44 protein-coding genes and 1 pseudogene are annotated in these 44,215 nt (G+C 68.4%); 23 read left to right on the forward strand and 22 right to left on the reverse strand.

Translation table 11 applies throughout. The annotated features are described in order from the left end of the window. The 6 genes and pseudogenes from rpsL to PO605_RS22005 all read right to left on the reverse strand — a co-directional run. Positions 1 to 135 (reverse strand): annotated as a pseudogene (gene rpsL, locus PO605_RS21980) (30S ribosomal protein S12); the annotation flags it as partial. Positions 136 to 292: 157 nt separating this feature from the next. Then, entirely contained in the window at positions 293 to 1,462 is a 1,170-nt protein-coding gene (locus PO605_RS21985; RefSeq protein WP_016453570.1) for a D-alanyl-D-alanine carboxypeptidase family protein, read from the reverse strand. Between the two features lie 91 nt (positions 1,463 to 1,553). After that, the gene (locus PO605_RS21990; RefSeq protein ID WP_017405508.1) at positions 1,554 to 2,189 is read right to left on the reverse strand and encodes an alpha/beta hydrolase; all 636 of its coding nucleotides are present in this window, start codon (positions 2,187 to 2,189) and stop codon (positions 1,554 to 1,556) included. A gap of 80 nt (positions 2,190 to 2,269) precedes the next feature. Further along, positions 2,270 to 2,644 carry a (2Fe-2S) ferredoxin domain-containing protein gene (locus PO605_RS21995; protein WP_016448519.1) on the reverse strand — a complete coding sequence of 125 codons (375 nt, stop codon included), beginning with the start codon at positions 2,642 to 2,644 and terminating at the stop codon, positions 2,270 to 2,272. Positions 2,645 to 2,654: 10 nt separating this feature from the next. After that, positions 2,655 to 3,809 carry a VanZ family protein gene (locus PO605_RS22000; protein ID WP_016448520.1) on the reverse strand — a complete coding sequence of 385 codons (1,155 nt, stop codon included), beginning with the start codon at positions 3,807 to 3,809 and terminating at the stop codon, positions 2,655 to 2,657. Between the two features lie 31 nt (positions 3,810 to 3,840). Continuing rightward, positions 3,841 to 4,269, reverse strand: coding sequence for a CopD family protein (locus tag PO605_RS22005; protein WP_016448521.1), 429 nt, complete (start codon positions 4,267 to 4,269; stop codon positions 3,841 to 3,843). 123 nt (positions 4,270 to 4,392) lie between these two features. On the opposite strand from PO605_RS22005, the gene hemB reads away from it, so the two are divergent. Together hemB and PO605_RS22015 are read left to right on the forward strand one after the other, a co-directional pair. Then, the gene (gene hemB / locus PO605_RS22010; RefSeq protein ID WP_013800242.1) at positions 4,393 to 5,400 is read left to right on the forward strand and encodes a porphobilinogen synthase; all 1,008 of its coding nucleotides are present in this window, start codon (positions 4,393 to 4,395) and stop codon (positions 5,398 to 5,400) included. Positions 5,401 to 5,404: 4 nt separating this feature from the next. Next, the gene (locus PO605_RS22015) at positions 5,405 to 6,622 is read left to right on the forward strand and encodes a magnesium transporter CorA family protein (RefSeq protein ID WP_272206871.1); all 1,218 of its coding nucleotides are present in this window, start codon (positions 5,405 to 5,407) and stop codon (positions 6,620 to 6,622) included. Here the strand turns inward: PO605_RS22015 and PO605_RS22020 are convergent. Then, a complete protein-coding gene (locus PO605_RS22020) occupies positions 6,619 to 8,034 on the reverse strand; it encodes a sensor histidine kinase (RefSeq protein ID WP_272206872.1) in 1,416 nt (471 codons plus the stop codon). The genes PO605_RS22015 and PO605_RS22020 overlap by 4 nt on opposite strands. Between PO605_RS22020 and PO605_RS22025 the strand changes: the two genes are divergently transcribed. Beyond that, positions 8,025 to 8,315, forward strand: a complete 291-nt coding sequence (locus PO605_RS22025; RefSeq protein ID WP_272206873.1) for a hypothetical protein — start codon at positions 8,025 to 8,027, stop codon at positions 8,313 to 8,315. The genes PO605_RS22020 and PO605_RS22025 overlap by 10 nt on opposite strands. 258 nt (positions 8,316 to 8,573) lie before the next feature. Here PO605_RS22025 and PO605_RS22030 read toward each other — a convergent pair whose 3' ends face one another. Further along, entirely contained in the window at positions 8,574 to 9,311 is a 738-nt protein-coding gene (locus PO605_RS22030; RefSeq protein WP_272206874.1) for a response regulator, read from the reverse strand. A gap of 262 nt (positions 9,312 to 9,573) precedes the next feature. On the opposite strand from PO605_RS22030, the gene PO605_RS22035 reads away from it, so the two are divergent. The 3 genes from PO605_RS22035 to PO605_RS22045 all read left to right on the forward strand — a co-directional run bounded on the left by PO605_RS22035 (position 9,574) and on the right by PO605_RS22045 (position 13,396). Further along, complete coding sequence (locus PO605_RS22035; protein ID WP_272206875.1) at positions 9,574 to 12,144, forward strand: choice-of-anchor Q domain-containing protein; 2,571 nt, start codon at positions 9,574 to 9,576, stop codon at positions 12,142 to 12,144. Next, the gene (locus PO605_RS22040) at positions 12,141 to 12,785 is read left to right on the forward strand and encodes a molybdopterin-dependent oxidoreductase (protein ID WP_016448527.1); all 645 of its coding nucleotides are present in this window, start codon (positions 12,141 to 12,143) and stop codon (positions 12,783 to 12,785) included. The genes PO605_RS22035 and PO605_RS22040 overlap by 4 nt, the downstream gene beginning before the upstream one ends. A gap of 296 nt (positions 12,786 to 13,081) precedes the next feature. Further along, entirely contained in the window at positions 13,082 to 13,396 is a 315-nt protein-coding gene (locus PO605_RS22045) for a hypothetical protein (RefSeq protein WP_047474489.1), read from the forward strand. Here the strand turns inward: PO605_RS22045 and PO605_RS22050 are convergent, their stop codons facing one another. Then, entirely contained in the window at positions 13,397 to 14,089 is a 693-nt protein-coding gene (locus PO605_RS22050; RefSeq protein ID WP_016448529.1) for a dienelactone hydrolase family protein, read from the reverse strand. A 118-nt stretch (positions 14,090 to 14,207) separates the two neighbouring features. Here PO605_RS22050 and PO605_RS22055 point away from each other — a divergent pair, with 118 nt between their 5' ends. After that, the gene (locus PO605_RS22055; protein WP_017405497.1) at positions 14,208 to 14,960 is read left to right on the forward strand and encodes an SDR family oxidoreductase; all 753 of its coding nucleotides are present in this window, start codon (positions 14,208 to 14,210) and stop codon (positions 14,958 to 14,960) included. Between the two features lie 13 nt (positions 14,961 to 14,973). Continuing rightward, positions 14,974 to 15,621 (forward strand): MarC family protein, encoded by a 648-nt coding sequence (locus PO605_RS22060; RefSeq protein ID WP_016448531.1) that lies wholly within the window; start codon positions 14,974 to 14,976, stop codon positions 15,619 to 15,621. Between the two features lie 33 nt (positions 15,622 to 15,654). On the opposite strand, the gene PO605_RS22065 is transcribed toward PO605_RS22060, so the two are convergent. The 7 genes from PO605_RS22065 to PO605_RS22095 form a co-directional block, all read right to left on the reverse strand. After that, positions 15,655 to 16,155 (reverse strand): hemerythrin domain-containing protein, encoded by a 501-nt coding sequence (locus PO605_RS22065; RefSeq protein WP_034365659.1) that lies wholly within the window; start codon positions 16,153 to 16,155, stop codon positions 15,655 to 15,657. 268 nt (positions 16,156 to 16,423) lie between these two features. Further along, positions 16,424 to 17,011: a hypothetical protein gene (locus PO605_RS22070; protein ID WP_016448533.1), complete on the reverse strand. Its 588-nt coding sequence runs from the start codon at positions 17,009 to 17,011 to the stop codon at positions 16,424 to 16,426. 144 nt (positions 17,012 to 17,155) lie between these two features. After that, positions 17,156 to 17,374, reverse strand: a complete 219-nt coding sequence (locus PO605_RS22075) for a CsbD family protein (RefSeq protein WP_012202308.1) — start codon at positions 17,372 to 17,374, stop codon at positions 17,156 to 17,158. Between the two features lie 510 nt (positions 17,375 to 17,884). Then, positions 17,885 to 18,553, reverse strand: a complete 669-nt coding sequence (locus PO605_RS22080) for an ABC-type transport auxiliary lipoprotein family protein (RefSeq protein ID WP_272206876.1) — start codon at positions 18,551 to 18,553, stop codon at positions 17,885 to 17,887. Positions 18,554 to 18,566: 13 nt separating this feature from the next. Further along, the gene (locus tag PO605_RS22085; protein ID WP_016448535.1) at positions 18,567 to 19,529 is read right to left on the reverse strand and encodes an MlaD family protein; all 963 of its coding nucleotides are present in this window, start codon (positions 19,527 to 19,529) and stop codon (positions 18,567 to 18,569) included. 213 nt (positions 19,530 to 19,742) lie between these two features. Further along, positions 19,743 to 20,546, reverse strand: coding sequence for an ABC transporter ATP-binding protein (locus tag PO605_RS22090; protein ID WP_016448536.1), 804 nt, complete (start codon positions 20,544 to 20,546; stop codon positions 19,743 to 19,745). Continuing rightward, positions 20,546 to 21,676 carry an MlaE family ABC transporter permease gene (locus tag PO605_RS22095; RefSeq protein ID WP_272206877.1) on the reverse strand — a complete coding sequence of 377 codons (1,131 nt, stop codon included), beginning with the start codon at positions 21,674 to 21,676 and terminating at the stop codon, positions 20,546 to 20,548. Before PO605_RS22095 ends, PO605_RS22090 begins: the two co-directional genes overlap by 1 nt. A 326-nt stretch (positions 21,677 to 22,002) precedes the next feature. Here PO605_RS22095 and PO605_RS22100 point away from each other — a divergent pair, with 326 nt between their 5' ends. Then, on the forward strand, positions 22,003 to 23,730 hold the full coding sequence (locus PO605_RS22100; RefSeq protein ID WP_047474096.1) for a GMC family oxidoreductase: 1,728 nt from the start codon (positions 22,003 to 22,005) through the stop codon (positions 23,728 to 23,730). Here the strand turns inward: PO605_RS22100 and PO605_RS22105 are convergent. Then, positions 23,727 to 24,650 carry a LysR family transcriptional regulator gene (locus PO605_RS22105; protein WP_272206878.1) on the reverse strand — a complete coding sequence of 308 codons (924 nt, stop codon included), beginning with the start codon at positions 24,648 to 24,650 and terminating at the stop codon, positions 23,727 to 23,729. The genes PO605_RS22100 and PO605_RS22105 overlap by 4 nt on opposite strands. Positions 24,651 to 24,749: 99 nt before the next feature. Between PO605_RS22105 and PO605_RS22110 the strand changes: the two genes are divergently transcribed. The 7 genes from PO605_RS22110 (at position 24,750) to PO605_RS22140 (ending at position 30,086) form a co-directional block, all read left to right on the forward strand. Continuing rightward, the gene (locus PO605_RS22110) at positions 24,750 to 25,778 is read left to right on the forward strand and encodes a zinc-dependent alcohol dehydrogenase family protein (RefSeq protein WP_231574526.1); all 1,029 of its coding nucleotides are present in this window, start codon (positions 24,750 to 24,752) and stop codon (positions 25,776 to 25,778) included. A 297-nt stretch (positions 25,779 to 26,075) separates the two neighbouring features. Next, entirely contained in the window at positions 26,076 to 26,834 is a 759-nt protein-coding gene (locus PO605_RS22115) for a sulfite exporter TauE/SafE family protein (RefSeq protein WP_047474093.1), read from the forward strand. A 243-nt stretch (positions 26,835 to 27,077) separates the two neighbouring features. Beyond that, positions 27,078 to 27,848, forward strand: a complete 771-nt coding sequence (locus PO605_RS22120) for an ABC transporter substrate-binding protein (protein WP_272206879.1) — start codon at positions 27,078 to 27,080, stop codon at positions 27,846 to 27,848. Positions 27,849 to 27,913: 65 nt separating this feature from the next. Next, a complete protein-coding gene (locus PO605_RS22125) occupies positions 27,914 to 28,696 on the forward strand; it encodes an amino acid ABC transporter permease (RefSeq protein WP_272206880.1) in 783 nt (260 codons plus the stop codon). Then, positions 28,693 to 29,451, forward strand: a complete 759-nt coding sequence (locus PO605_RS22130) for an amino acid ABC transporter ATP-binding protein (RefSeq protein WP_272206881.1) — start codon at positions 28,693 to 28,695, stop codon at positions 29,449 to 29,451. The genes PO605_RS22125 and PO605_RS22130 overlap by 4 nt, the downstream gene beginning before the upstream one ends. 111 nt (positions 29,452 to 29,562) lie before the next feature. Continuing rightward, complete coding sequence (locus PO605_RS22135) at positions 29,563 to 29,811, forward strand: FitA-like ribbon-helix-helix domain-containing protein (RefSeq protein WP_016453586.1); 249 nt, start codon at positions 29,563 to 29,565, stop codon at positions 29,809 to 29,811. Further along, complete coding sequence (locus tag PO605_RS22140; protein WP_231574427.1) at positions 29,808 to 30,086, forward strand: PIN domain-containing protein; 279 nt, start codon at positions 29,808 to 29,810, stop codon at positions 30,084 to 30,086. The genes PO605_RS22135 and PO605_RS22140 overlap by 4 nt, the downstream gene beginning before the upstream one ends. A 190-nt stretch (positions 30,087 to 30,276) precedes the next feature. Here PO605_RS22140 and mrdA read toward each other — a convergent pair whose 3' ends face one another. The 4 genes from mrdA to PO605_RS22160 all read right to left on the reverse strand — a co-directional run bounded on the left by mrdA (position 30,277) and on the right by PO605_RS22160 (position 35,152). Further along, positions 30,277 to 32,322: a penicillin-binding protein 2 gene (mrdA, locus tag PO605_RS22145; RefSeq protein WP_272206882.1), complete on the reverse strand. Its 2,046-nt coding sequence runs from the start codon at positions 32,320 to 32,322 to the stop codon at positions 30,277 to 30,279. A 13-nt stretch (positions 32,323 to 32,335) separates the two neighbouring features. Continuing rightward, positions 32,336 to 32,854, reverse strand: a complete 519-nt coding sequence (gene mreD, locus PO605_RS22150; protein WP_013800223.1) for a rod shape-determining protein MreD — start codon at positions 32,852 to 32,854, stop codon at positions 32,336 to 32,338. Further along, complete coding sequence (gene mreC, locus PO605_RS22155) at positions 32,851 to 33,924, reverse strand: rod shape-determining protein MreC (RefSeq protein WP_047472272.1); 1,074 nt, start codon at positions 33,922 to 33,924, stop codon at positions 32,851 to 32,853. The genes mreD and mreC overlap by 4 nt, the downstream gene beginning before the upstream one ends. A gap of 184 nt (positions 33,925 to 34,108) precedes the next feature. Next, positions 34,109 to 35,152 carry a rod shape-determining protein gene (locus tag PO605_RS22160; protein WP_012202293.1) on the reverse strand — a complete coding sequence of 348 codons (1,044 nt, stop codon included), beginning with the start codon at positions 35,150 to 35,152 and terminating at the stop codon, positions 34,109 to 34,111. A 212-nt stretch (positions 35,153 to 35,364) separates the two neighbouring features. Between PO605_RS22160 and gatC the strand changes: the two genes are divergently transcribed. The 5 genes from gatC (at position 35,365) to PO605_RS22185 (ending at position 41,349) form a co-directional block, all read left to right on the forward strand. Next, positions 35,365 to 35,664, forward strand: coding sequence for an Asp-tRNA(Asn)/Glu-tRNA(Gln) amidotransferase subunit GatC (gene gatC, locus PO605_RS22165; protein ID WP_016448550.1), 300 nt, complete (start codon positions 35,365 to 35,367; stop codon positions 35,662 to 35,664). 66 nt (positions 35,665 to 35,730) lie between these two features. After that, positions 35,731 to 37,227, forward strand: a complete 1,497-nt coding sequence (gene gatA, locus PO605_RS22170; protein ID WP_272206883.1) for an Asp-tRNA(Asn)/Glu-tRNA(Gln) amidotransferase subunit GatA — start codon at positions 35,731 to 35,733, stop codon at positions 37,225 to 37,227. A gap of 6 nt (positions 37,228 to 37,233) precedes the next feature. After that, positions 37,234 to 38,679, forward strand: coding sequence for an Asp-tRNA(Asn)/Glu-tRNA(Gln) amidotransferase subunit GatB (gene gatB, locus PO605_RS22175; RefSeq protein WP_046238954.1), 1,446 nt, complete (start codon positions 37,234 to 37,236; stop codon positions 38,677 to 38,679). 148 nt (positions 38,680 to 38,827) lie between these two features. Beyond that, the gene (locus tag PO605_RS22180; RefSeq protein WP_047474390.1) at positions 38,828 to 40,051 is read left to right on the forward strand and encodes a serine hydrolase domain-containing protein; all 1,224 of its coding nucleotides are present in this window, start codon (positions 38,828 to 38,830) and stop codon (positions 40,049 to 40,051) included. A 131-nt stretch (positions 40,052 to 40,182) separates the two neighbouring features. Continuing rightward, a complete protein-coding gene (locus tag PO605_RS22185) occupies positions 40,183 to 41,349 on the forward strand; it encodes an HPP family protein (protein WP_047474392.1) in 1,167 nt (388 codons plus the stop codon). Positions 41,350 to 41,413: 64 nt separating this feature from the next. Here the strand turns inward: PO605_RS22185 and serA are convergent, their stop codons facing one another. Further along, positions 41,414 to 42,643: a phosphoglycerate dehydrogenase gene (gene serA / locus PO605_RS22190; RefSeq protein WP_272206884.1), complete on the reverse strand. Its 1,230-nt coding sequence runs from the start codon at positions 42,641 to 42,643 to the stop codon at positions 41,414 to 41,416. A 358-nt stretch (positions 42,644 to 43,001) separates the two neighbouring features. On the opposite strand from serA, the gene PO605_RS22195 reads away from it, so the two are divergent. Both PO605_RS22195 and PO605_RS22200 read left to right on the forward strand, forming a co-directional pair. Then, positions 43,002 to 43,979, forward strand: coding sequence for a hypothetical protein (locus PO605_RS22195; RefSeq protein WP_047218829.1), 978 nt, complete (start codon positions 43,002 to 43,004; stop codon positions 43,977 to 43,979). 49 nt (positions 43,980 to 44,028) lie between these two features. Beyond that, the coding region (locus PO605_RS22200; protein WP_272206885.1) for a nitroreductase family protein at positions 44,029 to 44,215 on the forward strand (187 nt) is incomplete at its 3' end.

The raw sequence follows: 44,215 nt of genomic DNA on the forward strand, positions 1-44,215 counted from the left end.
AGGCTTCTTGGGCGTCGTGGTGTACACACGGGTGCACACGCCGCGGCGCTGAGGGCAGTTTTCCATAGCAGGGCTCTTGGATTTGACAACTTCGACCGTGCGGCCCTGACGCACGAGTTGGTTAATGGTTGGCATTAATAAACGTCCCTAAACGTGAATTGCTTGCGAAAAGCGAAAACGTGAATCCCTTCGGAAATTCCGAAAAGCCCTCGACTGTACCAGCTTGCAGGAGATCGCACAACTGCACCCCCTTCAAGCCGGTACGCGAGGGCCTGCGCGACAGGCGCGGGGCTTACTTGATCCAGAGGCGGATCGCATCCCAGGCACGGCCGAAGAAGCCAGCCTGCTCCACGCCTTCCAGCGCCACCAGCGGCACTTCGGCCACGGTGTCGGCCCCCAGCTTGACCTTGAGCGTGCCCATGGCCTGGCCCTTGGTGAACGGAGCGATCAGCGGGTCCTGGCGCACGACTTCGGTGCTCAGCTTGCCGCCACTGCCGGCCGGCACGGTGACCACGATGGGCGTGGTGCGGCCGATCTTGACGGTGCCCGCCTTGCCCTTCCAGACCTCGGGCGTGGCCACGGCCTGCTCGGCATCGAACAGCTTGACCGAGTCGAAGGCCGCATAGCCCCAGTTCAGCAGCTTCTGGCTTTCATTGGCGCGCGCGTTCTCGCTGGCGGCGCCCAGCACGATGGAGATCAGGCGGCGGCTGCCCACGTTGGGCAGATCGCGCTTGGCCGTGGCCACCAGGCAGTAGCCGGCCGCAGCGGTGTGGCCGGTCTTGAGGCCGTCCACGGTCGGGTCGCGGAACAGCAGCGAGTTGCGGTTGGTGCCGTTGGAGGCCGGCGTGCCCGGGTAGAAGTACTTCTTGGTCGAGTAGTAGTGCATGTACTCGGGGAAGTCCTGCATCAGGCGCTGCGCGAGGATGGACAGGTCACGCGCCGTGGTCAGGTGGCCGGGCTCGGTCAGGCCTTCGGGGTTCTTGTAGCTGGTGTTCTTCATGCCCAGCGCCTTGGCCTGCTCGTTCATGAGCCGCACGAAGTTCTCGGCCGAGCCGCCCACGCCTTCGGCCAGGGCCATGGTGGCGTCGTTGCCGGATTGCACGATCATGCCCTTGATCAGGTCATCCACCGGCACCTGCATCTTGGGGTCGATGAACATGCGCGAGCCCGGCATCTTCCAGGCGCGCTCGCTGACGGGCAGGCGCTGCTCCAGCGTGATCTTCTTGGCGCGCAGTGCGTCGAAGACCAGGTAGCCGGTCATGAGCTTGGTCAGCGAGGCCTGCTCGATGGGCGCATCGATGTCCTTGGCACCCAGCACCTGGTTGGCGGTGACATCGACCAGCAGATAGTTGCGCGCCGCGATCTCGGGCGGCTGGGGCGGGGTGATCTGCGCCAGCGCCAGGGCCGGCGCCATGGCCGCTGCCAGTGCCAGGACTCGCAGCGTGGAGGAAATGGGCTTCATGAGGAAAACTCTCGCTAAAGGGCAGGTAAAGCAGGAAAGGCGGAAGATGCCCGCCGGCTGGGGCGGGCCTATTGAGCAGCGGCGCGGGCCGCTAGGGAAGTGAGCGCAAATGGCGGACCACGAGACTCTTGAGCAGCGGCAATTGTCCGTGAAAGAAATGACCGCCCCCGGGCACGACGGTAACAGGCAGTATCTGCGGGCGCGCCCAGTCCATGACGGCCGACAGCGGCACCGTGTCATCGGCCTCGCCGTGCACCACCAATGTCCGGTCATGGGCTTCGGGCGGCACGGGGGCCACCGAGAAACGGCTGGCCGCCGTGCCCACCAGCACAGCCTTTTCCACCCGGCCTTCATTCCACAGGCCCGCCAGCACATGGCTGGTGACGAAGGCGCCGAAGGAAAAGCCCGCCAGCGCGATCGGCCCTTCGGGAGCGACCTGGCGGACCACGGACAGCATGTCCTCGGCCTCGCCGATGCCTGCGTCGTGCTCGCCGGCACTGGCACCCACGCCACGGAAGTTGAAGCGTACGGCCGTGTAGCCGCACTGCACGAAGGCCCGCGCCAGGGTCTGCACCACCTTGTTGTCCATGGTGCCGCCAAACAGCGGATGGGGGTGGGCGATGATGGCCACGCCGCGCGCAGTCGCATCGGCGGCCGGCGCGTCGCGCAGGGCCTCCACGGCCCCGGCAAGGCCGGTCAGGGTCAAACGTTCGGTCTGCGCATTCACAATCGCTATCCTAGTAGTAGCAGCCAGTCCAAGCTGACAAAGCACTGATGCCCGGAAAGGCCCAAAGTTCCAGCCGGTGCTCAGCGGCCCACGTCGGGCGGCAGCAGCAGGCGCTCCACGGGCTGGCCGTTCTTGAGATGGGACTCGACGATCTCGTCGATATCGGTCTCGTCCACGAAGGTGTACCAGGTACCTTCGGGGTAGACCACGGCCACGGGCCCGCCCGCGCAGCGGTCCAGGCAGCCGGCCTTGTTCACGCGCACCTGGCCCTTGCCGGCCAGGCCCAGCTGCTTGACCTGCTTCTTGCAGTGGTCGAAGCCTGCCTTGGCGCCGTGCAGCGCACAGCAGTCCTCGCCGCCAGGCCTCTCGTTGAGGCAAAAGAAGATGTGGCGCGCATAGTAGTTGCCTGCGCCTTGCTGGCCGCCTTCGGCCCCGGGACGTGGGTTTTCGCTCATGCAGCGGATTCTAGGCCTGCGTCTGCTGCCCCGAAGGCGCCGGGGGCGCTGAAGGTGCAGGCGGCAGCGGCCCTGCATCGCGGCGCGCCACCCTGAGCAGCACGTAGACCAGGGTGGCATAGGGCCACAGCCAGCCCAGCCACTGCCCCAGCCCGTAGAAGCGGATGAAACGCCCCTGCTCCCAGGCCTGCAGCGTCTCGGAGAAATAGGCACTGGTGGGCGCCTGGTTCAGGATGCTCAGTTGCAGCACCAGCACCAGCATCAGCAGGGCTGCACAGGCGCGGCGCGGCAGCGGCAGGGCCACCATGGCCAGGCCCACGCCCCCCCATACGCCCATGCGCACCGGCAGGTCCACCCACTCCCAGGCATGGGCAGGTCCCCAGCTCAGCGCGGCCGACATCGCCGAGACCGCGATGCCGATCACGATGGCCGAGCCCGCCAGCACGGCGCGCCGGCCCATGTGGCGCATCACGCAATAGGCCAGCAGGCAGGGCACCCACAGGCCCAGCATCACGCACAGCATCTCGGTCACGGGCGACAGCGGCGTCAGGGCCGACTCGCGCAGCGGCAGCCACATGAGAAAGGGCGTGCCTTCGAGCAGGTCCAGCAGGCCCTGCTCCAGCCGCTCCAGCACCTGGCCCAAACCGAAGGGCACGGCGGCAGGAAAGAGCAGCGCCCAGGGCCACAGCGCCAGCAGCACCATGGCGCCGCCGCCATCCTCGCCCAGCCAATGGGTGCGAAAGGCGCTCCAGCGCGCCAGGGCGCCCAGGCGCTCCAGCAGCAGCGCCACCAGCGCGCCCAACAAGGTGCCGCCCGCATTGAGCACCAGATCCAGGTTGGAGGGAACGCGCCGCGGCAGGTAGATCTGCAGGAACTCCATGGACAGCGACAGCAGGGTGCCTGCCAGCGCCGCCAGCGGCACGGCCGCGCGCGGGCTGCCGCTGCGCACCAGGGCCAGCGCCAGGAAAAAGCCCAGCGGCGCATAGCCGACGATATTGGTATTGACGTCGAACCAGGTCCAGTACGGCGGCGGGATCTTTGCCGTCAGGAAGACCAGCGGATCAATGCCCTGGGCACGCCAGCCATCGAAGGGAAACAGGCTGGCGAAAACGATGAGCACCGCATAGACCAGTGCCAGCGGCCAGGCCGAAGTCCTTTGCACCACGCCCTGCCTCCCTCTTCGTTGGATCGGTTTCTCAGAAAGGTTTGACGACCACCAGGATGACGATGGCCGCCAGCAGCAGCACCGGCACCTCGTTGAAGAAGCGGAACCAGCGGTGGCTGTGCTGGTCCCGGTTGTCGATCAGCTTGCGCAGCAGGCGCGCGCAGGCGTGGTGGTAGCCGATGACCAGCAGCACGCCGGCCAGCTTGGCATGCATCCAGCCGTTGCCCGGCCCCTTGCCGATGCCGTAGCCCAGGTACAGCCACAGGCCCAGGCCCAGTGCAGGCACGGCCAGCAGCGTGGTGAAGCGCAGCAGCTTGCGTGCCATGAGCAGCAGGCGCTCGCGCTCGGCCACCGAGCCGGGCGTGACCATGGCCACGTTGACGAAGATGCGAGGCAGATAGAACAGGCCCGCAAACCAGCTTGCCACGAAAACGATATGAAAGGCTTTGACCCACAGCATGCGGGCAGTGTACGTGCGTACAGGGGTGCGCCAGGCTGCGCAGGCGCAAAAGCCGAGTCCCGCGTGGAGGCGTCGTCGCCAGGGTTGCGGGGCCTGCGGCGGGAATGGGGCACAATTTTCGGCATGCATCTGTCCAGCCCCACCCCCTTCCCGCACAACCGCCCTCGCCGCCTGCGCCGCGACGCCTTCACGCGCAATCTGGTGCGCGAGAACGTGCTCACGGCCCATGACTTCATCTACCCCGTGTTCGTGCACGAAGGCACGAACCAGCGCGAGGCCGTGCCCTCCATGCCCGGCGTGGACCGCCTGAGCCTGGACCTGCTGCTGCCCGTGGCCGAGCAGTGCGTGCAGCTGGAGATCCCGTTCCTGGCGCTGTTCCCCGCCATCGAGACCTCGCTGAAGACACCCGACGGCAAGGAGGCGCTCAACCCCGACGGCCTGATCCCGCGCGTGGTGCGTGCGCTCAAGAAGGAATTCCCGCAACTGGGCGTGATGACCGACGTGGCCCTGGACCCCTACACCAGCCACGGCCAGGACGGCATCCTGGATGAGTCCGGCTACATCATCAACGACGAGACCGTGCAGGTGCTGGTGGGCCAGGCCCTGAACCATGCCGAGGCCGGCGTGGACATGGTGGCGCCCAGCGACATGATGGATGGCCGCATCGGCGCCATCCGCGAGGCGCTGGAGGCCCATGGCCACATCCACACCCGCATCATGGCCTACAGCGCCAAGTACGCCAGCGCCTTCTACGGCCCGTTCCGCGATGCCGTGGGCACGCGCGGCGCGCTGGGCAAGGCCGACAAGAACGTCTACCAGATGGACCCCGCCAACACCGACGAGGCCCTGCGCGAAGTCGCCCAGGACCTGGCCGAAGGCGCCGACATGGTCATGGTCAAGCCCGGCATGCCGTACCTGGACGTGGTGCGCCGCGTCAAGGACGAATTCGGCGTGCCCACCTTCGCCTACCAGGTCAGCGGCGAGTACGCCATGCTCAAGGCCGCCGCCGCCAACGGCTGGCTGGACCATGACCAGGTGATGATGGAATCGCTGCTGGCCTTCAAGCGTGCGGGTGCCGACGGCATCCTGACCTACTTCGCCATCGACGCCGCGCGCAAGCTGCGCGGCTGAACGCATGCCGCGGGTGACGCCGCCCACGGGCACGGGAGCCGCTCCCCCAGCCGGGAACGCCAGGAGCATGCGCATCTTCCACCTGCAGCCGGGCGGCGCCACCGAACTGGCCGACCTGCCCGGGCAGGCGCCCGCGCAGGGCTTCCTGTGGATCTCCTGCACCCGCGCCACCTTGCAGGAGCGGCTGGCCGACGTGCAGCGCACGCTGCAGCTGCTGTCGGGCCAGCAGCTGGTGGACCTGCATGTCTCGGACCTGCTCAACGCCCAGCTGCCATCGCGCTACGACTACACCTCGCAGTACGACCTGCTGGTCTTTCGCCGCCTGGCCAGCGGGCAGGCACGTACCGCCCCGCAGGCCGGCACGGCCTCTTCGCCTGCGGCGCAGGCGGCGCCCCCCTCGCCTCCCGTGCGCCGCACAGGCCCGCCCGTGCTGCGCAACATCGACACCAGCCCCGTGGGCTTTGCCATGTTCGACCAGGTGCTGCTGTCCGTGCACCCCGACGACTGCACCGTGCGCGACGCCTATGCCGCGCGGCTGCTGGCCGCCATGCCCAGCGATCTGCGCGAGGGACGGCTGAACCCCACATCCGGCACGCGGCTGCCGGCCAGCCCGGCCGACCTCATGCTGCGCGTGGTCAACCTCATCGTGGACGGCTTCCTGGACCTGCGCCGCGAACTGTCGCGCCAGCTGGACCACTGGCAGACCGAGCTGCTGCGCCCGCGCACGCGCTTTGCCAACTGGGGGGCGCTGCTGGACGCACGGCTGGCCCTGCATGAGCTGGACGAAGTCTGCGAAGACCAGCGCGCCGCCGTGCAGGACTGGACGGACGCGCTGGAGACCTGGGCGCCGCCTGAAGATGCGGCGGCGCTGCGCGAGCTGGACCTGCTCAAGGTGCGCAGCCGCGACGTGCTGGAACACATAGAGCGCGTGGTCCACCACGTGCGGCGGCTGGAGCAAAGCACCGAGACCGTGGTGCAGATGCATTTTTCGGTGCAGAGCAACCGCACCAACGACATCATGCGCACGCTCACCGCGCTGACGGCCGTCTTCCTGCCGCTGAACCTGATTGCCGGCATCTTCGGCATGAATTTCGAATTCATCCCCCTGGTGCACAAGCAGGACGGCTTCTGGTGGGCCATGGGCTCGATGATGGCGATTGCCGTGGGCCTGACCATGTTCTTCTGGCGCAAGCGCTACATGGCGCGCACGGCGCAGGGCTAGGGCCCCGCCCGCTCCAGCGGCATCCACAGCGTGAAGCGATTGCCGCCGGCCAGCGGCGCCCAGTCCAGCCGCGCCTGCAGCGCCAGCGCGCGTGTGCGCATGTTCACCAGTCCCTTGCGGCCCTCGGTGGGTGCCCGGGCGCGGTCGAAGGGGTGGCCGTCGTCCTCCACCAGCACCTGCACGCCGGCCCGGCCGTCCAGCGGGGCCTGGGCCGTGCGCACCGTGATCTCGCGCGCGCCGCTGTGCTTGATGATGTTGGTCAGCACCTCCTGCAGGATGCGCAGCACATGCAGGGCGGCCTGCGCGTCCAGCCAGGGCAGCGCGGGCAGGTCGCTGACCTCCCAGTGCATCCGCAGCCCCGCCCCCTCCAGGCGCGGCCCCAGCCGATAGCGCAGCCCGGCCAGCAGCGCCAGCAGGTCGCAGTCCAGCGGCTCCAGCGAATCGATGGACAGCTTCAGGTCATCGATGCACTCCTGCAGCAGCTGCACCAGGTCCACCGTGCCGGCCTGGTTGAACTCCACCACGCGCAGCGCGCTCATCAGCGAGGAGCCCACGCCGTCGTGCATCTCGCGCATCAGGCGCTGGCGCTCCTGCATCAGCGTCTGCTCGCGCTCCACGGCCAGCAGGCGCTCATGGGCCTGGGCCAGCTCCGCCTCCTGGGCCTTGAGCCGTTCCGCCAGATGCAGGTTGGCGTTCTCGGCCACGGCCAGCGCGCCGTTGTAGCGCCGGTAGGCCACCAGCAGGAACAGCGTGAACAGCCCCAGGTACACATAGGGCGTGAGGTAGATGCTCTCCATGCTGATCAGGTAGCTTTGCAGCGCCAGGTCATGGAAGCCGATGGGAAACGACAGCAGCATCCACACGGCCAGCATGGTGCTGCCGCCATCGCGCATGCGCCAGGCGCCCGCCACGGCCATGCACAGCACCAGGATCTCCGGCGGCACCATCAGCAGCCGCAGCAGCGGCAGGATGGTCTCGTGCGCCGGGCCCCACAGCGGCACCGCCACCAGCAGCACCGTGCCCACATAGCCCTGCAGCACCCGGCCCAGCCAGGGCCGGCGCCTGCGCTGCATCAGGCACAGGAAATGGAAGGCCGCCACCGTGGCGCCCATGAGGCCGGCCAGCGTCAGCCAGGAGAACCAGCCGTCCGACAGGGCCAGCCCCTCGCCGTCCACCATGAACTGCAGCGAGCCCAGCAACTGGCACAGCGACATCAGGAAGAACAGCAGGAACACCACATCCCCTCGCCGCCGCTGCAGCGTCCACAGCGCCAGCGCGAACAGGCCCAGCACCAGGTAGGAGCCCGCCGTGTAGACCACCAGATCGGCCTGGAGCAGGCTGCGCAGCCGCCAGGACAGGCGCAGCGTCTCGGCCGGCCCCGCCCACGCCCTGCTGGCTGGCCATGCGCACATGCACCTGCAGCGGCCTGCCCGGCTGCGCCAGCCCGCCCAGGTCCAGCCACACCGGCCGGTTGAAACTGTTCCACACCCGGCTGCCGCGCGTCTGCCAGGCCAGCGCCCCGTCCACATACACCGCCACCGTGCCCACCGTCTGCCAGCGCGGGATGTACAGGCGCGCGCCCTGCGGCGTGGGCGCCAGGGCTTCAGGCGGCACCACGGCGCGGAACCAGCGCACCTCCGGTGGCGCCAGAGCCAGGTCGCCGCTGCCCGACACGGCCCTGTCGCCCCCATAGGGCAGGTCCACATCGCTCCACGGCGTCGATGCATCCAGCACCGCGTCGTCGGCCGACGCAAGCGCCGCAGGCGGCGCCCAGTGCGGGCTGTCCGACCGCCACAGCTGCGCCTGGCGCAGTTGCACCGCTTCACCTGCGACGGGGCCACGCAGCCCGAATGCCCCCGCCAGCAGCATCGCCAGCGCCACCAGTCCCGCCGAAACCAGCAAGACCCTCCCCCGCAGCAGCGGCTGCGTCATCTGCCCACCGTGGCGGCGCTCATTGCCGCCCCTCGGCCAGCCAGCCGCGCTGCAAGGCCACATGCATCATCTGCGTGCGGCTGGACACCTGCAGCTTGCCGTAGATGCGCCGCACGAAGGTGCGCACCGTATGGCGCGACACGCCCAGCTGGCGCGCCACCTCGTCCAGCGTATGGCCGCGCGCCACCAGGCGCAGCACTTCCAGCTCGCGCGCGGACAGCGCCTGCGCGGCGGCCTGCGGCTCCACAGGCCGTTCCAGCCCTGCCACCGCCCCGGCCCGCTGCTGGCGCAGCAGCAGCTTGCGCGCCACCATGGGATTGATGGGGCTGCCGCCCGCGTGCAGGCTGCGCACTTCCTCCAGCACCGCGTCGGCGGCCAGGTCCTTGAGCAGATAGCCCATGGCGCCGGCCTCGATGGCGGCCAGCACATGCTGCTCGTCGCCAAAGATGGTGCTGACCATCACCGCCGCCCCGGGATGGCGGGCACGCACGGCAGCAATCACCTCCAGGCCGCTGCCGTCGGGCAGGCCCAGGTCCACCAGCATCACGTCCATGGCACCGGCCCCATCGGCCCGGCCGAGCTGGTGCAGGGCCTCCGTGCGGCTGGCTGCCGCCCAGCACAGGACCATGTCCTTCGCGGCATTGATCACGCCCACCAGGGCATGGCGGCAGGCGGCGTCGTCCTCCACCACGGCCACGCGGATGGGTGTGGCGCCACCCGTCGCGGCGGCAGAGGAAGGGTCTGTGTGCGTGTCCATGGAGGTGGAGTGCGTGGCGAGGGCCGCATGTTCACATGGAACAAGACCGCTGTCATGTCGCCCGGATAGGCGACATGGGCGACATGAGCGGCATGGCGACCCCCCGCCCCTCTCATCGGCCATGTAGCCCGAACGGGGGACATACAGAAAGCCGGACACCCCATAGATTTGCCCTCTTCAGCACATCACCGAGATGCTGTGCCTACCGAGGGGGTCCGCCATTTCCATCATCCACCCGTCTGCTGCAGCCGACGCACCACCCATGCCCACGCCGAGCCCCTGGGGCCGGACATTCCTGGGCCTGACGGGCGGGTTGGCCTTGGCCCTTGCCGGCGCCGCGGCCCAGGCCGCCACACTCACCGTCACCACCGCCGGCGAGATTGCAGACACCGAGCCGCTGTCTCGTGCCCAATGCTCGCCTGCCGCAGGCGACCGCAACTGCGACACCCTGCGCGACGCCATCAACCATGCCGCCGATGGCGACACCATCGTCTTCGGCGCGGCCCTGGATGGACAAACCATCTCGCTGACCCGCTTTACCAACTGCCTGGACACCGGGCAGGCCGCCGGCGCCACCTGCCTGCCGCTGGCCAGCTGGCCCGGCTACGTCTCGCAGTTCGGCCCCAGCGCCTTCTTCATCAGCGGCAAGCGCATCACCATCGATGCCAACGCCAATGGCCTGACGCCCCAGGGCGTGAGCGTGCAGCGCCTCGGTACCGCACCCGGTTTCCGGCTGTTCGACATCGATGCGCAGGGTGGCCTGGTCATGCGCGGCCTGACCCTGGCCGGGGGGCAGGCCACAGGCGGCTCCAGCCGCTTTGGCGGCGGCGCGCTGGGTGCGGGCGGTGCCATCTTCAATCGGGGCCAGCTCACCATCGAACGCAGCACGCTCACGCGCAATCACGCACAAGGGGGGCAAGGAGGCAGGCTTTCCTTGAACTCCTTTGCAGGTGCCGGCGTGGGCGAGGATGGGACTTTGTCCCCGGGGGGAGGGCCGAACGCTGGCGGCCCGAACGATGGCGGCCTGGGCGGTGGCAGTGGCAGCGCCAGCGGCAAGAACGGCGGCTTCGGTGGTGGCGGCGGCGGCTCCGGCGGTGGCGGATTTGGCGGTGGTGGTGGCCGTCGTGGCAGCGGTGGCGGCTTCGGCGCCGGCAACGGTGGGGGCGGCCCCTTCGACGCTGGCGGTGGCGCAGGCGGCATGGGAGGGGCCATTTTCAACAACGCAGGCACCTTGACGCTGAACCAGGTCACCCTGGCTGGCAACGGTGCACACGGCGGGCTGGGCAACAGCAGCGGCGGCGGCGCCGGCCTGGGTGGCGCCGTTTTCAACTACAACGGCGTGCTCACCATCCGTTTCTCCACCCTGGCCGGCAATACCGTGCAGGCCAATGGCGACGACAACCCGGCCGCGCAAGGCGGCGCCATCTACAGCCTGGGCGATTCCCAGGCCGCCTGCAGTGCGGGTGGCAACATCAGCTGCACCCGCAGCGGTGCCTCGCTGCAGATGCAGGCCAGCATTGTCCAGGACAGCGTGTTCGAGCCGGCCACCAAACAGCCCGCTGGCAGGGACTTGGTGCTGGACCTGCGCAATGGCGGCACCAGCGATGCCAGCGGCAGCAACAATCTGCTGGGCCTGGCGCAGGCCCTGAACAATGCCGACATCAGCGCCCTGGCCTTCACCACGGGCAACCCGCAGCTCGGCCCCCTGGCCAGCCACGGCGGCCCCACCCAGACCATGTTGAACACCACCGGCAGCCCGGCACTGGACGGGGTGGCCTGCACGGCCGCACCCGGCACGGACCAGCGCGGCGTGGTCAGGCCCCAGGGTGCGCGGTGCGACATCGGCGCCGTGGAGGCGAACGTCTTCCAGGCGGCATTGACCGTTCTGACCAGCGGCGCGGGCGGCGTATCGGCGCAGGCCTCCCCGCCTGCAGCCACGGGTGCCATACAGGACTGCGGCCGCCCAGGCGGCCTGTGCCAGGCCGGCTATGGCTACTTCGAAGGCGCGCCCACCCTGGTGACCCTGGCCGCCACACCCGACGCTGGCCATGCCTTTGCCACCTGGGGTGGTTCCTGCAGCGGCAGCACGTCCACCTGCAGCTTCACCATCGACGCAGCCAGGAGCGCACAGGCCAGCTTCACGGCCTTCAGCGTCACGGCAAGCCTGCCCTCCGGCACCTACGGCACGGCCTACAGCCAGCCGCTGGCGCCCGTGCCCAGCGGCGGCGTGGGGCCGTTCAGCTACAGCGTGGGCGGTTTGCCCGCAGGCTTCAGCCAGGCCGCCGGCACCCTCTCGGCTCCGGCCACGCAGGCGGCAGGCAGCTACAGCTTCACGCTGACCGCCACCGATGCCAACGGCGCCACCACCGCACCCGCAGCCGTGACCGTGGTGATCGGCCCGGCAGCCACCAGCGCCCACCTGTCGGCCTCCCCCGCTGCGCTAGGCCATGGCCAGAGCGTGACTTTCAGCGCCCAGGTCACGCTGCCTGCCGGCGCCAGCGGCACGGTGGATTTCTTGAGCGGAACGCAGGTGCTGTGCGCCAGCGTTGCGGTGACCGGCGGGCAGGCCAGCTGCAGCGTGCCCCGGCTGCCACCGGGCACGGCCACGGTGCAGGCGCGCTATGTGCCCGGTGATGGCAATACCTCCGGCTCGGACAGCAACACCGTGACCGTCACGACAGCCGCTGCGGCGCCCATTCCAGCGCTGGGCGCCGGGGGGATTGCGCTGCTGGGCCTGCTGACCGCAGCGGGCGCGGCGTTGTCGCGCAGGATGGGCACTTCACGGAAAATCGGCGCTGGCACATCGCCACGCACCCCCAGGAGTTCCCCATGACCGCATCCGCAAGCCGGAGCCCGCTTTCACGCCGCAGCCTGCTGGCCGCCAGCGCAGCCACCGGCCTGGCCCTGTGCGAAAGCGCCCTGGCCGCCCCAGCCGCCCCCGGGAAAAGCACCGAAGCCGCCGTGCTCACCATCAGCGGCCCCGGCGTGCGCGGCAACCGGGGGCCGCTGGACCCGGTGGCCGATCTGCTGCTGAAAAACCATGGCCTGGCCTTCGACTCGGCCTGGACCACTGGGGCCGGTGCGCTGGAGCGCCTGCCCACGGTGGAGATCACGCCCCATATCGAATACGACGGCCAGCCCCACCGGCTGCGCGGCCCGCTGCTGGCCACCGTGCTGCAGGCGGCCGGCGTGGACAGCGCCGCCGCAGCGGCCAAGGGCCAGTGGATCACCCTGCAGGCCATCGACGGCTACCGCGCCCAGCTGCCGCTGGCGCAGGCCCTGCAATGGCGCATGCTGCTGGCCACGCACATGGACGGCCGGCGCCTGGGCCTGGGCGGCCTGGGCCCGCAATGGGCCATGTACGACGCCGACCGCATTGCCGATCTGGCAGGCAAGCCCCTGAAGGAACGCTTTGCGCAGGCGCCCTGGGGGCTGTACCACATGGGGCTGCACGCGCAGCAACCCCAAGGTTGAACCTGGCTTCAGAGCGCGGCAGAACGCGCATTTGGAGTACCATTTCGCGATCCCCTCGGGGGATACGGGCTTGGCGGCCCGAAACAACGTAGGCGCAGCAGCCGCACGCCTTTTTCACGAGGCAGCGGCTTTTTTCATCTTCCCGGTGCTGCGCCGGGCACGGTTCCGTTTTGGCGGGGCTGTGCGGGACCTCCGCAAGGGGGTGCCGGTCCTACGTCCGGTCCGCCAACCTGCACAGTCCTGCCACCTCTCTTGGCGGAGTGGCGGCAGGCTCTTTATGTCACGTAGGAGCTGCCATGGCTGACATCACTCCATCCGGCGAAACAGTTGCCACCCCTCCCTCTTCCACCCTAGGCCCGCCCGGGGAAGAAACCAGCCTGTACTACCCCATTTCCGAATACGAGGTCTATCGCATCAAGGACTGCATGCACCAGATGGGCCTGGTGATCGACCTGTGCTGCATGGCCGGCCCAGACCAACAACTGAACGACCTGGGCGGGCTGATGAGCTTCCTGACCGCGCAGCAGCGCGCGCTGCGGGGCACGCTGCAGACCGTGCAGGCGCGCAAGGCGACGCCGGGGCCGGCCTGTGATCCGGACCCCGGGGGTTGATCAGGCAAGGTGCTGGTCGAAGAAGGCCAGCGTGCGGTCGCGCGCCTGCAGGGCGCTGGCCTCGTCGTAGGCGCTGCGCTGGTCGCAGTTGAAGCCGTGGTCTGCGTCGTACAGGTGCACCTGCACATGCTTTTGCGCCTGGGCAAAGGCCTGCACGGCGTCCACGGGAATGTGCGCATCGCGCCGGCCGAAGTGGGCAATCACGGGGCACAGCGGCTCGCGGCCCATCTCCAGCGGCGTGGTCATGCCGCCGCCGTAGTAGCAGGCTGCAGCCGACAGGCTGGGCAGGTTGCAGGCCGCGCGCCAGGCCCACAGGCCGCCCCAGCAAAAGCCCACGATGCCCACCTTGCCGCCGGGCACCAGCGTGGCGGCATGGGCGATGGCGGCCTCGATCTCGGGCAGCACGCCGGGCTGGGGCAGCGCCTCGGCGGCGGATTTCAGCGCCATGCCCTTGGCACGGTCGGCGTCGCCGTAGCCCAGGTCCACACCCGGCTCCACACGCGTGAACAGTGACGGCGCCACGGCCACATAGCCCCGCGCCGCAAGCCGGTCGGTCACGGCGCGGATATGGGCGTTGACGCCGAAGATCTCCTGCAGCACGACGATGGCACCGCGCGCGGGCACGTCGGGGCGGGCCACCCAGGCCGGCGAAGACGTGCCATCCAATGAAGTCAACTGCACAAAACTGCCCATGTCCGCGTTCCTTTCTGTCTGAGAACCTGTTGTGATTTCCCGGTGGGCGGACGCGCCCCGCAATGCTGTAATGGCGGCGGGCCGGCCCGTGCGGCAATTCTTTCACAGGAGACATTCGATGGAACGAAAAGTCGTGCTCATCACCGGCGGCAGCCGCGGCATAGGCGCCGCAACGGCACGCATGGCAGCTCACCGGGGCTGGGACGTGGTGATCAGCTACCAGCACCAGCGCGATGCGGCCGAGGCCGTGGTGGCCGACGTGCAACTGGCCGGCACCCGCGCGCTGGCCGTGCAGGCCGATGTGGGCGACGAAGCCGAGGTGCTGGCCCTGTTCGGTGCGGTGGATGCGCAGTTCGGCCGGCTGGATGCCCTGGTCAACAACGCCGGTGTGGTGGACCGCGCGCAGACCGTGGCCGAGATGAGCGTGCAGCGGCTGGAGCGCATGTTCCGCGTCAATACCATCGGCAGCTTCATCTGCGCGCGCGAGGCCGTGCGGCGCATGAGCACCCGCCACGGCGGACGGGGTGGCGCCATCGTGAACGTCTCCAGCATCGCTTCGCGGCTGGGCGCACCGGGCCAGTACGTGGACTATGCGGCCGCCAAGGGCGCGTTGGACGTGATGACGCTGGGCCTGTCCAAGGAAGTCGCCGCCCAGGGCATACGCGTGAACGCCGTGCGGCCCGGCTTGATAGAGACCGACATCCACGCCAGCGGCGGACAGCCCGACCGCGTCGAGCGCCTGGCGCCCAACGTGCCCATGCAGCGCGGCGGCAGGGCCGAGGAGGTGGCCGACGCCATCCTCTGGCTGATGTCCGACGGCTCGCACTACACCACGGGCAGCCTGGTCGATATCTCGGGCGGCAACCTCTAGCTCCAAGGCAACCATGGACCTCAAACCGCTGATCACTTTGGTGGCCATCATCAACCCGCTGGCCATCGTCCCCTTCTTCATCCACTACACCGAGGGATTCAGCGCCCAGCAGCGCCAGCAGACCATTCGCACGGCGGCGCTGGCCTCGTTCTGCGTGATCGCGGCCTGCGCCATCATCGGGCTGCAGGTGCTGGACTTCTTCAACATTTCGCTGCAGAGCTTCCAGGTGGGCGGCGGCCTGCTGCTGCTGATCAGCGCGATGAACATGCTCAACGCCCGCCCGGCCGAGGAACGGCCCAACGCGCCCACTCTGGCGGCAGGCGCGGAAAAGGCTGCCATGGGCAACAGCATTGCCGTGGTGCCGCTGACGATTCCGCTGCTGACGGGGCCGGCCTCCATGTCCACCGTGGTGATCTATGCCGACCAGGCACGCACCATCTGGCAGCACCTGGCGCTGGTGGGCTATGGCGTGGTGGTGGCCCTGGTGGTGATGGTCTGCTTTTCGCTGGCCGACCCGATTGCGCGCGTGCTGGGCAAGACCGGCATCAACGTGATGACGCGGCTCATGGGCCTGATCCTCGCGGCCCTGGCCGTGGAGGTGATGGCGGGCGGGCTGGTGAAGATCTTCCCCATCCTGGCCTCGCCAGCGATCGTGCCCTGAACGGGCTGGCTGGCCGATTGAAGGCCTGCCGGATCAGGCCGGCACGGCCCGCGCGCGGTCGGCGCTGCCGTCGCAGGCACCGCCGCAGCCCGTGATGGGCTGCTCGGGCAAGGCCTCGGGGTGGGCCAGCGAGCCCGTGGCGGGATCGAAGCCCGCGCTGCGCAGATGCAGGGCCAGCGCCGCATCCATGGTCTGCGCATGGTGCACGAACCAGGCCGCCAGCTCGCCCGCCATGCTGCGGATCACGGCCAGATCCCCCGCTGCCGCCTTGGCCGCCCCCTCGCGCATCACCTGCAGCACCACCTTGTGCTGCAGGCTGTGGCAGTTGGTGCTGGTGAACCGCGTGGACTGCATCCAGCGGTCTTCCTGGTCGAAATGCACCTGCGTATGCGCGATCAACTCATCCCAGCGCGCGCACAGCTGCGCATCATCGGCCGCCTCCACCTCGGCCAGCAGCAGCACGAACTCCTGGTGCACCTCGTCCATGGCCGGCAACTCCAATGCCAGCGCTCCGCTCCATTCCAGCACGGCCATATGCTTCTCCTGCCTTCATCGTGAAAGCCTGCAGCTTAGGAACAGCACCGCCCAACCCGTTTGACCCACATCAGCCAACCCGAAAACAGCAAAGCCCCGCGAGCGGGGCTTGGTCAAGGCGGATAAAACTGGCGCGGCCAAAAGGCCAGGGGCACCGAGCAAGAGCCGCCTCGCGGCGAAGGTGCCGTCCCCCTCCCTTGCGAAGCAAGTAGAGAGGCGCCGTGCCACGGGGGGAAGGCGCGCAGCGCCTCAGGGGATGCCTACCAGCTTACTGTCCATATTTACGCTTGGCATCCGCCACGCAGGCATCCTTGGCGTCACCGCTCATGGTGTCGCAACGGGCCTTGGCAGCCTTGTAGTCGGCTTCGCGGGTTTCCTCGGCAGCGTCCTTGCGGGTCTCGGCCACGTTGGCGGCCTTGGCGGCAGAGTTGGCGGCAGGTTCGGCCTGGGCCTTGTTCACCTTGGCGGCTTCGACGGCACGCACATGGGCAGCCTTGGCATCCTTCACGCAGACGTCCTTGGCGTCGCCCTTGAGGTCATCGCACTTTTCCTTGGCGATGTCGTAGTCCGCATCAGCCTTGGCCTTGAGTGCCTTTTCGCTGTTCTTGGGCGAAGGATTGCGGCGCGATTCCAGTTCAGCCTTGGCGACGTTTTCCTGGCCCTTGGCCTGCTTCTCGCAGACGTCCTTGGCGTTGTCCTTGAGCGGCTTGCACTGTTCCTTGGCAGCCTTGTAGTCGGCCTCGATCTGGTTCTTGGCGGCCGTGTGCTCGGCATTGGTCATGGCCATGGCGCCGGAGGCCATCAGGCCCAGGGCGACGGCGGACAGCATGTGGCGAAAGCGTTGCGGTGTTTGCATGATGGAACTCCTTGTATTTGTACTGAACCGGCCCTTGGTGCCTGCGGCGGCGGGCCATTGGTGCGTGCCCTCAGGCACGCTGGCTGTCGAGGAGCGGATGGGGGCGCCGGCCAGGGCGTCCAGCCCATCCGCAGTCCACCCTCGTCAGTCTTCGAAGCGGAAGTCGGGGTTGCGCTTTTGCCAGTCGGTCAGCTGCTTTTCGGCAGCGTCGCGGGCCAGACCCTGGCGCTCCTGCAGCTTGCCCAGGAATTGCTCGCGCTTGCCGGCGATCACGTCCAGATCGTCATCGGTGAGCTTGCCCCATTGCTCACGGATCTTGCCGGTGAATTGCTTCCAGTTGCCCTTGATGCGGTCTTCATTCATGGCTTGTTCCTTTCAGTGATGTTGAAGTCGTGCCGTGCAATCAGGCCTTGTTTTTTCAAAGCCGCGATCTGCATCAGCGACGGTTCCACTGTAAAAAACCTGGGGGCTGCGCGCCGTAGTCTGGACCTAGTGTTGACGGTCGTCCCAGGGGCAGCCGAGACGGTGGGATCGGGACTACAGCCCCTGACGGACGCGCGGGAAGCGCTGGGTCAGGCGCGGCCCGCCCCTGCCCTGAGTACCGGCCTTTTCCTCGTATGTCCGCGCCTGCCCCGCAGCGCAGCGAAGGGGTCGCGGACATCCGGGTCGCCTTCTTTGTTTCTTGGCGAATCAAGAAAGGGCAGTCGGCTGCCGGGCCGAGACCCGGCCTCGAAAAGCAACCACCCGGCAGGGGCGGAAAAAGCCCCACTTGCTTGCAGAGCCAATTGCCCGAGAACAAAAAACGGCCAGCGGATGCAATGCACCCACCAGCCGTTCTCAAGAGAATGGATGGGCTGGAAATCCAGCAGCAGCTCAGTGCCCCTGCTGCCCCAGCCACGCATCGATCTGCGCAATGGCCGCATCCGTGGCCTTGGCCAGGGCCTGGGCGCCGCCCGCCGCATCGCCCGAAGCTGCAGGACTGCGCACCTCGAACACCTTCTGTCCGAGCAGGCGGTCCACGGCACCGCTTTGCTCGACCAAGGTGGCGCGCAGGCGCACCACGCCGGCACTGGAGCCGGGCGCATCAAAGACCTGGCTGAACTCTTCGATGTCCACGCGCAGCAGCGTGGGCACGGCGCCTTGCAGGCGCGGCTGGGCCACGCTTTCGCTGCTGGCCAGCACGGGGCGCTGCAGGCCCAGTTGGCTGCGCAGGCGCTGCTGCAGCAGCAGTGCAGGGGGCTGGCTCCAGCGCGCCAGCTGGTAGGGGCGCAGTTCCTGGCCGTTGGCATAGGCCAGGCGGTAGAACATGGCCGTGCTGCCGTCGGACAGGGCGGGGGCCTCCACATCGGCCAGCGCCAGCGGCGTGCGTGCCTGCGGGGCGGCGGATGTGGTGGACTGCGCGGGCGTGGACAGCGGCGCCAGGCCGAAGTCATAGCGCGCGGGCTGGGCGGGGGGCTGCGGCAGGGCCGAGCAGCCGGCCAGCAGGATCAGGGCGGCGGCCAGTCCAGCGCTGGCCACGGCGGTCTTGCGAGATGGGGACATGCGGGTTCCTCGGTCAGGGCTGGGTGGCTGCAGACGGGGCGACGAAGCCGGGCTCGCCCGGCCCCGGACGGGCCTGGCCCGGCCCGTAGATCACGGCCTGCGGGTTGTCGCTGAAGCGGCTGGCCGCCGTGCCCATCTGGCGCGCGGCGCGCGAGACATCATCGGCCGCTCGGTTGGCGTGCGGCACCGTGCTGCGGCCCAGCGAATCGGCCATGCGGGTCAGTGCGCGCGTGCTCTGGGCGATCTGCTCCAGCGGCCCGTCCTGCGCGTTCACGCGGCGCACGGTCTGCTGCAGCTCGGACGCCACGGCGGCGGCTCCGTTGCTGGCCTTCTCCAGCGACTGCAGGGTGTTGTGGGCGTCGGCGGCGAGCTGCGGCACCTGGGTGGACAGCGTGCGGTCCAGGTTCTGCGTGAGCTGCTGCACGCCTGCGGCAGCGGCCGCAATGTTCTCCAGCGCCTGGCTCACGCGCTTTTGGTTGTCGGTGTCCAGCATGTCGCTGAGGCGGCGCGAGATTTCATCGGCGCGCTCCAGCAGCACCTGCCCCTGGTCGGCCAGCATGCTCAGCGGCGAAGAGCGCAGCGGCAGGCGCGGCAGGCCGCTGGGGCCCGGGGGCAGTTGGGGCTGGGGCTGGTCCGCATCATCGAGCTGCACATGGGCCAGGCCCGTGACGCCCTGGTAGCCCAGCACGGCGAACGTGGTGGGCGTGATGGGCGTGTTCACACCGATGGCGATGCGGATCAGCACGTTGCCATTGGTCTGCGGATCGAACCCGATGCGCGTGACCTTGCCCACCGCCACGCCCTTGTAGCGCACGGCGGCCTGGGCCTGCAGGCCGCTGATGCCATCCTTGGTGGACAGCTCGTACTCGTTGTACTGCCGCGTATCGCGCGTCAGCCAGATCGCCAGCCCCGCCAGCAGGGCCGCCACGACCAGCACGAAAATGCCGGCCGCCATGGCATGTGATTTGTTTTCCATATCAATGGTCCATAACGTTGAGCCCAGCAAAACAAGGCATGGGGCCACAGCCCCCAGGGCCAGCACTCAGAGCGCGGCCTTCAAAACCGGCGCACCCCAAGGCAAGGGACACCGAGCAAGGGCCGCCCCGCCGCGAAGGTGTCGCCGGGTGCCCGTACGCCCCCCCCCGCAAAGCGAGAGGGGGGAAGGCGCGAAGCGACTCAGGGGGGCTTCTCATACCGTGCTCATCGCGCGCCTGCCGCGCTCGCCCTGGAAGAAATGCTCGATGAACGGATGCTTGAACTCGGCCACCTCGCGCGGCGGGCCGCTGACCAGCACCTTCTTCTCGGCCAGCACGGCCACGCGCGAGGACAGTGCGAACAGCGTGTCCAGGTCGTGCGTGACCATGATGACGGTCAGGCCCAGCTCGGCACGCAGCTCGCGCAGCAGTTCGCAGAATTCGTCGGAGCTGGTGGGGTCCAGGCCGGCCGTGGGCTCGTCGAGCAGCAGCAGGGGCGGGTCCATGATCAGCGCCCGCGCCAGCGCCACGCGCTTGATCATGCCGCCCGAGAGATCGGCCGGCATGCGCGAGGCATGCTCGGGCTTGAGGCCCACCATCTGCAGCTTGACCAGGGCCGCGTCGCGCACCAGTTCGTCGGGCAGCGTGCCCTGCTCGCGCAGCGCGAAGGCCACGTTGTCCAGCACGCTGAAGGCCGAGTACAGCGCCCCGTGCTGGAACAGCATGCCCACGCGGCTGGCGGCGCCCTCGCGGCCCATTTCGCTGGCCGGGCGGCCCAGCACTTCGACGCGGCCCTTGGTGGGCTCCAGCAGCCCCAGCATCTGGCGCAGCAGCACGGTCTTGCCCGTGCCCGAGCCGCCGACGATGGACAGCATCTCGCCGCGCTGCACATCCAGGTCCAGGTCCTGGTGCACGGCAAAGGCGTTCTCGCCTTCGCCGAACACGCTCCACAGCCCGGCGATGCGCACGATGGGCTCGTCGGCTGCGGGCGTGGAGGAGGTTTCGGTGTCCATGGCCATCAGATTCCGACATCTTTGAAAAGGATTGCGAAGATCGCATCCACCACGATGACCATGGTGATGGCCGACACCACCGAGGCCGTCGTGCCCTTGCCCAGGCTCTGCGTATTGGGCTCCACGCGCAGGCCCCAGTGGCAGCCGATCAAGGCGATGAGGGCGCCGAAGACCACGGACTTGCCCATGGCGATCCAGAGGTTGCCGATCTTCACGGCGGCAGGCAGCGCCTCGGCAAAGTAGGCGCCCGTGACGCCCATGGTCAGGTCGGCGGCCAGCATGCCGCCGGCCAGCGCGGCCAGCGTGGTCCACAGCGAGACCAGGGGCATGGCAATGGCCAGCGCCAGCGCACGCGGCAGCACCAGGCGAAAGCCGTGCGGTATGCCCATGACCTGCATGGCGTCCAGCTCTTCGGTGACGCGCATCACGCCGATCTGGGCGGTGATGGCCGAGCCCGTGCGGCCCGCCACCAAGATGGCTGCCAGCAGCGGGCCCAGCTCGCGGATCAGCGAGATGCCCAGGATGTTGACGATGAAGGATTCCGCCCCGAACTGGCGCAGCTGCAGCGCCATCAGGTAGGCCAGCACCACGCCGATCAGAAAGCCCACCAGGGCCGTGATGGGCAGGGCCGTGGCGCCCATGGAGTAGAGGTGGCCGGAAATGTCGCGCCAGGGCCCCCGGTGCGGGGCACGCGTAAAGCGCACCAGGTCGATCAGCAACTGGCCGATGAGCCGCGTCAGCTGTGCGAAATGGCCACAGGCGTTGATGACCAGGCAGCCCAGGCTGTCGATGTGCTCCAGCAGGCTCAGGCGCGGGGCCGGCGGTGCAGGCTCCTTGGAAAAACGGGCCACGCGGTCGAGCATGGCGCGCTGCGCGTCGCTGGCCGCCAGGCGCGCGGGCAGGCGACGGCCCCAGTGGTTCCACAGCAGCTGCGCGCCCACGTGGTCCAGCCAGTCCAGCCCTTGCAGGTTCCAGCCCAGGTCATCGCCCTTGGCATCGGCCAGCTGCGCACGCAGCCTGCGCCACTGCGCCCGCCGGCCCAGCTCGGCCGCGCCCCAGGAGCCGGTCAGCAACGCCCACTGGCCGTCGTTGTCGCGGCGCAGGCTGCATTGGGGGGGATTGTTGAGGGCAGACAAGTGCGGGAAGTCCTTGGGGGTTGCGAAGGCGGGGCCGAGGCGCGCGGGCAGGCACGGTGGCACGCCCGCCAAGACCGCAGGATAACCGAGCGGCGCGGCCCGCAGATTGCCCCGCAACGCCGTGTGCGCGACGGCTTTGCCCTACGCGTGCAATTTTTATCAAAAAACCAGCGGGACGGCCATCGCTGCTGCATGCGCTGCTGCGAAAAAAGGAGTCCAGCGCGCTTTCCCTCTCGACAGTGCGCATGCCGTCCGCACAATGGGCCGAAGCACCAACCCCGGCTCCCAAGGACGTTCCGGCCCGCAGCGGACGCCCGCCCATCTCCATGAGCAATACCACCTTCGACTACATCGTCATCGGCGCCGGCACGGCAGGCGCCCTCCTGGCCAACAGGCTCTCGCGCGACGGCCGCAGCCGCGTGCTGCTGATCGAGGCGGGCGCCAAGGACGACTACCACTGGATCCACATCCCCGTGGGCTACCTGTACTGCATCGGCAATCCGCGCACCGACTGGCTGTACCAGACCGAACCCGACGAAGGGCTCAACGGCCGCAGCCTGCGCTATCCGCGCGGCAAGACGCTGGGCGGCTGCTCCAGCATCAACGGCATGATCTACATGCGCGGCCAGGCCCGCGACTACGACGGCTGGGCCGAGCTGACCGGCGACGACGCCTGGCGCTGGGACCAGGTGCTGCCGGCCTTTCGCCAGCATGAAAGCCATTGGCGGCTGGACGCCGGGGGCGACGCCGATGCGCGCTTTCGTGCCCTGCACGGCGGCACGGGCACAGGCGGCAGCGGCGAATGGCGCGTGGAGCGGCAGCGCCTGCGCTGGGACATCCTGGATGCCTTTGCCGAAGCCGCCCAGCAGGCCGGCATTCCGGCCACCGAGGACTTCAACGGCGGCAGCAACCAGGGGGTGGGCTACTTCGAGGTCAACCAAAAGGGCGGCCTGCGCTGGAACACCGCCAAGGCCTTCCTGCGGCCCACCTGCTATGGCCGCCCCAACTTCGAGCTGTGGACCCATGCCCAGGTCAGCCGGCTGCTGTTCGAGCCGTTGCCCGCCGGCGGCCTGCGCTGCAGCGGCGCCCAGGTCTGGACCGGCTCGGAAATGGTCGATGTGCAGGCCAGCCAGGAGGTCCTGCTGTGCGCGGGCGCCGTGAACTCCCCGCAGATCCTGCAGCTGTCGGGCATAGGCCCGGGGGCGCTGCTGCAAGGCCACGGCATCGCCGTGCGCCACGACCTGCCCGGCGTGGGCGAGAACCTGCAGGACCATCTGCAGATCCGCTCGGTCTACAAGATCAAGGGGGCGCGCACGCTCAACACCATGGCCAATTCGCTGTGGGGCAAGGCCGGCATCGGCCTGGAGTACCTGCTGCGCCGCAGCGGCCCCATGAGCATGGCGCCCTCCCAGCTGGGCGCCTTCACGCGCAGCAGCCCCCAGCAGGCGCACCCCAATATCCAGTACCACGTGCAGCCGCTGTCGCTGGACGCCTTCGGCGAGCCGCTGCACGGTTTTCCGGCCTTCACGGCAAGCGTCTGCAACCTCAACCCCACCAGCCGGGGCACGGTACGCATCCGCAGCGGGGACTTCCGCCAGGCGCCTGCCATTGCGCCGCACTACCTGTCCACGCCCGAGGACCGGCAGGTGGCCGCCGACAGCCTGCGCGTGACGCGCCGCATCGTCGGCCAGAGCGCGCTGGCGCGCTTTGCCCCCGAGGAATGGAAGCCCGGCGTGCAATACCAGAGCGACGAGGACCTGGCCCGCCTGGCCGGCGACATTGCCACCACCATCTTCCACCCGGTGGGGACCACGCGAATGGGCCGCGCCGACGACCCCATGGCTGTGCTCGACAGCCGCCTGCGCGTGCGCGGCGTACAGGGCCTGCGCGTGATCGATGCAGGCGCCATGCCGCGCATCACCAGTGGCAACACCAACAGCCCGACGCTGATGATGGCGGAGAAGGCCGCCGGCTGGATTCTTGCGGACAGGCAGGGCCGGGGCCAGGAGCCGGCACGGCAGAGCACGGAACCGGCCGTTGCGCTGGCCGCCTAGGACTGCTCCTGCAGCAGCGGCGGAATCGCCGCCAGCAGCGCATCGATGGTCACGCGCAGCCGGTAGGGCAGAAAGCGCGTGCGCGGCCACAGCACATGCAGGGGAATGCGCGCGGCCGGCACGTCGGGCAGCAGGCGCACCAGCGCCCCGCTGTCCAGCGCACTGCGCACCCGCCACAGCGGCATGTGGGCCAGGCCCGCGCCCTGCAGCGTGGCCGTGGCGATGGTTTCTATGTCGTCAAAGCCCAGCGCCGGCTCCAGCACGGGCGCGGCCAGCGATCCATCCTCACCGGCCAGCCCCCAGGGGGCGGCGCGGCCGCTGCGCATATAGGCAATACAGCGATGCCCGGCCAGGTCGGCCACGCTGCGCGGCACGCCATGGGCCTGCAGATAGGCGGGTGATGCGCACAGCACCATGGTTTGCATGCCAAGGCGCCGCGCAACCAGCCAGTCGCTGTCAGACAGTTCCCCGCTGCGTATGGCCAGGTCAATGCCGTCATCGGCGAAGTCCAGCTGGCGGTCGGTGAAGCTGGCCTCGATGCGCAGGCGCGGATGCAGCTGCGCCAGCTCCAGCAGCAAGGGAGCCACGTGGTGGCGGCCGAAGACCACGGGTGCGCTGATGCGCAGCCGGCCCACCACTTCCCGCCGCCCGGCTTCCAGCATGTGCCGGGCGGCATCCAGGTCCTCCAGCGCCTGCGCGCAGCGCTCGTAGAACATCTGGCCGTCCTCGGTCAGCCCCAGGCTGCGCGTGGTGCGCACGAACAGCCGCGCGCCCAGGCGCTCTTCCAGCCGCGCCACGGCCTTGCCAACAGCCGAGCGCGCAAGGCCCAGGCGCTCGGCCGCCTGGGCGAAGCTGCCGGCCTCGGCCGAGGCGACGAAAGCGCTGACGCCTGCCAGCCTGTCATTTGCAATTGGTTCCATAAATTCTACAAACCATAGCCTCAATTGAATCAATGCAATTATGGAGGAATCAATAGACTGAAGTCCTGTTTGATATCTGCCTCGAAAGGACCGCCTTCCATGACCGTGCCTGCGTCTTCCCCATTCATGCAGCAATGGCAACTGCCTGCCCTGGGCCATGAAAACCTGCAGCTGGTGCAAGTCCCCATTCCCGAGCCCGGGCAGGGCCAGGTACTGGTGCGCGTGCATGCGGCATCGCTGAACTACCGCGATCTGCTGATCCTGCGCGACGGCATGGGCATGGGGCCGGCCCTGCCCCTGGTGCCCGGCTCGGACATGGCTGGCGAGGTGGTCGCCATCGGCCCGGGAGTCGCGGAGTTCGCGGTTGGCGACGCCGTGATCAGCACCTTCTTCTGCGGCTGGCAGGACGGCGTGCAGCCGCGCACCAGCCTGCCGCTGGGCTCGCCCGGGCCGGGCATGCTGTCGGAATACGTGGTGCTGGGCGAAGACAACCTGGTCGCCGCGCCCCGTCAGCTGGACTTTGCGCAGGCCAGCACCCTGACGTGCGCGGGCGCAACCGCCTGGTTCGCGCTGGCCGAGTCCGCGCCCACGCGGCCCGGCGACACCGTAGTCATCATGGGCACGGGCGGCGTGGCGCTGTTCGCCATGCAGATCGCCCATGCCCAGGGTGCGCGCGTGGTGGTGGTTTCGGGCAGCGACGACAAGCTGGCGCGGGCTGCGCAGCTGGGTGCAGACCACGGCATCCACCGCCACCGCACGCCGGACTGGGCCGCCGAGGTGCGCGCCCTCACGGGAGGACGCGGCGCCGACCATGTGCTGGAACTGGCCGGGGGGGATAACTTCGGCCGCTCGCTATCGGCCCTGGCACAGGGAGGCCGCGTGTCGGTGATCGGCAATCTGCAGGGTGACGAGCTGCGCGGCTCGGTCTATCCGCTGCTGCTGGGGCGCGCCACCGTTCAGGGCATCGGCGTGGTACACCGGCGTGCGCTGCAGGATCTGGTGCGTGCCGTGGACTGGCTGAAGCTGCAACCTGTGATCGACAGCGAATACGCGCTGGCCGATCTGCCGGCAGCCCTGGAGCATCTGGAGCGGGGTGCTTTCGGCAAGCTGGTGCTGCGCATGCGCTGAACGTCCGGCAACCGGCAATCATCGTCCCAGCCCCTTGCTGGTGCAATCCCGCACTTTCGCGGCAACTGCGGGAAATCCCCGATGCACCACCCAGGTGCGGCCATTAAAGTCCATCCACTCTCGCGGTACCACAGTGCTGCACAAGAGGGGCCGAGGAGACAACTCGTACACAACCAGATCAACATTCATAAATAGCATCCCAAGATGCATTTCCCAGAGCGCCGGCAAGTCCGGCGCTTTTTTTATGCCTGCGGCCAGCCTGATGCGGCACCGTGGCGGTGCGACAATCGCCGCCCTATGGAATGGATCATCGTCTCGCTGGCCTCGATGCTGGCTGGCTTCGTGGACGCCATCGTGGGCGGCGGAGGCCTCATCCTGCTGCCCGCGCTGTTCGCCACCTTCCCCACCGCACCACCGGCCACGCTGCTGGGCACCAACAAGAGCGCCTCGGTCTGGGGCACGGCCATGTCCACCTGGCAGTACGGCCGCAAGGTGCAGTTGCCCTGGCGCGCGATGATGCCGGCGGCCTGCGTGGGCATGGCGGGCTCTTTTGCGGGCGCCTGGGCCGTCACGCAGATCTCCCCCGATTTCCTGCGCCGGCTGCTGCCGCTGGTGCTGCTGGGCGTGCTGGTTTACACGCTGGCGCGCAAGGACATGGGCCGCCGCCACACGCCGCACTATTCGGGCCGCGCCGAGACGCTGATCGCCTGCGCCATCGGCCTGGTGATTGGCTTCTATGACGGTTTCTTCGGCCCCGGCACGGGCAGCTTCTTCGTGTTCCTGTTCGTGCGGCTGATGGGCTATGACTTCCTGAACGCATCGGCCTCGGCCAAGCTGCTGAACATGGCCACCAACCTGGCTGCGCTGGCGCTGTTCGCGCTCAAGGGCCATATCTGGTGGCACCTGGCCGTGCCCATGGCGGTGGCCAATGTGCTGGGCGCCATGCTGGGCACGCACATGGCCCTGCGCCATGGAACGGGCTTTGTGCGCGGCATTTTCATCGGCGTGGTGAGCCTGCTGATCCTCAAGACCGGCTACGACGCCTTCATCGCCTGAGCACGGGCCAGCGGCGTTCGCAACACCTGCCATCGGCGTTGGCGACGGCAACCTTCTATAATTGCCGACTTTTCGCCTTGAGCTGCGGCGGCTGGTGCATGTCGCACCCCTGCCAGCGGCCGTACCCGACCAGCCGCAAAAAACCGGCCCCGCCGTCCATGGCCCATGCACTGATGCGTGCCTTGGCGCTTTCTTCATGCTGCGGCGCCGGGGTCAGGTCTTGAGCGACAGCCCAGGAGTTCCATGAAACGCTTTACCGTCATCGCCGCCGCCGCGCTGGCCCTGTGGACCGCCGCCGGCGTTCAGGCCCGCCCCTTCGACGCCATCCAGAAGGAAGGCACGCTACGCCTGGCCACCGAGGGCTACTACGCGCCCTTCGCCCATTTCGAGGGCAAGCAGCTGACCGGCTTCGAAGTCGAGCTGGCCCAGATGATGGCCGCCAAGATGGGCGTGAAGTACGAGTGGAAGACCATCAGCTTCGACGCCCTGCTGACCGGCCTGCAGCAGGACCGCTGGGATCTGGTGATTTCCTCGCACGGCATCACGCCCGAGCGCGAGAAGGCCGTGACCTTCACCCAGCCCCATTACTGCTCTGGCCCCATCGTGATGTCGCTGGACCCGGCCATCCGCTCGGGCAAGGACCTGGCGGGCAAGACGGTGTCGGTGCAGACCGGCACCACCTATATGCAGTACATGGAGAAGAACCTGCCCGGCATCAAGCGCCTGGTCAACTTCCCCACGAACGAGGCCGCGCGCAATGCGCTGCTGTCCAAGCGGGTGGACGCCTGGGTGACCGAGCGCTTCATTGCCAAGGAACTGCAGCAGAAGAACCCCAATGCCCAGCTCAAGCAGGGCGAGTTGCTGCTGGTCGAGCGCATCGCCGCCGCCGTGGCCAAGGACAACAAGTCGCTGGCCGACGCCTGGAACAAGGCCTTCAAGGACGCCCTGGCCGACGGCAGCTACGCCAAGCTGTCGCAGAAATATTTCCACGAAGACATCCGCTGCCCTGACTGAGGCCCCGGGCAGATCTGCCCGACCGGCGCCCACTTGCAGGGCGCCTTTTTGTTTCTAGCCCACCTATGCTTACCGTCCTCTGGCCCGCCCACTGGAGCCGCTCGCAGCGCAGCAACGCCACCCTGGTCACGGCCCTGCTGCTGATGGTGCTCGTGGTTTCGCTGCTGGGGCAGTTCCTGTCCCTGCTGCCCGAGCCCATAGGCTCCAATGCCGACACCTTCGCCGATGGCGCGCGCACCACGCTGTACCTGACGCTGGCCAGCGGCGCCGCCGGCCTGGTGCTGGGCATCGCCGCCGCGCTGGCGCGCACCTCGCGCACGGCCGCCCTGCGCTGGGCTGCAGGCTTTTACGTCTGGGCGATCCGCGGCACGCCGCTGCTGGTGCAGATCCTGTTCATCTACTTCGCGCTGCCGGTGCTGATCCCGGGCCTGAACCTGCCCGACTTCGCCGCCGCCTGCATTGCGCTGGCGCTGAACGTGGGCGCCTACAACGCCGAAGCCGTGCGTGCCGGCCTGCAGGCCGTGCCGCGCGGCCAGGCCGAGGCCGCACGCGCGCTGGGCCTGCCGCGCAGCCGCGTCTTCATGGACGTGGTGTTCCCGCAGGCCTTCAAGATCTCGCTGCCGCCGCTGGTGAGCAACTTCGTGGCCCTGCTCAAGGATTCGTCGCTGGCGTACGCCATCGGCGTGGTGGAGCTGACCAATGTGGGCAACCGCATCCAGTCGGCCACCTTCCAGCCCGTGGAGACCCTGGTCACCGTGGGCGTGACCTACCTGGTGCTGACCACGCTGGTGACCCAGGTCACGGCTGCCGTGGAGTACCGCTTCGACGTGGAGGGCCGCCACAAATGAGCGCCGACAAGCTGGCACGGGGCATGCCCTACATCGTGGCCGACAAGGTCACCAAGTCCTTCGGCAGCCACCAGGTGCTCAAGGGCGTTTCCACGCAGTTTTGCACGGGCGAGGTGACGGTGATCATCGGCGCCTCGGGCTCGGGCAAGTCCACGCTGCTGCGCGCCATCAACCGGCTGGAGCCGCATGATGGCGGGCGCATCACCATCGACGGCGTCGAAGTCACCGACAACGAAGCCACGCTGCAAAAGCAGCGCTGCGAAGTGGGCATGGTGTTCCAGCAGTTCAACCTGTTCGGCCACATGACGGTGCTGGACAACGTGACCCTGGCGCCGCGCCGCATCCACAAAACGCCGCGCGCCCAGGCCAATGCCAAGGCCATGGCCCTGCTGGAGCGCGTGGGCATGCAGGCCCATGCCCACAAGTACCCTTGGCAGCTGTCGGGCGGCCAGCAGCAGCGCGTGGCCATTGCCCGCGCCCTGGCCATGGAGCCGCAGGTGATGCTGTTCGACGAGCCCACCAGCGCGCTGGACCCGGAGATGGTGCAGGAGGTGCTGGACGTGATGCGCGAGCTGGCACGCGGCGGCATGACCATGATCGTGGTCACCCACGAAATGGGCTTCGCCCGCGAGGTCGCCGACCGCGTGATGTTCTTCGACCAGGGCTGCATCGCCCACGAGGCGCCACCGGCCGAATTCTTCGGCAACCCGGCCAGCGAGCGGATCGCGGCATTCATCGGGCGCATAGGGCATTGAGGCCGAAGCCCTGATTCGTCGCCTTGCGTGCCCTCATGCGCAGGGGGCATGCCGTTGTCGCCTTGCGTGTCCATGACTACCATGCGTCATTGACCTGAAAGGAGCCTGGCCATGACTACCATGACGATCCACGATCTGGATGAAGACCTGCAGGCCCGGCTGCGTCTGCAGGCGGACCTGCACGGCCACTCCATGGAAGAAGAGGCCCGCAACATCTTGCGCGCGGCACTCGCAGCCAATGCGGCGGAGGGGCATTCACTGTTCGACTCCATCCGGGCCCGGGTCGAGCCCCTGGGCGGCGTTGAACTGGTGCTTGCGCAGCGCGAGCCCATTCGCAATCCGCTGGGTGCCAGCCGGTGATCATTCTCGACACCAACGTCCTGTCCGAGGCTCTGCGCCCCGATCCCGACAGGCGCGCCATGGAATGGCTGGCCAGCCAGCCCCGCTCCAGTTTGCTCACCACAGCCATCACGCGCGGCGAATTGCTGTACGGCGTCCTGCTGTTGCCGCAGGGACAGCGCAAGCATGGGTTGCTGGCTGCAGTGCAGGCCATCTTGGACATCGATATGGCAGGCCGCGTCCTGGAGTTCGACAACGGTGCCGCTGACACTTATGCGCAGATCGCTGCGGCCTGAAGGCAGTCCGGCAGACCCATCAGCCAGTTCGACGCCATGATTGCGGCCATCGCCCGCTCAAGGGGAGCCAGCCTTGCCACCCGCAATGTGCGGGACTTTGCGGACTGCGGGGTCACGGTCATCGATCCCTGGCAGCGCTGAATCTGCCGCGCAGGGCTCAGACCCGCTTGCAGCGGCACACAAGCGTGCCTCAATCCTCCAGCTCGGCAGCCGAAGGCGGCGACAGCACCGCCGGGCGGCCTGCGGGCACGGGGACCGGCGCCTCGGGCGGCTCGTAGCGCGGCAGGCCGGGCAGGTTCACGGTTTCCGCATCCAGCGTGATTTCGGAGACGCGGCGCGGGGTGCCTATGGGCACGCCGGCCTGGCCCTTGCGCATGGCGGCCATGTCTTCCAGGCTGGGGTAGCGGCCCAGCAGCCAGTAGTCGAACACGCGGCGCGCCAGCGGTGCGGCGGCAGCGGCACCGAAGCCGGCGTTCTCCACGATGGCAGCGACGGCAATGGTGGGGTTGTCGGCCGGCGCGTAGGCGATGTACAGCGAGTGGTCGCGCTGGAACTCGGACAGGCGTGCCGCGTTGTACTTCTCGTTCTGGCGCACGCCCACGGCCTGGGCCGTGCCGGTCTTGCCGGTGGAGGTGTAGGGCGCGTTGCCGAAGATGCCGCGCGAGGTGCCCTCCACCGTCACGGCGGCCACGGCGGCGCGCACGGCCTCCACGTTCTCGGGCTTGTAGCCCATGCTGGTGCCAGGGTCCTTGTTGATGGCCGAGAACTGCTGCGTGACGGCATCGACACGGCCCACGGCCAGGTGGGGGCGGTGCTTGACGCCCTTGGCCGCCAGCGTGGACATGGCATTGGCCAGCTGCAGGATGGTGAAGTTGTTGTAGCCCTGGCCGATGCCCAGCGAGATGGTCTCGCCCGCGTACCACTTCTTCTGCTCGGGCCGCTTGTAGGTGTTGCGCTTCCACTCGGTGCTGGGCAGCACGCCGCGCGCCTCGCCGCGCACATCGATGCCGGTGAGCTGGCCGAAGCCCAGCGGCTTCATGTAGTCGTGGATCATGTCCACGCCCATGTCGTTGGCCAGCATGTAGTAGTACACGTTGGACGACTTGATGATGGAGCGGCGCAGGTTGGTCGGCCCGTTGGGGTGGCCCGAGCGGAAGGTGTGGCCGCCGAAGGTCCAGCTGCCGTTGTCCATGATGGTGGTGTCGGGGCGGCGCTTGCCCGACTCCAGCGCGGCAATCGCCATGAAGGGCTTGTAGGTGGAGCCCGGCGGATAGGTGCCCCGCAGCGCGCGGTTGAGCAGCGGGCGGTTGATGGATTCGTTGAGCGTGGTCCAGCTCTCCTGGTCGATGCCATCGACGAAGAGGTTCAGGTCGAAGGTGGGACGGCTGACCATGGCCAGCACTTCGCCGCTGCGCGGATCGATGGCCACCAGGGCGCCGCGGCGGTCGCCGTACAGCTCCTCCACCATGCGCTGCAGCTTGATGTCCAGCGACAGCACCAGGCTGTCGCCGGGCGTGGCGGGGCGGCTGCCGAGCTTGCGCACGGCATGTCCGCCGGCCGAGGTTTCCATTTCCTCCCAGCCGGTCTGGCCGTGGAGGTCGGTTTCGTAGCTCTGCTCCACGCCCAGCTTGCCGATGACGTCGGTGCCACGGTAGTTGGCGGCGTCGTCGGAGTCTTCCAGCGCCTCTTTCTCGCGCTGGTTGATGCGGCCTATGTAGCCGATGACATGGCTGGCCGTGTCCTGCATGGGATAGGTGCGGAACAGCCGCGCCTTGATGTCCACGCCCGGGAAGCGGTAGCGCTGCGCGGCAAAGCGCGCGACCTCGTCATCGGTCAGGCGCGTGCGGATGGGCAGGGAGTCGAAGCTGCGGGAGTCGTCCACCAGGCGCTTGAACTTGCGCCGGTCGCGCGGCGTGATCTCGACGATCTCGGCCAGGCTGTCGATGGTCTCTTCAAGGTTGCCCGCGCGCGAGGGCATGATCTCCAGCGTATAGGCCGAGTAGTTGGTGGCCAGCACCACGCCGTTGCGGTCCAGGATCTGGCCCCGGTTGGGCACGATGGGCACCACGGCCGTGCGATTGCTTTCGGCGCGCTCGGCCAGCTCCTCATGGCGCTGCACCTGCAGCACCAGCAAGCGAGCCACCACCAGCCCGAAGGCCAGCAGCACCACCACGCTCATCACCCATGCGCGCAGCCTGAATCGCTGCAGCTCGGCTTCTGTATTGCGGATTTCCATCACGCGTCAAGCCTCACAGAGGACGGTTCTCGTCGCTGTCGGGGGGGCGGCGTTGCGGCGCCAGCAGCAGGCCGCTGACCAGGGGCCACAGCAGGGCCTCGATCAAGGGGGCCACCACCACCAGCGGGCCGGGCACGATGCCGCCCGCCACCATGCGCAGCAGCACCTGCAGGCCGTGCACGACGGCGAACAGGGGCAGCAGGTGCAGCGCCTGCACGGGCGTGGAGAACCAGGACAGGCGCCGGCCCATGGCGCCGGCCGCGAACACCAGCAGCGCATAGGCCAGCGCATGCTGGCCCAGCAGGGAGGAGCGGTCCACATCCATGCACAGGCCCAGCAAAAAGGCCACGCCCATGCCCACGCGCTGGGGCTGGTTCAGCGCCCAGAAGGCCAGCAGCACCATGAGCAGGTCGGGCTGCCAGGCCTGGCGGCCCAGCGGCAGCATGTTGAGTGCCAGCGCCGCCAGCAGGCTGACGACGATGAACAGGGGGTTGACCGGCAGCAGCAACTGCTGGCCGCGCGGCATGATCATGCGGGCTCCTTCCTGGCGGAGGCGGGTGCGGCGGGAGCAGCGGGTGCTGCAGGCGTGGCCGGCGCATCTGTCTTGCCGGCCTTGCCACCGTCCTTGGAGGCTTCCTTGCCCTTGCCATCCTTGCCCTTGTCTTTTTCCTTGCCCTTGTCTTTTTCCTTGCCCTTGCCGGCGCGCAGGGGTTCGGCGGCGCCTTCCGCCTCGGGGTGGGTGGCGCGGTCCAGCGGCTTGAGCACCACCACGTGGCGCACGCCCTGCACGCGGCCCACGGGCTCGCAGTAGATGCGGGAGAAGGCCGAGTCGGCGCGGCGCTCCACCGAGACCACCTTGGCCACGGGCAGGCCCGGCGGGTACAGGCCGTCGACGCCGCTGGTGGTCAGCAGGTCGCCTTCCTGGACATCGGCATTGCTGGGCATGAAGCGCAGCTCGATGCCGCCGGTGCGCAGCGGCGACGGATCGCCATAGGCCACGCTGCGCGCGCCGGTGCGCGGGTTGAAGACGGGAATGGCCTGGTCGCGGTCGATGAGCAGGGTGACCTCGGAACGCAGCGGATACACGCGCGTGACCTGGCCGACCACGCCCTTTTCATCGAGCACGGGCGAGCCCTGGGCGATGCCGTCCACCTGGCCTCGGTCAATGACCACACGGCGGGTATAGAGGTCGGGGCTGTCGTAGACCACTTCGGCCGCCGTGCCGGGCGTGGTCAGGCGGTCGCGCAGCTGCAGCAGCTCGCGCAGATGGTCGTTTTCCTGGATCAGTTCGTCGGCCAGCGAGGCACGCTGGGCCATGGCCACCAGTTCCTTGCGCGCGCCCTGCTCCCGGGCCTGGGCCTCGTCCAGCGAGCCCAGGTAGCGGCTGGCGTCGTGCACGGCCTCCACCGGCTTGAGCATCATCCACTGCACGGGGTACAGCACGGTGGACACGGCCACGCGCACGGGGTCGGTGATCCTGAAACGCGCGTCGGCCACCATCAGAAACAGCGCCAATGCGCTGTAGATGGCCAGTTGGGAGACGCGCGAGGGCCGCCGCTTGAACAGCGAGGGCGCCGAGTGGTCCAGGGTGTTGGGATTCATGCGCCCCTCCTGCGCGGCAGGGCCTGCCCTGCCGCACTTGCTGCGGCCTGGAAAGCACGGGCCGGGCCCGGTGCGAAGGAAGGCAGGGCAAGCATGCAGGTCACCACGGAAGGGGGAGAAAAATCGTTGCAGTCAGACGGCTGCGGCCCCGGGCCCGCGACAACGGGCCCCGGCCTGCGCCGCGTCAGTCGCTGGTGAAGATGCTGCCCTGGCGGTCCATGGTCTCCAGCGCCATGCCGCAGCCGCGCACCACACAGGTCAGCGGTTCCTCGGCCACGAGCACGGGCAGGCCCGTCTCTTCGGCCAGCAGGCGGTCCAGGTCGCGCAGCAGCGCGCCGCCGCCGGTGAGCATCATGCCGCGCTCGGCAATGTCGGCGCCCAGCTCGGGCGGGGTCTGCTCCAGCGCGTTCTTGACGGCGCTGACGATCTGGTTGAGCGGGTCGGTCAGGGCTTCAAGCACCTCGTTGGACGAGATGGTGAAGCTGCGCGGCACGCCTTCGGAGAGGTTGCGGCCCTTGACTTCCATCTCCTTGACTTCGGAGCCGGGGAAGGCCGAGCCGATGTTCTTCTTGATGGATTCGGCCGTGGGCTCGCCGATCAGCATGCCGTAGTTGCGGCGGATGTAGCTGATGATGGCTTCGTCGAACTTGTCGCCGCCCACGCGCACGGAGCCCTTGTAGACCATGCCGCCCAGCGAGATCACGCCGACTTCGGTGGTACCGCCACCGATGTCCACCACCATGGAGCCCGAGGCCTCGGACACCGGCAGGCCGGCACCGATGCCGGCGGCCATGGGTTCCTCGATCAGGTAGACGGAGGTGGCGCCTGCCGCCTCGGCCGCGTCCTTGATGGCGCGGCGCTCGACCTGGGTGGAGCCGCAGGGCACGCAGATGATGATGCGCGGGCTGGGCGTGAGCACCGAGCGCGGATGCACCATCTTGATGAACTGCTTGATCATCTGCTCGGTGATGACGAAGTCGGCAATCACGCCATCCTTCATCGGGCGGATGGCCTCGATGTTGCCGGGCACCTTGCCCAGCATGGCCTTGGCTTCACGGCCCACCGCCTGGATCACCTTCTTGCCATGCGGGCCGCCTTCGTGGCGGATGGCGACAACGGAGGGTTCGTCCAGAACAATGCCCTTGTCGCGGGCGAAAATCAGGGTGTTGGCTGTGCCAAGATCAATGGCAAGGTCGGTGGAGAAATACCGACGGAAAGCTCCGAACATTACGAGAGTCCTCTCAGGCACGGCATGCTCGTCGGCCTGCCATCGCCGGGATGAAAGTTAGGGAGTCTGGATGGGGTTGGCTTTTCGCACAATGACCAGCTCGGAGAGGGTCTTGCGGCAAAGCCGAGATAATACCGTATCCCCTGTGAATAACTTGTACTGCCGGGGCTTGAAATGCGGGTTTACATCCCGTTGCCCCCTTCAAAATTCCTATGGCACTGAACGCACAAGACATCGCACGCATCGCGAACCTCGCACGGCTCGAGCTCTCTTCCGCAGAGAGTGAGCGCATGCTAGGCCAGCTCAATGATTTTTTCGGCATCGTGGAGAAGATGCAGGCTGTGGATACTTCGGGCGTCAGCCCGCTGTCACATCCGGTCGCCGCCATCCAGGACATTGCCCTGCGCCTGCGCGAGGACATTGCCAGCGAGCCCGACCAGCGCGACGCCAATCAGCGCAGCGCCCCGGCCGTCGAGCGCGGCCTGTTCCTGGTCCCCAAGGTGATCGAGTGAGCGCCGGGCGTCGCTCGCCCTGCTTCCTGTCCCCTGGCATCCGTCCCCGTTTTCCGCATCCCATACATGACCCAGCAAACCACTGATCTGCACACGCTCGGCGTGTCGGCCCTGTCGGCCCTGCTGCGCGAGCGCAAGCTCGGCGCCGTCGAAGCCGCCCAGCATTTCCTGGCCCGCGCCCAGGCGCACCAGAACCTGGGCGCCTTCGTCAGCATCGACGAAGAGGCCACCCTGGCCCAGGCCCGCGCTGCCGACGCCCTGATTGCCCAAGGCAAGGGCGGTCGCCTGGCTGGCGTGCCCATTGCGCACAAGGACATCTTCGTCACGCGCGACTTCCCGACCACGGCCTCCAGCAAGATGCTGGCCGGCTATCGCTCGCCCTTCGACGCCACCGTGGTCACCCGCCTGGCCGAGGCCGGCGCCGTGACGCTGGGCAAGCTCAACTGCGACGAATTCGCCATGGGCTCGGCCAACGAGAACTCGGCCGTCGCGCCCGTGGGCTTCGACGCACCCGCGCCCGTGCGCAATCCCTGGAACCTGGACCGCGTGCCCGGCGGCTCCTCGGGCGGCTCGGCCGTGGCCGTGGCCGCCGGCCTGGCGCCCGCCGTCACCGGCACCGACACGGGCGGCTCCATCCGCCAGCCCGCATCGTTTTGCGGCATCACCGGCATCAAGCCCACCTATGGCCGCGCCAGCCGCTACGGCATGATCGCCTTCGCCTCCAGCCTGGACCAGGCCGGTCCCATGGGCAAGAGCGCCGAGGACTGCGCCCTGCTGCTGTCCGAGATGTGCGGCCCCGACCTGGACCGCGACTCCACCAGCCTGGACGTGCCCGCCGAGGACTTCACGGCCCGCCTGAACGACGGCATCGAAGGCCTGCGCATCGGCATCCCCGCCGAGTTCTTCGGCGAAGGCCTGTCGGCCGACGTGCGCGCCGCCGTGGATGGCGCGCTCAAGGAATACGAGAAGCTGGGCGCCCGCCTGGTGCCGATCTCGCTGCCGCGCACCGAGCTGTCGATTCCCGTGTACTACATCCTGGCCCCGGCCGAGGCATCGTCCAACCTGTCGCGCTTCGACGGCGTGAAGTTCGGCCACCGCGCCAAGGACTACACGGACCTGGTGGACATGTACAAGAAGACCCGCGCCGAAGGCTTCGGCGACGAGGTCAAGCGCCGCATCATGATCGGCGCCTACGTGCTGTCCGAGGGCTACTACGACGCCTACTACCTGCAGGCGCAGAAGATCCGCCGCATGATCGCCGACGACTTCCAGGCCGCCTTCCAGCAGTGCGACGTGATCGCCGGCCCCGCCGCGCCCACCGTGGCCTGGCAGCTGGGCTCACAGCGCGACCCGCTGGCCAACTACCTGGCCGACATCTTCACGCTGCCCGCGTCGCTGGCCGGCCTGCCCGGCATGAGCGTGCCCGCAGGCTTTGGCGAGGCCGGCATGCCCGTGGGCCTGCAGCTGATCGGCAACTACTTCAAGGAAGGCCAGCTGCTCAACGCCGCCCACCGCTTCCAGCAGGCCACCGATTTCCACCTTCAAGCTCCGAAGGGCATCTGAGACCCCATGACCGCGAAACTCATCCAGGGCTATGAAGTCGTCATCGGCTTCGAGACCCACGCCCAGCTGGCCACCCAGTCCAAGATCTTCAGCCGCGCAAGCACCGCCTTTGGCGCCGAGCCCAACACCCAGGCCTGCGCCGTGGACATGGCGCTGCCCGGCACGCTGCCGGTGATGAACAAAAAGGCCGTCGAGTGCGCCATCCGCCTCGGCCTGGCGCTGGGCTCGCACATTGCGCCGCGCAGCATCTTCGCGCGCAAGAACTACTTCTATCCCGACCTGCCCAAGGGCTACCAGATCTCGCAGTTCGAGATTCCCGTGGTCCAGGGCGGCGAGGTGTCCTTCTTCCTCGGCGACGAGAAGAAGACCATTCGCCTGGTGCGCGCCCACCTGGAGGAAGATGCCGGCAAGTCGCTGCACGAGGACTTCATCGGCCAGTCGGGCATCGATCTGAACCGCGCCGGCACGCCGCTGCTGGAGATCGTGACCGAGCCCGACATCCGCAGCACGGAAGAAGCCGTGGCCTACGCCAAGACGCTGCACCAGATCGTGACCTGGATCGGCATCTGCGACGGCAACATGCAGGAAGGGAGCTTTCGCTGCGACGCCAACGTCTCCGTGCGCAAGCCCGGCCAGCCGCTGGGCACGCGCCGCGAGATCAAGAACCTCAACAGCTTCAAGAACATGCAGCTGGCCATCGACTACGAGATCCGCTGGCAGATCGAGGAAATCGAGGACGGCCGCCGCATCCAGCAGGCCACCGTGCTGTTCGACCCCGACACGGGCGAGACGCGCTCCATGCGCACCAAGGAAGACGCGGCCGACTACCGCTACTTCCCCGACCCGGACCTGCCGCCGCTGGTGGTCGCGCCCGAGTGGGTGGAACAGGTCAGGGCCGACATGCCCGAGCTGCCGCGCGCCATGGCCGCGCGCTTTGTCGAGCAATATGGCCTGCCCGAGTACGACGCCACCACGCTGACGCAAAGCCAGGCCATGGCCGCCTACTTCGAGGACACGGCCCGGGCCTGCAATGCGCCCAAGCTGGCCAGCAACTGGATCATGGGCGAGATCTCGCGCCGCCTGAACACCGAGGAAATCGGCATGGAGGCCGCCAAGGTCTCCAGCGCCCAGCTGGCCGCGCTGATCGCGCGCATCGGCGACGGCACCATCTCCAACAACGCCGCCAAGCAGGTGTTTGAGGCGCTGTGGACAGGTGAGGGCCAGGACGTGGACGCCATCATCGAGGCCAAGGGCCTCAAGCAGATGAACGACACGGGCGCGCTGGAGAAGATCATCGACGAGGTGATCGCCGCCAATCCGGCCAACGTGGAGCAGTACCGCGCAGGCAAGGACAAGGCCTTCAACGCCCTGGTCGGCCAGGTCATGAAGGCTTCCAAGGGCAAGGCCAACCCGGCGCAGGTCAACGAGCTGCTCAAGGCCAAGCTGGCCTGACCACACGCACGGTCCACCCGGCCCACCAAGCCCGCCCACCGTGGCGGGCTTTTTTTCGTGTGCACGCTCCGCGCCGGCTGTCCCGCACCGAACAGCGCCTGCGCCTGCATGTCTCCAGAATCCCTGCCATCGCACCTGAGGAGACAGCATGACCACCAGCACCGACCGCCTGCACATCCCCGGCCTGCCCTGGGCCGACTCCCCTGAAGCCGTAGGCCTGGGCGGCGCGCGCCTGGCGCGCCTGTCGGCCCGGCTGCAGCGCGGCGTGGACACCGGCGAGATCCCGGGCGCCGTGGCCCTGGTGGCACGGCGCGGCAAGCTGGCCTACCTGGAGAGCTTCGGCCTGCTGGACCCCGAGGCCGGCACGGCCATGCGGCCCGATGCCATCTTCCGCATCGCCTCCATGAGCAAGCCCATCACCTCGCTGGCCATCATGATGCTGGCCGAGCAGGGTCGGCTGTCCATCATCGAGCCCGTGGAGCAGTACCTGCCCGAGCTGGCCGCGCTGCGCGTGGGCCTGGAGCGCGCGCCGCTGGCACGCTCCATCACGCTGCAGGACCTGCTGCGCCACACCTCCGGCATTCCCTATGGATTCGCCGGCACCGAGCACCCCGTCAAGAAGATGTACCTGGATGCGGGCCTGTTCAGCGGCAAGTTCACCAATGCGCAGTTCATCACCAGGCTCGCGCAGCTGCCGCTGGTGGCCCAGCCCGGCGAGACCTGGGAATACGGCATGTCCACCGATGTGCTGGGCCGCGTGGTCGAGGTGGTCAGCGGCCAGACGCTGGCCGCCTTCGTGCGCGAGCACATCACCGGGCCGCTGGGCATGGCCGACACGGGCTTTCATGCGCCCGACAGCGAGATCGCACGCGCCGCGCGGCCCCAGCCCGAAGGGCCGCAGAAACAGATGCCGCCCATCCCCCCGGTCACGCGCGCCATGATGTTCGAGTCGGGCGGCGGTGGCATGGTCTCGACCATGGCCGACTACGCGCGGCTGTGCCTGTTCTGGCGCAACGGCGGCACGCTGGACGGCGTGCGCCTGGTCTCGCGCAAGACCGTGGAGCTGATGACCTCCAACCACCTGCCCGCCAGCGTGCGCATGGGGCCGGACATGGCGTATTTCGGCGCCCAGCGGCCCTCGCCCGAGGTGGGCCAGGGCTTCGGCCTGGGGTTTGCGGTGCGCACGGCGCCGGGCCTCAACCCGCTGCCGGGCAGCGTGGGCGACTTTTCATGGAGCGGCATCTACGGCACCTTCTTCTGGATCGATCCGCAGGAGGACCTGTTCGCCATCCTCATGATGCAGTCCATGGCCCAGCGCATTCCCTACCGCTGGGTGATGCGCGAGGGCGTGTACCAGTCCGTGGTGGACTGAATCTTCCAGGTTTGCACCAAGGCAGTGCAAAGCCCATGTTGCCAGCAAGAGCGGCGTCCCTTCCTAAAATGACGCGCTTTTGCAGCCCTGCCCCGGGGCCGCGCAGGCAAAGACAACAAGACAACAAGGCCATGGGCTGGAACAGAAAAGCATGGGGGCCGGTGGTGCCGCGCCCCGCGCCTGCGGACATGTGGCGCGTGGCCATGGGCTCCATCGTGGGCATGGGGCTGGCCACGGCCCTGGTCTGGCTGGCGCATGCGGGCACCTGGGATCTTCCCCTGCGCCTGTTCGCGCCGCTGGGCGCCACGGCCGTGCTGCTGTTCGCCGTGCCCACCAGCCCGCTGGCCCAGCCCTGGTCCTGCGTGGTGGGCAATACGGTGTCTGCGCTCTGGGCCCTGTTCGTGCTGCAGTGGAGCCCTCCCCAGCTGGCCCCTGCGCTGGCCGTGGGTGGCGCCATAGGCTGCATGCTGCTGACGCGCTCGCTGCATCCGCCGGGTGGCGCCATGGCCCTGCTGACGGTGCTCAATGCCAAGGCCTCGCTGGCCGCCGGCTGGATGCTGCCCTTCGTGCCCGTGGGCGCGCTGACGCTGGCGCTGGTCCTGGCGGCCACGGCGCTCCACCGCGCTACGGGCCGGCGCTATCCCCACCATGCCGACACGGCGCCCAAGGCCTCGCCCGCCGATTCGGCCCATCGCCATGCCTCGCGCCTGGGCCTGTCCCATGCCGATCTGGAGGCGCTGCTGCTGCGCTTCGGCCAGGAAAACAACCTGGAAGCCGACGACCTGGCCGAGCTGCTGGCCGCCGCCGAGGAAACCGCCATCGAGCACCGCCTGGGCGGCGTGCGCTGCGCCCAGCTGATGACGCGCGATCCCGTGAGCTGCTCCTTGGACGACGACGTGCACGCCGTGGCCGCACGCTTTCGCGCGCACCCGGCCAAGAGCCTGCCGGTGCTGGACGCCGATGGCGGCCTGGCCGGCACGGTCTCCCGTGCCGAGCTGTACGAGTGGCTGTGGATGAGCCCCGTGCGCCCGGCCGAATCTGCGGCAAAACCTTCTTTGTTGAACTGGCTGGGCCAGCGCCTGCCCGGCAAGACCCGGGCCGCGCCCCGCCTGTCGGAGCTGCCCCAGCTGGTTCATGCGCCTGAACTCAGCGTGGACGAGGACACGCCCGTGGGCCAGTTGCTGGACGCCCTGGCCCGGCACAGCGTGCCCTGCATTCCCGTGATGCGCGAAGGCCGGCTGACCGGCCTGATCACGCGCACGGACCTGATGCGGCTTCTGCTGCAGCCGGGCAGATAGGGCGAGCCGGCAATGCGCCAGTTTCAGGAAGTGCGCCCAAGCGCAGCATCCTGAAACCTGGCCATCAGAACAGCACGCGGCAGCGGATGGTGCCGGGAACCTGGGTCAGTTTCTCGACCGCCAGGCCCGAGGACTGGGCTGCCAGGTCGATCACCACATAGCCCACCTTCTCGTCGGTGCGCAGGTACTGGCCGGCAATGTTGATGCCGTTCTCGGCAAACACCTGGTTGATGGCCGACAGCACGCCGGGCTGGTTGTGGTGCACGTGCAGGATGCGGTTCTGGCCGGGGTGGGCGGGCAGGGCCACTTCGGGGAAGTTCACCGCCGAGGTGGTGGTGCCGTTGTCGCTGTACTTGACCAGCTTCTCGGCCACTTCCAGGCCGATGTTGGCCTGGGCCTCCATGGTGGAGCCGCCCACGTGCGGTGTCAGGATGACGTTGTCCAGGCCGCGCAGGGGCGAGACGAATTCATCCTTGTTGCTGCGCGGCTCGGTGGGGAACACGTCGATGGCGGCGCCCAGCAGCTTGCCGGCCTTCAGGGCCTCGGCCAGCGGCTCGATTTCCACCACGGTGCCGCGCGAGGCATTGATCAGGATGGCGCCGGGCTTCATGGCCGCGATTTCCTTGGCGCCGATCATCCACTGGGTGGAGGGCAGCTCGGGCACGTGCAGGGTGACGATGTCGCTGCCGGCCAGCAGATCGGCCAGCGATGCGGCCTGGCGCGCATTGCCCAGCGGCAGCTTGGTGGACACGTCATGGAAGAGCACCTGCATGCCCACCGACTCGGCCATCACCGACAGCTGGGTGCCGATGGAGCCGTAGCCCACGATGCCCAGCGTCTTGCCGCGGATTTCGTAGGAGTTCTCGGCGCTCTTGAGCCAGCCGCCGCGGTGGGCGGAGGCGTTCTTGGCGGGCACGCCGCGCAGCAGCAGGATGGCCTCGGCCAGCACCAGCTCGGCCACCGAGCGCGTGTTGGAGTAAGGCGCGTTGAAGACCACCACGCCACGCTCGCGCGCCGCGCCCAGGTCCACCTGGTTGGTGCCGATGCAAAAGCAGCCCACGGCCACGAGCTTTTGCGCGGCGGCGAACACGTCGGCCGTCAGCTGCGTGCGCGAACGGATGCCGACGAAGTGCACGTCGGCGATCTTGCGCTTGAGCTCCTCGCCTTCCAGCGCGCCCGTCACGGTCTCCACATTGGTGTAGCCCGCGTTGCGCAGCACTTCGAGTGCGGAAGGATGGATGCCTTCGAGCAGCAGGAACTTGATCTTCGATTTATCCAGCGACGTTTTGGTCATGGGCGAGCCCTCTCTAGTCAGTCAGAAATCAAAGCGAGCATTACAGCGGATTCGGGAAGCCGCTACAGCCGGTAGGCCCAAAGCCAGCGCGCCCGCAAGCGGGAGAACCATGCGCCCTGCGGCCATGAACATCCCGCCATCCGGCAGACACCCATTGCAGGACGGCGCATGCCACGGGAGCACATGCACACTTCGAGTTTGGCGCGAAATGTAAAACATTGAGAACCGGTGCGCGCGTGCGCGGCAGCCTTCCTAGAATTCGCGCGTCTGCGTCCGGTGCTTTCAAATCAATAGCAACAGAACAGGCCTGCAGGCGGGCCGGACGCGCCCTTGTTTTACGAACCAACCGAGGAATCCGATGATTACAAACATGCTGCGCAGGATCGAGGACCTGCTGGTGCAGGTGGTGCGCGTGGTGCTGCTGGTGTTCTCCCTGCTCGTGCTGGTGGGCATGGCACTGTGGACCTGGGAGAGCTTCAGGCCCGGCAAGGCCGAGGCGCCCCAGGCCGTGGCCCAGGAATTGAACTGGAAGGACGCCAGGCCCGACCTGCAGTTCGTCGTGGACGAAACCAGCCGTGACCTGGGCGCGGGCGGCGGCGAACCCGCCATGGAAAAGCGCCTGGCCGATCCGGCGCTGCGCCCCGCCTTCCAGAAGGCCGACGCCCTGGTGCGCGCCTTCGTGAACAAGGATCCTGCGCGGCGCGAGCGCACAGAACGGGACCACCAGGCCCGGGGCCTGGCACCGCTGCACCCGCTGCTGCAAGGCGACGCCCTGCCGTCCGAGGCCGATGTGCAGCGCCACATCCAGGAGCGCGGCCAGCGCGAAGGCGATGCCGGGGCCGTGGATGCGGCGGCCGATGCAGCGGCTGCCGACGCAGCGGCTGCCGCAGCCGCCTCCGCCGACGAGGAAGACAGCTGGATGGTCGATCCCGTGGATACCGCCGCCGCCATCCACGAGCGTGCCCAGGCCGCCGAGCTGGAACACGGCAAGGGCGCCTATGCGGCCTATGTGCAGGGCCTGCCCGCCGCGCTGGAGCAGGTCTTCGGCAATGCCGCGCTGGAGCCGCGGCTGCAGGCGCAGACGGCCCAGCAGATCCTGTCCACGGTGCTGCTGAACTACACGCTGTCACTGGACAATGCGGCGCGCGCGCTGCGCGGCGAGGACAGCCACGGCAGCAGCTCCTGGAAGGAGCGCTTCGGCGCCGTGGAGACGGCCTTCTGGAGCATGCTGATGTCATTCCTCGTGCTGGTGGTGATGGTGCTGGTCTTCATCCGCATGGAGCGCCACCTGCGCGTGATCAGCCAGCAGCATGGCCAGGCACCGCGCCAGCCCTGAGGCCTTGCGCTATCGTTGCCGCTTTCCTTTCTGCTTGCCGCCTATCCGCATGACACGCAACACCACCACCCCCATCCATCCGCAGTTCCTGGGCCGCATGTCGCCGCGCGCCTTCAAGCCGGAGGCACTGAGCCAGGCCCAGATCGAGCAACTGGCCGACGCCGCGCGCTGGGCCCCTTCGGCCAGCAACAAGCAGCCCTGGCACTTTGCCTATGCGCTGCGCGGCGATGCGAACT

This window comes from Delftia sp. DT-2 (genome assembly GCF_028401915.1).
GTDB lineage: Bacteria > Pseudomonadota > Gammaproteobacteria > Burkholderiales > Burkholderiaceae_C > Comamonas > Comamonas tsuruhatensis.

Coding starts and splice junctions, on each gene's coding strand:
- PO605_RS21985 (WP_016453570.1), bottom strand. CDS start 1,462: ATGAAGCCCATTTCCTCCACGCTGCGAGTCCTGGCACTGGCAGCGGCC.
- PO605_RS21995 (WP_016448519.1), bottom strand. CDS start 2,644: ATGAGCGAAAACCCACGTCCCGGGGCCGAAGGCGGCCAGCAAGGCGCA.
- PO605_RS22005 (WP_016448521.1), bottom strand. CDS start 4,269: ATGCTGTGGGTCAAAGCCTTTCATATCGTTTTCGTGGCAAGCTGGTTT.
- hemB (WP_013800242.1), top strand. CDS start 4,393: ATGCATCTGTCCAGCCCCACCCCCTTCCCGCACAACCGCCCTCGCCGC.
- PO605_RS22015 (WP_272206871.1), top strand. CDS start 5,405: ATGCCGCGGGTGACGCCGCCCACGGGCACGGGAGCCGCTCCCCCAGCC.
- PO605_RS22025 (WP_272206873.1), top strand. CDS start 8,025: ATGCGCACATGCACCTGCAGCGGCCTGCCCGGCTGCGCCAGCCCGCCC.
- PO605_RS22020 (WP_272206872.1), bottom strand. CDS start 8,034: ATGTGCGCATGGCCAGCCAGCAGGGCGTGGGCGGGGCCGGCCGAGACG.
- PO605_RS22030 (WP_272206874.1), bottom strand. CDS start 9,311: ATGGACACGCACACAGACCCTTCCTCTGCCGCCGCGACGGGTGGCGCC.
- PO605_RS22035 (WP_272206875.1), top strand. CDS start 9,574: ATGCCCACGCCGAGCCCCTGGGGCCGGACATTCCTGGGCCTGACGGGC.
- PO605_RS22040 (WP_016448527.1), top strand. CDS start 12,141: ATGACCGCATCCGCAAGCCGGAGCCCGCTTTCACGCCGCAGCCTGCTG.
- PO605_RS22045 (WP_047474489.1), top strand. CDS start 13,082: ATGGCTGACATCACTCCATCCGGCGAAACAGTTGCCACCCCTCCCTCT.
- PO605_RS22050 (WP_016448529.1), bottom strand. CDS start 14,089: ATGGGCAGTTTTGTGCAGTTGACTTCATTGGATGGCACGTCTTCGCCG.
- PO605_RS22055 (WP_017405497.1), top strand. CDS start 14,208: ATGGAACGAAAAGTCGTGCTCATCACCGGCGGCAGCCGCGGCATAGGC.
- PO605_RS22060 (WP_016448531.1), top strand. CDS start 14,974: ATGGACCTCAAACCGCTGATCACTTTGGTGGCCATCATCAACCCGCTG.
- PO605_RS22065 (WP_034365659.1), bottom strand. CDS start 16,155: ATGGCCGTGCTGGAATGGAGCGGAGCGCTGGCATTGGAGTTGCCGGCC.
- PO605_RS22070 (WP_016448533.1), bottom strand. CDS start 17,011: ATGCAAACACCGCAACGCTTTCGCCACATGCTGTCCGCCGTCGCCCTG.
- PO605_RS22075 (WP_012202308.1), bottom strand. CDS start 17,374: ATGAATGAAGACCGCATCAAGGGCAACTGGAAGCAATTCACCGGCAAG.
- PO605_RS22080 (WP_272206876.1), bottom strand. CDS start 18,553: ATGTCCCCATCTCGCAAGACCGCCGTGGCCAGCGCTGGACTGGCCGCC.
- PO605_RS22085 (WP_016448535.1), bottom strand. CDS start 19,529: ATGGAAAACAAATCACATGCCATGGCGGCCGGCATTTTCGTGCTGGTC.
- PO605_RS22090 (WP_016448536.1), bottom strand. CDS start 20,546: ATGGCCATGGACACCGAAACCTCCTCCACGCCCGCAGCCGACGAGCCC.
- PO605_RS22100 (WP_047474096.1), top strand. CDS start 22,003: ATGAGCAATACCACCTTCGACTACATCGTCATCGGCGCCGGCACGGCA.
- PO605_RS22105 (WP_272206878.1), bottom strand. CDS start 24,650: ATGGAACCAATTGCAAATGACAGGCTGGCAGGCGTCAGCGCTTTCGTC.
- PO605_RS22110 (WP_231574526.1), top strand. CDS start 24,750: ATGACCGTGCCTGCGTCTTCCCCATTCATGCAGCAATGGCAACTGCCT.
- PO605_RS22115 (WP_047474093.1), top strand. CDS start 26,076: ATGGAATGGATCATCGTCTCGCTGGCCTCGATGCTGGCTGGCTTCGTG.
- PO605_RS22120 (WP_272206879.1), top strand. CDS start 27,078: ATGAAACGCTTTACCGTCATCGCCGCCGCCGCGCTGGCCCTGTGGACC.
- PO605_RS22125 (WP_272206880.1), top strand. CDS start 27,914: ATGCTTACCGTCCTCTGGCCCGCCCACTGGAGCCGCTCGCAGCGCAGC.
- PO605_RS22130 (WP_272206881.1), top strand. CDS start 28,693: ATGAGCGCCGACAAGCTGGCACGGGGCATGCCCTACATCGTGGCCGAC.
- PO605_RS22135 (WP_016453586.1), top strand. CDS start 29,563: ATGACTACCATGACGATCCACGATCTGGATGAAGACCTGCAGGCCCGG.
- mrdA (WP_272206882.1), bottom strand. CDS start 32,322: ATGGAAATCCGCAATACAGAAGCCGAGCTGCAGCGATTCAGGCTGCGC.
- mreD (WP_013800223.1), bottom strand. CDS start 32,854: ATGATCATGCCGCGCGGCCAGCAGTTGCTGCTGCCGGTCAACCCCCTG.
- mreC (WP_047472272.1), bottom strand. CDS start 33,924: ATGAATCCCAACACCCTGGACCACTCGGCGCCCTCGCTGTTCAAGCGG.
- PO605_RS22160 (WP_012202293.1), bottom strand. CDS start 35,152: ATGTTCGGAGCTTTCCGTCGGTATTTCTCCACCGACCTTGCCATTGAT.
- gatC (WP_016448550.1), top strand. CDS start 35,365: ATGGCACTGAACGCACAAGACATCGCACGCATCGCGAACCTCGCACGG.
- gatA (WP_272206883.1), top strand. CDS start 35,731: ATGACCCAGCAAACCACTGATCTGCACACGCTCGGCGTGTCGGCCCTG.
- gatB (WP_046238954.1), top strand. CDS start 37,234: ATGACCGCGAAACTCATCCAGGGCTATGAAGTCGTCATCGGCTTCGAG.
- PO605_RS22180 (WP_047474390.1), top strand. CDS start 38,828: ATGACCACCAGCACCGACCGCCTGCACATCCCCGGCCTGCCCTGGGCC.
- PO605_RS22185 (WP_047474392.1), top strand. CDS start 40,183: ATGGGCTGGAACAGAAAAGCATGGGGGCCGGTGGTGCCGCGCCCCGCG.
- serA (WP_272206884.1), bottom strand. CDS start 42,643: ATGACCAAAACGTCGCTGGATAAATCGAAGATCAAGTTCCTGCTGCTC.
- PO605_RS22195 (WP_047218829.1), top strand. CDS start 43,002: ATGATTACAAACATGCTGCGCAGGATCGAGGACCTGCTGGTGCAGGTG.